Raw genomic sequence first — 57,671 nt, forward strand, 5'->3', positions numbered from 1 at the left:
AAAAACTTACACCTGAAGAGCGAAGATCTATCACTTTTTGAAGATATTGACCCTTTTGTGATTTATTTTTCCTCATAATTATTTTATTTATGAGTCAACTTTTTTCAGGGTAAGACATTTTTTAGGAGTTAAAGCAGATTCTTTTTGGGAGTTGGAGTAGTTAAAGGAGTTATCGCTCTCTGGGGTGAGTAAGGAGTTAAAGTAATTAGTCTTGTTTATAGTAAACGTAGGGACGTACCACAGGTGCGCCCGCAGCCCGATTACGTGTAAATTTTATAGCCGGCAATATCATCTTGATGAATAATGCGGATATATTGCTGTCCCAAGGATTTGTCGGCGTTTTAATGTAACTGACAATATAACAGATGTTTATGTCTGATTATATATTGCGGAGGATTTTTTCGATAATGCGTAATTTGGACACACCTGGGGTGTGTCCTTACAGGGGTGTGTATGGTAAAAATGTGCGTATTTACGTCAACCGACGGCAGTAATAAGATGAGCCGAAGTCAATCTAAATCATGAAATTGGCTGTTTGAAGTCAACCAGAATCAGGAAACATCAACATTTTTTTGTTGCAGATGACGGATGTGATGAGTTGAAAATTCAACTCGTCACACCATAACATGTTGCCTGTCAGTAGGTTAAACCCGAATGTGATGAGTGACGAGTTTTTTTAAAAAACTTTTTGCGTTGATGACAACAGACTGCGACTTTACAGCAACCATATCCTTTTTATAATATCAGATGACACATATTGTATTGTAAAAGCATACCTTTTACGTTGCGAAAGGCCACCTTTTGCGTCCTGATATGCCACCTTTCGTGTTGCAAAAAGGCATCTTTCGTGTTGCCGTATGTGGTCTTTTGCATGATGATATGCGTCTTTTTTGTCTGCCGGATGTCGTGCAGTGTATGCCCGGCAAGTCGTGTTGTTTGCTTTGGTCGGTATCTCCGGCCGTGATGTCAGGGCGGCGTCAGTAGGTCCATTTCAGTCCGGCCATCAGGCAGCCGGGCATTCTGTTGTATCTTTCTATTGCCGAATAATATGGAGTAACAAGCGTGTTTATCCAGCTGTTGCTGTCGAGGTTCAGCACATTCTCTGCGCTCAGCTTCAGCGTAAGGCGCCTGATTTTGTATTCGGCGCTGAGTCCGAGGTCGTAAATGTCATATCTGTATGTGTCTGTCTTGCTGTGGCTGTAGGCCATGCTTGCCGTAAACTTCAGGCGGCCTGTCTTTACATACAGCTTGCCTCCGGCATCAATTCCGCTTATGCCGGTCTTTGTGCGTGATGATGCAATGTCGCTGATGCGGCGTGAGTAGCCCAGCGATACTTCGCCGTTGAACATCGAGCGGAAGTTTGACGCCACCACGGCTTTGGCCTTCAGCGACTTCAGCGTTGAGGTGTTGTCCATGCCGTTGAGCACCGATGGCGACTCCACGTAGTTTGCCATCAGGTTGATCTTTATGCTGAGAGGTATTGCCGACAGCCTTTTCTCAAGGTTTGCCATTGCGTATATGTTGTCGGCATGACTGCCGTAGGCATATGCCACGGTGCTTGTTGTGCCCTCCTGACTCACCACGGGCGTCAGCGCATGGTCCTGCCGCTGCATGTTGGCATACACGGTGAGGTAGGTCTGGCTTGCGGTGTTGTAGTTGTTATAGTTGATCGACAGGCTTGTGCCGGTCTGAAACGGCGTGTCTATGGCCGATGTCGCCGTCATTTCGTTGTACGAGTCGATCAGCGTCAGCGCGGACATCTTGGCGGTTTCGGTGCGGTTTTTGGTTCTCGACAGACTGAGCGATAGGCTGTGTGCGTTGCTGAAGTCGTAGCTCAGACTAAGCGACGGGTACACCTTAACCCTGTTTTCGCTCTGTCGGCCGGTTATGCTGCTGCGCTCCACCGTCACCGATGCGCCGGCGTTTACCTTCAGCGCGCCCTTGGTGTTGCGTGCAAATATGTTGGCGGAATATTCGTCGGTCTGTATCTTGTCCTCACCTCCCGCTGTCTGTTCCGATGTCAGCCTCAGTGTGTTCTGCTCATGCTGCTGCGACACCGATGCGTTGAGGCTGACACACTTCATCAGGTTGAGGCTGTAGCCCGCCTCAGAGCCTATGCTCAGCCGGCGTGTCGTGCGGTGCTGGCTTATGTAGAAGTTGTTGCCGCCGTTGTCTGCCGTGCCGTAGTCAACGGGCAGAAGCCGTCGGTTGGTTGTCAGCATGCTGCGGTCTTTGTCGTCGTTCCATGCAAAGTTGCCGTTGACAAACAGCAGTCCTTTGCCTGCCGACACGTTGAGCGAGACATTGCTCTCTATGTCGCGCCCGTTGTTTTTTGCCGTATTGTCATACTTGGTTCCGCTTGTTCCGCTGTTGGTGGCTGCTGTGCCGAGGCTGATGTCGGTCATGCCGGCCTTTATGTTCCAGCGCAGTTGCGCCTTGTCCGTTGGGCGCCAGTCGGCCGCCAATTTCGCCGTCAGAAAGTTTCCGCGGTTGTCGGTCGTCGATGCGCTCCTCACCAGCGTGTCGGCCGATAGGTAAGTTTCGTCTCTTTCCGTCCGGCTGTGGGTGTCAGAGTGGTTGAAGAGCAGACTGCCGTTTATCTCAAACCGGTCTGACGCCTTGTATTTCGCGTTGAGCGTGGCCATGTTGTTCATGTCCTTGCACAGGTTGTCGGGCCTGTACAGCAGCGATGTCTCCGCGCCGGATATCTTTATGCTGGTCTGTCCCGATGCCGTTACGTTGCCGCCGCTCACCATGTGGCTCAGGTAGTCGTTGAGCGAGAATACGGGTGTGCCGGTGTTGTTGCCCGACAGAATGGCCGTCAGCGAGAGCCTGTTGCCTGCACCGAGCGTAAACGACTTTGCGTTGTATTTGTCCTTGTAGCCGCCGCTTGCGTCGGCATATCCCGACAGTCGGCCCAGGCCCTTGGTCTTGATGTTCAGCGCGGTGTTGTCCCTGCGCCCGTAGTTGCTGCCCGGCGTACCGTCTTTATAGTTCTTAATTATCTCTGCTCCTGCAACAACGTCGGCGGGCATGTTCTTTATCACGAGGCCGTCAGACTCGCGCGTAAACAGGTCGCGCCCGTCTATCAGCAGCTTGTCCACGGCCTTTCCGCCGTAAGACACGTTGCCGCCTTCGCTCACGCTTACGCCCGGCAGCTTTTCAAGTATGTCGCTTACGCTGTTTTCAAAGCCGTTGCTGAAGTGGCCTGTGTCAAACTTCACGGTGTCGCCGGCCATCTTTATTCCCGTGTAAGTGCCTTTCACGACAATCTCGCTCAGTGACCTTTCGTCGTGCTCCATCACAATGTCGGTGCTTTCGGGCATGACTCTTGCCTTTACCTTGCGGTCTTTATATCCCAGACACTTTGCCTGCACCCACATGTCGCCGCCCGATTTTGGCGATATGCTGTAAGAGCCGTCCTTGCGGGTTATGGCGTAGCCCTTCATCGGCGGCGTCAGCAGGCTGTCGGAATACAGCAGCACCGTGGCGCCGGCCACGGCCTCTCCCTGCAAGTCTTTGACGTGACCGCTGATTATAGTCTGGGCATGGGCCGACATGCATATATAAAATATGATAATAAGCAAAAGTTTTCTTTTCATCGCCACAAGGCTTGGTGTGATGCGCTTAAACAATAATTTATTTCATGTATGTCACCTTGTCCGCGCTGTCTAACAGCTTTTTGTAGTTGTGGTCAACTTTTTCTGAATATTCTTCTTCAGTTATGGCCGTTCCTTCCGTAGGCTCTTTCAGTTCGATGTTGTCAACTTCCGTCATGCTTTCAAGGCTGAGAGTGTATGCAGGTGTGGTTATCCTTACCACAAGTCCGGGCAGTCCGTAATATCCGAGAGGGGCGCACGCAAAAGGAATTTCGGGCGTAAACCACGCCGTGATGCGCGGGTCTTGCCTGAGCGTTGCCTTATAGCAGGTCTTTCCGAGTACGTTTTCAGTTTTTTCCTCTACGTCCCAGTCGAGTCTGTTGGCATGTCCCTTTACAAGGTATAGCTTGTTGACGAATTCACTCTGGGTAACTTTTATGCTGTCGTCAAGGTCTACGTAAATATTCCTTTCATCAACCATAAGCGGCACTTTGTCAACACTTTCGGGCTCTTTCGTAAAAAGATATTTGTTGCCGACGGCTGTTAGCGAATATATCTTTTTGTCTTCCTGAATATCGCGTATAACCATCTTTTTTGCAATCTCATTTTCCATCTCATAAACACCCTTGTTGACCTCCATTGATGATGAATATATACATTTTATCCCTTTGGGCTGTGAAAAAGCCCAAAGGGATATGAATTGTATTGCTATTATTGTTAGAAACCTCATAATATAAATATACTTAGGTGCTTAAAACTTATTTCGTGACTATAATTTCTGTTTCGTCTTTAACGATTGTACCATTAACTCGTATTACAGTCCTTACAACCATGATAAGTAGGCCATCTTTTGTTCTTGTAGAATTTGTTTCAATATAAATGTCTGGTACGTCTTGAAGGGGTGCCTGCATTTCAAGTTCAGGTGTTGATTGGAATGCAATGTTGCTGTTTGTTGCCGAAACCGCATTAGAACCCAAAAACAATGTTGCAACAGCTAACAACGATTTTAATAAATACTTTTTCATAATTTTAAGTTTTTAATTAGTTAAACATTAAGTCTTATTAATTGTCGCAAATATAGGAAAAAATAATATAGTTTCTATTCCGAATACCTTAAAATAAATTTAATTTAACAACTTTTAGCCATGGGACGGTATCATGTTAAATATAAGTTTATACTAAAAATGTAAATAAGATAATAGTGGACTCGTATGAATAATAAAGAGTAAGAAAACGGCTGTTGTGTCATTGTTTTTTTGTAATTTTGCAGCCGCTTAGAAATTTTTTGATTATGAAGTTACTGACAAACGCCGAATTGGCAAGCCTGCTTGATAAAGATATATTCCATAAGATTTCTTCTGCCGCCGATTCGCTTAACCTCGAATGTTATGTTGTCGGCGGATATGTCCGCGACCTGTTTCTTGAAAGACCGTCGAACGATATCGACGTGGTTGTGGTGGGCAGCGGCATACAGCTTGCCGACGCACTGAAAAAGGAACTTGGGCGCAAGGCAAAGCTGTCGGTGTTCCGCAATTTCGGAACGGCACAGGTGAAATACCGCGACCTTGAGGTGGAGTTTGTCGGCGCAAGAAAGGAAAGCTATACGCACGACTCGCGCAAGCCGGTGGTTGAAGACGGCACGCTGGAGGACGACCAGAACAGGCGCGACTTTACGATAAACGCTCTTGCCGTGTGTCTTAACGGGCCGCGCTTCGGCGAGCTTGTAGATCCGTTCGACGGCATTGCCGACATGGAAGACGGCATAATACGCACGCCGCTCGACCCCGATATAACGTTCTCTGACGACCCGCTGCGCATGTTGCGCTGCATAAGGTTTGCCACTCAGCTTAACTTCTTTATCGAAGAGGAAACGTTCGACGCCCTTGAGCGCAACGCCGACCGCATAGGCATAATCAGCGGAGAGCGCATTGCCGAGGAGCTCGACAAGATAATGATGACCAAGACGCCGAGCAAGGGCTTCGTTGATCTGCAGCGCTGCGGTCTGCTTCAGCGCATACTGCCCGAGCTGGCTGCCATGGATATGGTGGAGACAAGGCAGGGAAGGGCGCACAAAAACAACTTTTATCACACGCTTGAGGTGCTCGACAACGTATGCAAGCACTCTGACAACCTGTGGCTGAGATGGGCTGCGCTGATGCACGACATAGGCAAGCCGAAGACCAAGCGATGGGACCAGAAGATAGGATGGACTTTCCATAACCATAATTATATAGGCGCAAAGATGGTGCCCGAGATATTCAGACGACTGAAACTGCCGCTCGACAGCAAGATGAAGTATGTGCAGAAGCTCGTAAACCTGCACATGCGGCCTATCGTTATTGCCGACGACGTGGTTACGGACAGTGCTGTAAGGCGACTGCTTAACGATGCCGGCGACGACATAGACGACCTGATGATGCTGTGCGAGGCAGACATAACGAGCAAGAACGAGGTGCGCAAGCGCCATTTCCTCGAGAATTTCCGCATCGTGCGCTCTAAGCTCCACGACCTGAAGGAGAAGGACTATAAGCGCCTGCTGCAGCCCTGCATCGACGGAACAGAGATAATGGAGATGTTCAACCTTAAGCCTTCGCGTGAGGTTGGCGAGCTGAAGAAGGTGCTGAAGGATGCCGTGCTTGACAACAAGGTGCCCAACGAGCGCGAGCCGCTGATGCAGCTGCTTATGGAGAAGGCACGTGAAATGGGACTTTGTCAGGATAAGGCTTGACAAAGGTGCTGTCGTTTCCGGTAGACCGGCCTTGCGCTTTGCCATGCAATGCCGGTGCTGAAGGTATCGGCTGAATGTAAATCTTTTTTATTTTTCGCAGACGTTTGGCGCCTCTACATCGCCAACGCCCGCGACGCAAAGGTATTTCTGACAGAAAACGGTCTAAAAACGATGGTTTGGTTAAGTGTCTGACGGGCAGCATTTTAATGTTTTATGCAGTATGAGTTTTCTTTTCCAAAAATGCAAAATGTGGCATCTTGCAGTGTAAAACCTATCCTTTTAGAGGTCAAAATGTCGCCTTTTGCGTTCTAATTTCACCCGTTTGTGTCTCCAAAACAGGCTGATTTTATATACGAAATCGTGCTTGATGTGAATTAATCTTAAATTGTTGGTCCTACAGCGTTGTGTGTTTTAACATATTTTTGTTATCTGTTTTCTGTTTCGTCAAAAACAAATGTCCTGATTTTTTACCGCTTTCTGTGCCGCGTGCCGGCAGCGCATTTTGTGCGAATAGCGCGATAATTATGTGGAAAGCGTTGCCATGCGCTGCGTTGCATGTATGGTTAGTTTTGTAATTATTTTTTGTTTTCAGACCTTGCGCGCCGCATTGCGTGCATAGCTTTAAATTTTGACGCGCACACTGTTCAAAATGTTTTTGTTAATGCTACTTACAGTGAATTAGAGTTAAAACACAATAATTATCATTTAACCTTAATGCAATATTCAATAATAATATGTACATTTGCATCTCGAAAACTACCGGTGTGAAAATAGTTTTCAGAATATGATATAAGCAAATTAGAAATAATAGTATAAAAATTTTAGGAAAATAGGTATGAAAAGAAACAAATTTTTATTGCTTGCATTTGCTGTTGCCGCAATGTTAACATCGTGCGGGGGCAAGCAGGGAGGAAAAATGGGCGACAATGAGTTCGCTGTGAGGACAATAGAGACGCAGACCGCGAATCTCCAGTCTTCTTATCCTGCATCTATCAAGGGCGTCCAGGACGTGGAGATCCGCCCGAAAATTTCAGGATTCATAACAAAACTTTGCGTAAGAGAAGGACAGACCGTTAAGCGCGGTCAGCTGCTGTTCGTGATTGATAACGTAACTTACGCCGCAGCAGTGCGCCAGGCTAAGGCTGCCGTTAACTCAGCCAAGGCTCAGCTCAACACAGCAACTCTTACATACGAGAATAGCCAGAAGTTGTTCAAGAACAACGTAATCGGTTCTTACGAACTGCAGTCTGCCAAGAACAGCTACGAGTCTGCTAAGGCAGCTCTTGCACAGGCTCAGGCCAACTATGTATCTGCAAAGCAGAATCTCGACTTCTGCTATGTTACAAGTCCGGCCAACGGTGTAGTAGGCGACCTGCCTTATAAAGTCGGTGCGCTTGTAAGCTCTTCTAATGCAGAGCCGCTTACAACAGTGTCTGACATTAACTCAATGCAGGTTTACTTCTCAATGACAGAGAAAGACCTCCTCGACATGACAAAGACAGCCGGCGGACTCCACGCTGCAATAAAGGATTATCCTCCTGTTAAGCTGCAGCTTGCCGACGGTACAGTATACGGACATGACGGACGCGTGGCTGCTGTCAGCGGAGTAATCGACCAGAGCACAGGTTCTGTGTCTATTCGTGCCGACTTCCCCAACCCTGAGCACCTGCTCAAGAGCGGCGGTTCAGGAAGCATCGTCGTGCCTCATGCAAGCTCTTCTGCCATCGTTGTTCCGCAGGAAGCTGTTGTACAGGTTCAGGACAGATACTTCGTTTATATCGTAGGAAAAGACAACAAGGTTAAGTATAGCGCCGTTACCGTAAACCCCAACAACGACGGTAAGAACTATATTATCGAAAGTGGTCTGAAGGCCGGCGACAAGATCGTTGTTAAGGGTGTTACCACCTTGAAGGACGGTATGCAGATAACACCGATAACAGAGGCTCAATATCAGGAGAAACTGAAGAAGACAAGCGAGATGGGCTCGCATCAGAACGACCTGAACAAACTGAAAGAAGACCTTACAAAGTAAATCAGGTCGCCGGGCTCTGTGGCGTATGCAGGCGTCAGAGTGAATGCTTATGACGCCACTTGCCCTCAGCCTTACAACCTCATAAACAAAAGTAAAACAGAAAAAACATGAGATTAGATAACTTTATAAAACGCCCGGTGCTGTCTACGGTTATCTCAATATTGACAGTCATCCTGGGTCTTATCGGATTGGTGTCGTTGCCTATAGAGCAATACCCTGACGTTGCGCCGCCAACGGTGCAGGTAAGTGCCAACTATACGGGAGCCAATGCCCAGACCGTGCTCAACTCGGTTATCGTGCCGCTTGAAGAGCAGATCAACGGTGTGGAAGGCATGACATATATGACATCTACGGCAACGAACGAAGGTTCGGCCAGAATTACGGTGTTCTTTAACCAGGGTATGAACGCCGACATGTGTCAGGTAAATGTGCAGAACCGTGTGTCGCAAGCATCAGCCCTGCTGCCGGCCGAAGTTACAAAGGCCGGTGTGACGGTTGAAAAACGACAGACTTCAACCGTGCTCCTTATGGCCATCAAGGGAGACGCAGGCAGATACGACGAGAAGTTCTTGCAGAACTATGCCGACATCAACATCATTCCTGCCGTTAAGCGTGTAAGCGGTGTAGGTGGATGTGAAGTTATGGGTGCCAAGACTTATTCAATGCGTATTTGGCTTGACCCCGTAAAGATGAAGAACTACGGCCTTATGCCGACAGATATTTCTAATGTACTTGCCGAGCAGAATATTGAGGCTGCTCCCGGTAAGTTTGGTGAGCAAAGCGACAACCAGTATGAATATACAATACGTTATAAAGGACGTTTGCAGACTCCTACCGAATTTGAGAACATGGTTATCTCAAGCGACGCAAACGGCAACACTATCCGTGTTAAGGATGTTGCACGAGTAGAGCTTGGCGGACTTTACTATAACGTTACTTCAAAGGTTAACGGTCAGCCGGCCGTCATGATGATGGTTACACAGACCGCTGGTTCTAACGCTACTCAGATTGTAAACGATATCAAGAAGGTTATCGACGAACAGCGCACTATGTTGCCTCCGGGCGTTGAGATTGTATATATGCAGGACGTTACAGAGTTCCTTTATGCATCAATGGCCGACCTTGTTCATACTCTGTTCGAGGCATTCGTGCTTGTGTTCATCGTGGTTTACTTCTTCCTGCAGGACTTCCGCTCAACACTTATTCCGCTTATCGCGGTGCCGGTGTCATTGGTCGGTACGTTCTTCTTCCTGTATGTATTTGGCTTCTCGCTCAACTTGCTTACGCTGTCTGCGTTAGTGCTTGCCATCGCGATTGTGGTCGACGACGCGATTGTGGTCGTCGAGGCCGTCCATGCTAAGCTCGACCTTGGATACAAGTCGGCACGCCAGGCCTCTATCGACGCGATGAACGAAATCTCTGGAGCCATTATTTCTATTACGCTTGTGATGTCGGCCGTGTTTATTCCTGTGTCGTTCATCGGCGGAACTTCAGGTACGTTCTACAAGGAGTTCGGTATAACGATGGCTATCTCAATCGTAATTTCGGCTATCAACGCGCTTACGCTTTCACCGGCATTGTGTGCGATATTGCTGAAGCCGAAGAACGAAGACGGCACAGTGCGTAAGATGTCAATGATTGACCGCTTCCATACTGCATTCAATGGCGCATACGGTAAGGTGCAGGACAAGTACACCAAGTGTGTCCGCAAGATTGTAGAAAAACCGGTTATCGCAATAATAGCTGTGCTCATAGGTGTTGCTGCTCTGGTAGTTACTGCTATGAACACCAAGACAGGTCTTGTGCCTGACGAGGATACTGGTACTGTATTCTGTACAGTGTCAACGCCTCCTGGAACCAGTCTTGAGAAGACCAACCTCGTTATGGATCAGGTTGACTCCATGCTTACTACCAACCCGGCCATCGAGAACATCCTCCGTATCACCGGTTATAACTTCATTTCAGGACAAGGTTCAAACCAGGGTACGTTCATTGTCAAGCTGAAGTCATTTGAGGACCGTGACAAAGAAGAAGGATTCATGAAGTATTTCGATGTACACAGCATGGGTTCTAAGATGGTGCTCGGAATGATTTACAAGCAGACTGCTTCAATCAAGGGTGCACAGATTTTGGCCTTCCAACCGCCTATGGTGCAGGGATTCTCTGCAACCAACGGTTTGACATTCTCTATGCTCGACCGTACCGGTGGTGACGTGAATGCGTTCTTTAACATTACTCAGAAGTTCCTTGCAGAACTCAACCAGCGTCCTGAGATAGCTACGGCTATGACGTCATACAACTCTCAGTATCCGCAGTATATGATTGATGTTAATGTTGCAAAATGTAAGCAGAGCGGCATCGACCCGAACACAGTGCTTACTGCAATGCAGGGATACTACGGAGGTCTGTATTCTTCAAACTTCAACTCATTCGGTAAGCTTTATCGTGTAATGATTCAGGCCGATCCGAAGATGCGTGAGGACATCAAGAGTATGAACAATGTATATGTAAGAACTGCAAGCGGCATGGCTCCTATCAACGAGTTTGTAACAATGACCAAGGTTTACGGACCTCAGGAGATTGCACGTTTCAACCTCTTCACATCTATTGACATCAACGCCACGGCAGCAGACGGCTACTCTTCTGGTGACGCTATCCGTGCCATCGACGAAGTGGCTAAGCAGACTCTGCCTACAGGATATGGTTACGAGTTCTCTGGTCTGACACGTTCAGAGCAGGAGTCGAGCAGCTCTACGATGATTATCTTCGCACTCTGTCTGACATTCGTTTACCTTATCTTGAGTGCACAGTATGAGAGCTATCTCGTTCCGCTGTCAGTAATCCTTTCTATTCCGTTCGGTATTGCCGGAGCGTTCGTCTTCACAGACTTGTTCGGAAAGAACAACGACATCTACATGCAGATTGCGTTGATTATGCTTATCGGACTTTTGGCCAAGAACGCCATCCTTATCGTGCAGTTCGCCCTTGAGCGCCGCCGCACCGGTATGGCATTGTCGTGGGCATCAGTTCTCGGTGCAAGCGCCCGTCTGCGTCCTATCTTGATGACCTCGTTGGCTATGATTATCGGTCTTGCTCCGTTGCTCATCCCGATTGGTGTAGGATACAACGGAAACATGACCCTTGGTGCAGCCGCTATCGGAGGTATGCTTATCGGTATGGTCTGCCAGCTTCTGGTTGTGCCTGCTCTGTTCTATATCTTCCAATATCTGCAGGAGAAGATCAGACCGCTCGAGTTTGAAGACGAGGTTACTTCTGTCGATACAGAGTTGTTACAGTACACACGTCCTGTTGAAATGCTGAAAAATGATGATAAAAATGAAAAAGAATAATATATTGATAATGATTTCTGCGGCTGCTCTTTTAAGCAGCTGCGGAATCTACAACAAGTATGAGCGCCCGGAAGTGAACACCACGGGACTTGTACGCGATGTAGCTTCTGCCACAGACACTCTGGCTGTAACAGACACCACAAGCTTCGGCAACCTGCCTTGGCGCAGCGTGTTCACTGATCCGCAGTTGCAGTCTATCATAGAGAAAGGTCTTGCCAATAACACCGACATGCTCAACGCCGCGTTGAACGTCAAGATGGTTGAGGCTCAGCTCACTGCTGCAAAGCTGGCTTTTGTGCCTTCGTTCACATTCTCACCGCAGGGAACCATCAGTTCTTGGGACGGAAGCAAGGCCACAAAGACCTACTCGCTGCCCATCAACGCAAGCTGGAGCATCGACCTGTTCGGCAATCTGCTCAACCAGAAGCGCAGCGCACAGATGGCACTGCTCGCCACAAAAGACTATCAGCTCGTCGTTAAGACAAATCTCATTGCTAACATAGCCAACATGTATTACACGCTGATGATGCTCGACAAGCAGCTTGAGATTGTCGACAACATGACCGGCCTGACAAAGGATACATGGGACATGATGAAACTGCAGAAGGAGCTTGGCAACACTAAGGAGACAAGCGTGCAGAGTGCTGAGGCCAACTACTATTCAGTGCTTGCACAGGCTGCCGACCTGAAGCGCCAGATACGCGAGACCGAGAACTCGCTCTCGCTGCTGATAGGCCAGCAGGCGCAGACCATCGGTCGCGGCAAGCTCGACAACCAGTCGCTTCCTTCTGAGTTCAGCACGGGCATAGGCATACAGATGCTCAACAACCGTCCTGACGTGCATTATGCCGAGATGACTCTCGCACAGTGCTTCTACGACGTGCAGACAGCCCGCTCTAAGTTTTATCCTAACATAACGATAAGCGCCTCAGGAGCATTCACCAACAGCTCAGGTGCCGGCATCGTCAATCCCGGCAAGTGGCTGCTCAGCGCAGTCGGCAGTCTTGTTCAGCCGATATTCATGAACGGTCAGCTCGTGGCAGGTCTGAAGGTGGCCAAGGCTCAGCAGGAGCAGGCATACAACACATGGCAGAATGCCGTTCTGTCTGCAGGCAGCGAGGTAAGCAATGCCCTGGTGCTGTATAATTCTTCAGATGAGAAGAGCAAGCTGGAGCAGAAGCAGATAGAGAGCCTTACCAAGAACGTTGAATACACCAAAGACCTCTTTGCTATGGGCAACAGCACATACCTCGAGGTTATCAGTGCCCAGCAGTCACTGCTTAACGCGGAGCTGGCTAAGGTACAGGACGACTTCTATAAGATGCAGGCCGTTGTAAATCTTTATTACGCGCTCGGCGGCGGCAGAGATTAAGTTTCTTAAGTCATTGCCGGCGCTGTGCCGATGCTGACAGCACGATGACATTGCGCCGGGATGATGACGGTTATAACATAAATTAGAATTGATAATATGATTAGTCCTAAAGCAGAAATAGATCCTAAAGCAAAAATCGGAAAGAATGTTACTATCTATCCGTTTGCTTATATAGAAGGCGATGTTGAGATCGGTGACGACTGCGTCATCTATCCTTACGTCAGCATAATGAACGGTACCCGCCTGGGACGCGGCAACAAGGTGTTCCAGAACACTGTGCTTGGAGCTGTTCCTCAAGACTTCAACTATAAGGGTGACCCTTCTCATCTTATTATCGGAAACGGCAACATCATACGCGAGAATGTCGTTATCAACCGTGCTACGTTCAGCGACGGCAAGACCGTGATAGGCAACAACAACTTCCTTATGGAAGGCGTTCACGTGTCTCACGACACAAAGATTGGCAACGGCTGCGTGTTCGGATATGGTACGAAGATTGCCGGCGACTGCGTCATAGAGGATGCTGTGATATTCTCTTCTGGCGTTATTGCCAATCCGGGAGCACGTGTGGGCAAGGCGTCTATGGTGCAGAGCGGATGCCGCTTCAGCAAGGATGTTCCTCCGTATATCGTGGCAAGCGATAATCCGGTGAAGTATGGTGGCGTCAATACCACTATCCTTAACAACCATGGCGTTTCAGAGAAGGTGCAGAGCCATATCGCCAATGCATACCGTCTGGTGTTCCATGGTCAGACCAGTGTGTTTGATGCCGTATTGCAGATTAAGGAACAGGTACCTGATGGCGAAGAGATACGCCACATTATTGAGTTCATTAACGGAACAAAATTGGGTATAATCAGTAAATTATAATGATTTCTAAGTTTATATCATTTTAGGTTTATCATTCGTGGGACTGACCGTGAGGTTCGTCCCACTTTCTTTTTATCCCGAATCCTAAAGACAGATTTGGGTTTAAGCAGAATATATGCGGAGATGGATGATTTCTTTGCCCTGCTGCCGGTGGCGACAACATATTAGGCATATAGGCGAAAGGGCACATATTGCATTGCAAAAGACGGCAAAATGGAGACTAAAACACGGCCTATCGCACCATGAAAGGTATGCTTTTATGCAGGATGATGACATAAAAAGTTTTTCTTAAAAACTCATCACTCGTCACAATGCCACATAAGTCCTTGACAGACAAATGTTTATAGCGTGACGAGTTGCCGCTCCAACTCGTCACATCCAGACTGAAGATGCCATTTTAGCCGAACTTAACAAGGAAAATACCTGCTTGAAGTCAACAAAAATCGGGAAACAAATAATGTTTTGTCCTTTATTGAGCATGATGTGATGAGTTGAAACTGTAACTCGTCACACCGTAACATCTTGCTTGTCAGTGCGTTATGGCCGTATGTGACGAGTGATGAGTTTTTTATGAAAATATTTATACAACAAATTCCTTTTACCCTTTCTGATTTCGGTTGACTTCAAATAGACCTTTCACGGATTAAAGTTTACTCCGTTTAGATTTAAGGCTGTTATTGTCATGCTTGTTTCCTGCCTGTATGGCAACAAGCCGCTATCGGCAGACATAGATGTTAAGTTCGGGGCATCTAGATCTATGCGTAGGGCGAGCAGGCAGATGCCGAAAGCCTGTATTATTTAATGCCGTAAGGCCTTTGTCTGAAACTTATGGCAGTGAAACAGGAGGCAGTGTATATAAAAGCACACTCCCTGTTGCTGTTATGGCAGGCAACAGGGAGTGCGTATTTTATGTTTCTTGTGCAAAAGATTATTTTCTCATAAATTCTTTTATGCTTTCCTCAGGAATACCGAAGTTAAAGTTGTCGGTAGTACCCAGCTTGGCGAAGTTTACGGCCACCAGATTGCCGTATTCGTCAATCACGGGGCTGCCGCTTGAGCCCTGCAGCGTAGGTATGCTGTAGAGCAGGCGCTGGCCGTCAGACAGCTGCGTAACCTTGCCGCTCGTCATCTGCACCTTTATGCCCTGCTTGGTGTTGGCAAGCACAAGTCCGGCGTTATATCCTATCATATACAGCTGCTGGTCTATTTTCAGCTTGTCGTCGTCGCTGCTTGAGAAGAGGGTTGCCAGCTTGTCGGTGAACGAACGCTCAGAGTCGTCGCCTTTCAGTTTAAATATATATGTATTTTCAGGCGTCTTCTTGTTCTTTAGCTGTATCAGCGCGAGGTCGATGTTCTCTTTGTCAGATGTACGTACCACCACGCACGGATTCTTTATTATGAAGTCGCTTTCGCTGGTTACGTATGTGTTGTTGTAGGCAATGCCCAGTTCCGATATAGTCCTTATCTTAATGCCCTCAGGGTCAATGTTGTCGTCGATGCCTTCGCGCGACTGCTTCAGTGCCGTAAACTGCTCGCTCAGTTCTGCCTGTTGCGCGTTTATCTGTGCCAGCCTTTCCTGGTCGGTGTGTATAAATCCGTAGAAGTCGAAGTAAGAGCAGCTGCTCTTCTGGCTCTCCAGCTGGTCATACTGCTGCGACAGTTCCGCCATCTGCTCAGTGAAAAACTGCTTCAGCGTCTTCATGAATCTTATCATGCTGCGGCGTGCCGTCACGGCGTCGATGTCGGGCTGTGCCACGTGGCGGTTGGTCATCAGCGTGCCCTCCTTGTCGATGAAGAATGCCGTACCCGTTATCATGTTGCGGTCTTTCTTGGCTTCCTCAGCGTCGGCCGTCAGTCCGGTTATGTCGCCGTCTTCGTCAAGTCCCTTGAAGTAAAGCGAGTTGCCGTTAGGAAGCTGCACCTCATAGTAAAACTCGTTTAACACCACTACCACACCCGAAGATGTCTCCTTGAACAGCTCTTCGGCAGATTTCTTGTTGCTGCATCCTGCAAATAATATCAGGATAAGGCTTAGCGTGAATAATTTTTTCATAATAAAGGCGTTTTCTTTTTCAACTTGTTTTGCCGCCTTTTGCAGCGGGCAGGAACGTATTTAAATGTTTTTTATGGTGAGCAAAGTTAACAAAAATGTCAGTATTTTAAAAATTATTATCAATAAAATTGTGCTACATGCCAAAACTTGTCCGGCTTAGCCATGTCAGTGTTTATCGTTGGTTTACACAAATGCATTGTCTGCTTGGTTTTCCGCCAATATCATGCTTCCGCCAGAGCATCTGCCTTATTCATATTCCTTTATAACCAGATGCCTCGGCAGCGTTATCACCTTTAGCCGCTTGAACCACACTCTTGCCGAATTGTTGAAGTAGCGCGTTACGTGGCTGCTTATCATGTAGTATTTTAGCGCATACTCGTCCATGTGTTCGGCAAATGCGGCCTTTATCCTTGAGCATTTCTCGTTTATGGCGTTGTCCGTTGGATTCACCAGCCTGCTCACAGTCTCGTTTATCTTTTCTATGTCCAGGCTGCCGTTGGTCGTGGCCTTATACAGGCGCGTTATTTCCTCGCTGTGGTCGACGAGGTCTTTAAACTCAACACCTTCGGGATGATTAAGGAAGAACAGATAGAGAGCCTTGTGCACGGGCGTCATAATAACCTCTTTGCCGTAGTCTGTCAGTATGAAGTGGTAGTCGCTTGTAATTCTCAGCCGGCTCAGGCTCGTTTTGGCTGCCTCTATGCGCAGTTCTTCCAGCACAGGCACCGATATGGCACGCAGAAGCAGGTCTGTGCGTCCCATGCGCTGCAGTTCTATTACCATTTTCTTCACCTCATTAGCAATAGCCTGCGCTTTGTCGTTGTTTGTTTCCATGTCATTCACACTGCAAAAATACTTTAATATTTTTATTGTGTAATAATTTTTTTCGGCATTTTTATCTCTGCAAGCCTTGCGCTCTGCTGCGCCTTATATAAAAGATGATTATCTTTGCTGTCGCAAAACACAAGGCATATGGAAGAAAGAAAGTTTGGTACGATAGATTTTGGCGAACCTGTAGACCTGTCGCAGAACATCATCAAGGTTGTCGGCGTGGGCGGCGGTGGCTGCAATGCCGTTCAGAACATGTATGAAGAAGGCATCGACGGCATAAGCTTTGCCGTGTGCAACACCGACAGTCAGCCGCTTGCAAGGTCGGCCGTTCCCGTTAAGCTGCTTCTCGGCAAGCGCGGTCTCGGCGTAGGCGGAGTGCCCGAAAAGGGACGCGAGGAGGCCGAGTCGAGCCTTGAACAGATAAAGAGCCTGTTTGCAGACGAGACAGAGATGGTGTTCGTAACGGCCGGAATGGGTGGCGGCACCGGCACGGGTGCAGCCCCGGTGGTGGCCGGTGTGGCGCGCTCTATGGGTCTTCTTACGATAGGCGTGGTTACCATTCCTTTCTTTTTTGAGAAAGAGAAAAAGATAATAAAGGCCCTTAAGGGCGTTGAGGAGATGCGCAAGAATGTTGATGCGCTGCTCATAGTGAACAACGAAAGCCTGTGCGACGTTTATGCCGACTCGAAGATTCCGGTGAAGGAGGCATTCAAGTATGCCGACAACGTGCTGTGCAATGCCGTTAAGAGCATAGCCGAACTGATAACCGTTGAAGGCAACATAAACCTTGACTTCTGCGATGTGGAGTCGACAATGAAGAACGGGGGCGAAGCCATCATGGCCATCGGGCGTGCCGGCGGCGAGCGCAGGGTAGAGAAAGCCATATTCAATGCGCTCGACTCACCTCTGCTTTACGGAAACGACGTGAGCAAGGCCAAGCGCATACTGCTGAATATATACACCAGCGAGGAGCATCCCCTGCTTGTCAATGAGCTTGAGGAGATTGATGCATTTATGGACAAGCTTTGGCATAACCTTGACGTTATATGGGGTGTTTCAGACGACAATTCGCTGGGTGAAGATGCCAAGATTGCCATCCTTGCAACGGGCATGGACGACGAAAGCTGTGATTTCTGCCGCACGGAGACAGAGCGCCAGTATTCAGACGATGAGCATTATCATGAGTTAATAAAGAAACTGTATAAGCCTAAGAACAGCAAAATGCGCAGGCCGTATCATGTGCCGGTGGCTGATGTTGCTGAGGCTGATTCGCCGTCAGACGCCATTCTGCCTGATAATGGAGCAGGGACGGATAGCGAGAATACGGATATGCCGGGCACGATACAGCTTGAAGTAAAGCCATGTGATGAAGAAGCCGTAAAGCCTGCTGCCGAGTCTGTTGTTGATCAGGTAGAAGAAGCGGTGCATGTAGGCTGTGCAGAGCCGGTCGTAGAGCATAATGACAACGAACAGCAGATAACGGCAATAGACTTAAAAGGTGTTGAGCCCGGTGTTGATACGCCACAGCGAAGGACCGTGAAGGGCATTGTTGACAAAATAGCAGGAATCATTAACAACATCCTGAAAGAGTAGTCTGCCCGCAAATAATATAATATTGATGCATTGCTAAATTGTAAATGCCGCCAGATAAGGCTTGAATTAAGGGCCTGTCTGGCGGCATTTATGCTATTTTTATGCTGTATATGATTTTCCGTAAGAACTGATCTGGCTGCATCCTTCTGCTTTCTGCCTTCATGCTTTTTTGCCGTTGGCTCTTCTTCATTTACACTTTTGCCTCGCTGTCTGACGTCATGCCTTGGCCATTCGCTTTTTGAGCCTTTTATACACAATCACTACAGCCGGCACAAGGAACAGGTCGGCGGCTATCCATGCCGTAGGGTCGCCGTAGCATACGCCAAGGAACAAGAATGCCGGAACCAGCCACAGACTCACGCCGCAGCGGGCTATCATCTCCATTACGCCTGAAAGCATTGACAGATTAGAGAAGCCTAAGCCTTGCAGACTGTAGCGGAATATGGTGAGAATGCCGAGAACGGGGAAGAAATAGCTTGATATTCGCATGTACATTGCTGCGTTTGATATAATTTCGCTTTCGGTGGATTTTACGAACATCAGCATCATCTCGTCGGCAAAAAGCCCGATGACAATGAGGGTAAACACAAAATAAACGAGCATGATCTTTACTGCCGAAGTCATTCCGAGTTTTATTCTCTCCAGCTTGCGTGCGCCTATGTTCTGTCCGCAATATGTGGCCATGGCCACCCCGATATTCTCAAACACACACGTGAACAGATACTTCACGCGCATTGCCGCCGTAAACGAAGCCACGTAGACCGTGCCAAGGGCATTATTGGCACTTTGCAGCATTATGGTGCCGATGGCTGTGATGGAGAACTGAAGCCCCATGGGTATGCCGTTGTTGAGCAGCTTTCCCACCATCTTATCGTTGTATGCGCGCTCGTGTCCCTGCGGGATGAGTATGCGCATGCGCTTCTTTATGTATAGCGCGCACAGTGCCGAGGCAAATATTTGCGACAGCATGGTGGCGATGCCTGCGCCCTCAACGCCCATGCCGAAGGCGATGATGAGCAGAAAGTCGAGCAGGATGTTGACCACCGAAGAGGCTATCAGAAAGTAGAATGGCTGCTTGGAGTCGCCCAGGGCACGGATGAATCCCGACAGGATGTTATACGCTATGGTGAACGGTATGGCCAGAAAGTTGAGCATTAGGAACAGCCATGCGTCGTGGAATATGTCGGCCGGCGTGTTGACTATCTTCAGTATGCGCTCGCAGAATATGCATGTTATCACGGTTATCACCACGGCTATCACAGCCGCTATGCGCAGGGCATTGCTCACGTAGGCACGCATCTTTGAGTAGTCTTTGGCCCCGAACTCCTGTGCCACTGGTATGGCGAAGCCTGCGCACGAGCCGTTGCAGAAGCCCATTATCAGAAACATTATTGAAGAAGACGCACCTACGGCAGCCAGGGCGTTTACGCCTATAAACTGACCTACGATGGCTGCGTCGATTATTAGATACATCTGTTGCAGTATGTAGCCGCAAATCAGCGGCACCGCAAAGTGTATGATGTCGCGCGTGGGCGAGCCCACGGTCATGTCGTTAATGTTAGCCATAATTCTGTTATCCTTTTTTCGGGGTGCAAAATTATGCAAAAATAAGGAACTGCCGATTACTTTTCGGGTTAAAGTAGTTAAAAGGCTTGTGCCATCATGATAAAAGGCAAGTGTATGGCTTTGCCTTAACGGTGTTTCTGATATATTCGTTTTAAATAATCAGGCGACATTCCTGTCTGAATGAAAGCAGCGGAATGTCGCCTGGTATAGGTGTTGTAGGCTGTTCGTTAATAAGACGCCGTACAGTTTATAGCTGTTTGATAAAACAAGTTAGGCGTATAATTTAAAGCACGTCGAGAGGAGACCTTTTCATCACGAGCGGATAGCGTTCAGGATGTTTCAGGCAGTCTATTTCGAGGTCGACATCCAGTTCCGGCCATTCTATTGCGTTTTTTCCTGCCATTCTGACGTTGAGCGCGCTGCTTATTCGTGCATTGCGAAGCCATGGAACGCGATTGTACGACACAAAGTAGTCGTTGCCCAAGACGGACAGCATCATCCCCTGAGAGTTAATCATCAAGACGCTTACCGATGTGTTCTTCAAATTGTCGTTTAAATTCGTTTCCATATTTCAATACAATTTTAGTGATATTTTTTATTTCTTTGTCGCTGAACCCATAGTTGTTTGCCAGCGTTATGTTGGGTTCCAGCCAAAATTTAGCTTCGTTTTCGGCTTTTATTACATGGACATGCTTCCGTTCTTCCTCGTTGGAATATATCTTGAAGACAAATCCATTTTCCTCTTTAAACTTTGGACTCATACGCCATTTCTTTGTTTACTAAGTAAAGAATATTTTGCGTAAATGCAAGATAATCAGAAACTTTTGCCCATAAACTTATCATGCTTTTCTGCATCATATCCTTTTGTGTTATATGCGAGGCGTTGTATGCCTGTGTCTTGTCCCTTCGTTAATAAGATGCCGTGCAGCTTATTCCTGCCTCAATAACCCTGTCGCGTATGGCGTCGAGAGTCTCGTGAGATGCTTTCAGCAGGTCGTGGTCTGGTGTCTCGCGGTCGATGGTGTATATCATAACCTGTTGTGGCTTGATATCTTTCAATGCCTCGAGCCACGGACCAACATATTTTTCTCCCGTGTTGTCGACGTCTTCGCTGCCGGTCTTGCCGCGCATGAACATCGTCTGAACAATCACATGGCCGTTGAACGACTTCATGGTCTCTATGATTTTCTTTACGTCGTAGGTCTTGCTGACGGGACGGTCCACCTTATTAATATAGTCAGGGTCAACAGTGTCGAGCTTCAGGATGTTGTTGTCCACCTTCAGCAGTGCTGCGTGTACTTCCGGTCTGTCTGCCATTGTGGTGTTGCTCAGCACCGACACTTTGGCCTTGGGGCAATATTTGTCGCGCAGCTCTATGGTGTCGTCTATTATTCCGGCGAAGTGCGGATGCGCCGTAGGTTCGCCGTTGCCTGCAAACGTAAGCACGTCGGGCAACTGTCCTTCGGCCTTCATCTCTTTGAGTTTTGCCTCAAGCTTCTCTGCAACCTCCTCGCGTGTGGGGCGGCGCAGCTTAGGACGATGGTCGGCATTAAAGCCGCATTCACAATAAATACAGTCAAATGTGCAGACCTTACCGTCTGCCGGCATAAGGTTTATGCCTAGCGAAATGCCGAGACGGCGGCTGTGAACCGGGCCGAATATCGGCGATGGATATATTACTGTGCTCATATATGCAAAGATAGTGTAACCTTTGGTAATAACAAAATAAAAAGCCGTTAAGTCAGCTTTTATTTTTCTTTTGTCAATATCCTGCCACATTTGCCGTGCCTTTCTTGGCATCTGTTGCTGCTTAAAGTGGCTATGCCGCGTTGCTGAAGAAATAGTTATATTATCTTCTTGTGCAGGGCGTCTGCCTGCATGCAGCCGTTGTTGCGGGCAGCGCGTTGCAGAAACTGTATGCTGTGTATGCGGAAATAAATTTTGTATATGTCTCTTTGAAAGCATTATTGCGGTTTTATATGTCAATATGATATTTAAGAAATGTACGTTTTGCGGCTCGTTCTAGAATGGCAAATAGCCTCCTGCCATGCAGAAACAGGCATATTAAAGTCTGAAATCAAGCCTTTTACATTGCAAAACATGGCCTTTTGCATTTCAGAAAGCATTGTTTTGCAATGCGAAATGCATAGGATTACATGCCGAAATACGGCCTTTTATGCTGCGAATGTAGTATATTTCTTCTTTTATAGGCGTGTGTTCGCTGCACACTTTGCCAAAATAAGCTCTTAACCTGCTGATTGCCAAGCTATAGTCTTTGCACACTTCTGCCTGCGATATTTGCGTCCAGAGATAAATAATTTTATAATTCCGCAGTATGGAAGCCTTTGCGTAAATCAGAAAGAAAGTCTAATTAGGCAATGCTTCTCAAAATGTCATGTCGTATAGCTCTGCATACGGCTATATAATAGCCATAATGCTGTTAATAGTCGTTAAACTGTTGTGAGTGAGAATATTTTTTTGTTACTTTGCACCAAATTAGGTGTGTTATAGCCACAAAATAATGGGTAAAAAAAGAAACAAGACCCGCGTCCGCCACGGACTGCAGGGCATAACTTTATGTATAAGCACCGCGTTGGTGCTGATTTTGTTAGGAATGGTAGTGTTCTCCGTTTTCACGGCGCACAATCTTTCAGCGTATGTGAAAGAAAACCTCACAGTTACGATGATGCTTGGCGAGGATATAACTAATCCGGAGGCACGGCAGTTGTGCAACGACTTGAAGAAACGCCCTTACATAAGTCATCTGACATATATAAGCAAGGAGCAGGCCCTGAAGGAACAGACCGAGGCCATGGGCACGGACCCGAGCGAGTTCTTGGGCACCAATCCGTTTGTCGCTTCGATAGAGCTGCAGCTCAAGGCGCAGTATGCCAACAGCGACTCGCTGAAATGGATATCGAAAGACCTGAAGCGCGACTCTAAGGTTACTGACATAACTTATCCGCAGGACCTCATGGACAGCGTGAACACCAACCTGCAGAAAATCAACCTGGTGTTGCTCGTGCTGGCCGTGTTGCTCACGTGCGTGTCGTTCTCGCTTATCAACAACACCGTAAAGCTTGGCGTATATGCGCGCCGCTTTACTATTCATACCATGAAGCTCGTCGGAGCCTCATGGGGATTCATCCGCAGACCTTTCCTCTGTAATGCCATCGGCATAGGACTTCTGGCAGCAGTCATAGCCAACCTCGTGCTTGGCGGAGGCATATATGCCCTGTATACATACGAGCCCGGAGTGCTCACTGTTATCACATGGCAGGTGATGGCCGTTACGGGAGGTTCGGTGTTCGTGTTCGGCATCGTCATCACGCTGCTGTGCGCATTCGTGTCGGTCAACAAATTCCTCAGGATGAAGGCCGGCGACCTGTATAAAATATAAAGTGAATGCTGTTTTTCAGAGGCTGCTTCACGTGGCCCAAGTGGACGGAAAGTTTGTTACACAACAAAAATATAAAACTATAAAATGGACAGAAAGAATTTAGCTTTTGACCGCATGAACTTCATTCTCCTTGCTGTGGGAATGGTAGTTGTCATCATCGGTTTTATCCTTATGAGCGGCGGTGGTACCGACGACAACACGTTTAATCCGGAAATATTCAGCGCAATGCGCATAAAGGTTGCCCCGGTGATATGCTTCATAGGCTTTGTGTCGATGGTATATGCCATAATGCGCAAGCCGAAGGATAACGGAACTGAAAACGAGATTGAATTGGACAACGAAGAGCAAAAACTATAATAAATGGATCTTTTACAGACTATAATTATTGCAATCGTCGAGGGACTCACTGAGTTTCTGCCTGTGTCTTCAACCGGACACATGATTATCGCTCAGGGACTTCTTGGAGTGGAGAGCACTCCTTTTGTAAAGGCGTTCACTGTTATCATACAGTTTGGAGCCATCTTGTCTGTGATATGTCTTTACTGGCGCCGCTTCTTCTATCCTGAGGCGGTTCAGACCGGAACGTCTTACTGGAAGGCCATGTATGACTTTTATGCCCGTCTTGTTGTCGGCGTGCTGCCGGCAGTGGTGCTGGGCTTGGCTTTCAACGACTTCATAGAGTCTAATCTTGGCAACGTTACGCTCGTAGCCGTCATGCTTATAGTTGGAGGTGTGTTCATGCTGTTCTGCGATAAACTTTTCGGCAACGGCTCAGAGGACACCAAACTTACATATCGCCGTGCATTCATAATAGGCCTTATCCAGTGCATATCAATGATTCCGGGCGTGTCGCGTTCAATGTCGACTATAGTCGGCGGTATGTCGCAGAAGCTGACTCGCAAGGCTGCGGCTGAGTTTTCGTTCTTCCTCGCCGTTCCGACAATGTTCGGAGCCACGTGTCTCGAAACCTACAAGCTGATAAGTCATGGCGATGGTTCGCTCCTTGCAACCGGAAATAATCTTGAGATGCTTATCGTAGGTTCTGTGGTGGCGTTCATCGTAGCCATTCTTGCGATAAAGTTCTTTATTAATTATGTAACAAAATATGGTTTCGCAGCTTTCGGCTGGTATCGTATAGTAGTAGGAATCATAATATTAATCTGCATGCTTTGTGGCGTTGACATGAAGATGGCAGACTGAGAAGTGTATGAATTTTACCGAAGGAGAGATAGTATGCATCAACAAGCCCTATCGCATGTCGAGCTTCGGCGCGCTTGCGAGGGTTCGTTATCTTATATCACAGCGTCTTGGAGTAAAGCGCGTAAAGACTGGTCATGCAGGTACGCTCGACCCTCTGGCCACAGGAGTCTTGATACTCTGCACGGGCCGTGCCACCAAGCGCATTGACGAATTGCAGGCCCATACAAAGGAATATACGGCCACGCTGCAGCTGGGTGCAACCACGGCAAGCTATGACATGGAGCATCCCGTGGACGCAACTTATCCCACAGAGCACATCACGCGCGAGCTGATAGAGACCACGCTGCCCAAGTTTGTGGGCGAGATACAGCAGGTGCCGCCTGCTTATTCAGCCTGCAAGGTCAACGGCGACCGCGCATACAAGCTTATGCGCAAGGGCCGCGACGTGGAGCTTAAGCCGAAGACTCTGCGCATCAACGAGATAGAACTGCTCTGGTTCGACCCAGAAAAGATGCAGATGAGCATCAGGGTGGTGTGCGGCAAGGGCACATACATAAGGGCGCTGGCGCGCGACATAGGCGAGGCACTTAATAGCGGAGCCTATCTTACGGCACTATGCCGCACGCGTGTGGGCGACATACGCATAGAAGACTGTATAAAGCTCGACGATGTTCCGGCGTGGCTTGAGCAGCAAACAATAGAAGATAAATTAACCGAGAATATTTAAGATATGAAACTGTCACAATTTAAGTTTAAACTCCCTGAAGAGCTGATAGCCCTTAATCCGCCATATCACCGTGACGAGTGCAGGCTTATGGTGGTGCACCGGGTGTCTCAGAAAATAGAGATGTACAAGAAAGACGAGAATGGTGAGCCGTTGAAAGACAAGGACGGCAACCCCGAGTATCTCGACTTCCGCAATGTTCTTGACTATTTTGATGAGGGCGACGCGTTCATATTCAACGATACAAAAGTTTTTCCCGCACGTCTGTACGGCACAAAAGAGAAGACCGACGCTAAGATAGAGGTGTTCCTTCTGCGTGAACTTAACGAGGAGATGCGTTTGTGGGACGTTCTGGTTGAGCCGGCCCGCAAGATACGTATCGGCAACAAACTGTTCTTTGACGAGAGCGGAAGCATGGTGGCCGAGGTTATCGACAACACTACAAGCCGCGGACGCACGCTGCGTTTCCTTTACGACTGTCCTCACGATGAGTTCAAGCACGACCTCTACGCACTCGGAGAGGCTCCGCTGCCGCATTATATCGTAGACCGCCGTCCGGCAACACCTGAAGACATAGACGACTTCCAGTGTATCTTTGCCAAGAACGAAGGTGCTGTTACGGCTCCTGCCTCTGGTCTGCATTTCAGCCGTGAGATGATGAAGCGTATGGAGATTAAAGGTATCGACTTCGCATTTATCACTCTCCACTGCGCTTTGGGCAACTTCCACGACATTGAGGTTGAAGACCTCACCAAGCATAAGATGGACTCAGAGCAGATGTTTATTAGTGCGGAGGCATGCAAGACGGTTAACAATGCCAAGCTTGCAGGACATCATGTTTGCGCCGTAGGCACAAGCGTGATCAAGGCCACTGAGACGGCTGTGGGTACAGACAAGATGCTGAAAGAATATGAAGGATGGACTAACAAGTTTATCTTCCCGCCTTATGAGTTTGGCGTAGCCGACTCTATGATAGCCAACTTCTATCATCCGATGTCAACGCTGCTTATGTCAACTGCTGCTTTCGGCGGTTATGACGTCGTGATGGAGGCCTACAACCTGGCCGTGAAGAACGGATATAAGTTCGGATGCTACGGTGACGCAATGCTCATCGTAAACGACTGATAAATAAGAAGTAAGGATTAAGAAGTGAGAGGTCTTGCCGCAAAGGCATCTTTTCTTGTTTCTTAATTCTTACTTTCCAATTCTAAACTTTTTATTTCTTAATCCTTAATTCTTGCTTCCTAATTGCATACGGTTTATTTTTCTCTTGGCACAAATTTAGGCGACCGCAAACATAACGTAAGGCGTGCCGTTGATCTTATCGGTGAACACATTGGTAGGGTAGAGCGTGTTTCGTCTCTTTACGAAACCGAGCCGTGGGGCTTTTCTTCAGACAATATGTTTGTCAATGCAGCTGTATGCGTGTCTACTCAGCTGAGTCCGCGTGCCGTATTGGAAGCTACGCAGGCCATAGAGCGTGACATGGGGCGCACGGTAAAGTCGGTAAACGGCCAGTATCACGACCGTATAATAGACATCGACATTCTTCTTTATGATGATGTAAAGGTGGATGAGCCTGATTTAAAGATACCGCATCCGCTTATGCATGAGCGCGACTTTGTTATGAAGCCGCTGCGCGAGATTCTCGGATGAGCAGGCATAGCCGGGTCATCATACAAACACACATTATTATAATAACCGCATTCAGGCAGCCATAATTTGGTTGTCTGTGTTTTTATGTGCAGGTACGCGCCTGAATGGGCGCCGGCATGTAACTTGCAGCCTTATAGCACAGAAATGCTATTAACAGTTATGTCAACGCCGTGGCTGTATGTATACGGGAGGTTGGCACGTTATAAAAAGCTAAGTCCCGAAACCGTTTAGTAACAGTTTCGGGACTTCGTGTTTCTTTTAAGCTTTGTTTGCGCTTTCTTAAATTAGCGGCGCAGACCAAGAGCTTTAACTATTGCACGGTAGCGGTTGATGTCGCGGTCGTACAGATAGTCGAGCAATGCACGGCGCTTACCTACCAAGATAGTCAGTGATCTTGCAGTTGCGTGATCCTTGTGGTTCTTCTTCAGGTGCTCTGTCAGGTGTGAAATACGATAAGAGAACAGAGCTATCTGGCTCTCTGCAGAACCTGTGTCAGCGTTAGACTTTCCGTACTTGCCGAAGATCTCTTGTTTTTTAGCTTGATCTAAATACATTGAATTTTTTTGTTTTAAATGTTTTGTGATTACATCTTTCTGATGCAGCGCGCCGCTGTGAGGGCGTGAACATCATCAAATGCATCGGATTCTCCGAAATCGGGTGCAAAATTACAAATAAAAAGTTATATATAAAATAAATTTCGATTATTTTTTATGGCAATGTATCATTTTGAGGATATGTTCTTTACAATATTATGCAAAAAAACTGTATAGAGCAAAATGTTACGAAAAAAATGTGTAACTTTGCACCTGACTTTTAAGGTATTAGTATGCAAGATATCAGAAACATAGCTATTATTGCCCACGTAGACCATGGTAAGACCACACTTGTGGACAAAATGATGTTGGCCGGTAACTTGTTCCGTGACGGACAAGACTTGAGCGGCCAGGTGCTCGACAGCAACGACTTGGAGCGTGAGCGAGGTATAACCATTCTTTCTAAGAACGTTTCGATAAACTGGAAAGGAACCAAGATAAACATTATAGACACTCCGGGACACTCTGACTTCGGAGGTGAGGTGGAGCGTGTGCTCAACATGGCAGACGGATGTCTGCTGCTCGTTGACGCTTTCGAAGGCCCTATGCCTCAGACACGCTTCGTGCTGCAGAAGGCTCTTCAGATAGGACTGAAGCCTATCGTTGTTGTCAACAAGGTTGACAAGCCCAACTGCCGCCCTGAAGAGGTTTATGAAATGGTGTTCGACCTTATGTTCTCTCTTAACGCCACCGAAGACCAGCTCGACTTCCCCGTTGTTTACGGAAGTGCGAAGAACGGCTGGATGGGTGAGGACTATAAGAATCCTACAACAGACATCACATATCTTCTTGATAAAATCGTAGAGGTTATCCCTGCGCCTAAGGCTCTTGAGGGCACGCCGCAGCTGCTGATAACCAGTCTCGACTATTCAAGCTATACAGGCCGTATTGCCGTGGGACGTGTTCACCGCGGAACTCTCACAGAGGGAATGAACGTGACGATAGCTCATCGCGACGGCTCTCAGGAGAAGACCAAGATTAAGGAGCTTCACACCTTTGAGGGTATGGGCCACGTGCGCACCGACAAGGTGAGCAGCGGTGACATCTGTGCCATCATAGGATTGGAGAAGTTTGAAATCGGCGATACAATATGCGACTTTGAAAATCCGGAGCCGCTGCCGCCTATAGCCATCGACGAGCCTACAATGAGCATGCTCTTCACCATCAACGATTCGCCGTTCTTCGGCAAGGAGGGCAAGTTTGTCACCAGTCGCCACATCAACGACCGTCTGCAGAAGGAACTCGAGAAGAACCTTGCGCTGCGTGTAGCTCCTTTCGAGGACTCAACGGATAAGTGGATTGTAAGCGGACGTGGTGTGCTGCATCTGTCAGTGCTTATCGAGACCATGCGCCGCGAGGGCTACGAGCTCCAGGTTGGTCAGCCGCAGGTAATTTATAAGGAAATCGACGGCGTTAAGTGTGAGCCTATCGAGGAACTTACTATCAACGTTCCTGAAGAATTCTCAAGCAAGATGATAGATATGGTTACACGCCGCAAGGGCGAGATGACATCAATGGAGAGTCAGGCCGACCGCGTGAACATTGAGTTCGACATACCGTCGAGAGGCATCATCGGTCTGCGCACCAACGTGCTCACCGCAAGCCAGGGCGAGGCCATCATGGCACACCGCTTCAAGGAGTATCAGCCTTACAAGGGCGACATCTCACGCCGTATTAACGGTTCGATGATAGCCATGGAGACAGGCACTGCCTATGCTTATTCTATCGACAAACTGCAAGACCGCGGCAAGTTCTTCATCGATCCGGGTGAGGAAGTGTATGCCGGCGAGGTTGTGGGCGAGCATGTTCACGACAACGACCTTGTGGTAAACGTGACAAAGGCAAAGCAGCTTACCAACACACGTGCCAGCGGATCAGACGACAAGGCACGCATCATCCCGCGCACAGTGCTTTCACTTGAGGAAGCTTTGGAGTACATCAAGGAAGATGAGTTTATAGAGGTTACGCCTAAGAGCATGCGTATGCGCAAGATTATTCTTGACCACAACGACCGCAAGCGTGCCAACAAGCAGTAAATAAGCTTTACTATATCAACATAAAGAGTCAGGAATTAAGGAAAGCGTGTCCTTCTCTGTATTACGGGCAGGTTTCCTTTATTCTTGACTTTTAATTTTTAAATTAGACGTTTACTATGAAAAAAACTTTATTCAGTTTCTTTTTGCTGATGTCAGCATTATGTGTCAGCGCGCAGATTAAGATTGTCGACATGACCGACTCCAGTACGGTGCATGCCGCGAGTGTGTTTATTTCGGGCAACCGCTGCGTGGGCGTTAGCGGAGCCGACGGCCTTTTGCCTCTGCCAAATGGATATAAGGGCAAGGTTACGGTTAATCATATCAACTATTATGAAAAGGAGTTTCTTGCAGATACTGTCAGCAGCGGCGTCGTGATGCTGAAGCCACGTGCATACGCAATACCTGAAGTTGAGGCTAAGGTTGGCGAGCCTGATTATCTTGTGATATCTGCTTATTGCAGAGCATATGTATTCACCGACTCTGTGCCGACTTCTTTCCGTGAAGGACTTTATGATTATTATTTGCCTATCGGCAGTGGAAGGGTGAAGTGCAAGACGCGTTCGGAGAAAAAAGTGCATACATTGGATGACAAATATGGCTTTTCACGTTCGTTTTTTAGCTGGCGCTATATGCTGCTTGAGAATTTGCCAAAATCAGACATTTTTACAGACACAGCTTCTGATAAGGTTGTATCTCGCGGGTGGAAAGGTTGTGTCTTAGGACTGAAAAATGATACGGTGAATAAGACGTTTACTGCATATTGTGACAGTGCGTTTGCCGGAGCGGACAGTCTTACAATAAATATCTTTGGATATAAGATTCGCTTTATGGGCATTAAAGAAGGCGAGGTGTACAGCACAAAGTATGGTCAGCCCAAGCTCAGCAATCTTTTGAGGCGTTATTGTTGTGTGAATGCAAAGGGCAAAACACCGGGAAAAAATCCAATGACACCTATTGATATGTATGAGGAACTTTATGTTACAGGCGTGAGATATGCCACCAAGGCAGAAAGGAAGGCTGCCATGAAGGACAAAACTGCCGAGCAGCTTGTTGTTCCGGCTGATGTTCCGCCGCTCAGCAAGCCGCTTGAAGAGGCCGTAAGTCAGATGAAACCGTAAAAAGTTTTCTTAAAAACTCGTCACTCGTCACAACGCTGTATAACTTTCTGTATTGCAGTATGTTACGGTGTGACGAGTTGCCACGGCAACTCGTCACATCATGCTTAATTAAGGACAAAATATTATTTTTCCTGATTTAGGTAGACTTCAAGCAAGTGTTTTACTGGTTAAGTTCGGCTAAAATGGCATCTTCTGCCAGACTGTGACGAGTTGAAACTCCAACTCGTCACGCTATAAATAATTGTCTGTCAGGGTTTTATGCTGAAATGTGACGAGTGATGAGTTTTTTGCGAAAACTTTTTATTCTATCACTCTTCATTGCGAAACATGCCTTTTCGGCCTGCAATATGCCGTGTTTTGCTTTCCAATATACCATATATTATAAGGTGAAAGGATACAAGTTTTATTTTATGCAAGATTTTGCATAAACCTGAATATTTATGTAAAATGTAATGATATGAATCATCATGTTTTAACTCTTTTGCCAAATTCACTTGCCTCTTATTTTGGTGTTCTGAAAGTAATGGTATGTGCTCCGTATGTTTTTTAGCAAAAATAAACATATTAAGCAGTTTTTGCTGTAAAGGCCAAAGTGTGCTTAAATCATATAGTAATCTTTATGGCCGAAAATGTGTCTAAAGTTGTTGCCGATGTATTTCTTAGAGAGAAAATAATGCAGGCGCTTTGGTATTTGTGATATAATGTAATGCCGGATATGTGTGATTATATAAACTGTGCATTGAAAAACATTTACAAAAGATGTAGTATGTATGAATTTAACATTGAAAATTGGGAAAATTTCTTTAATTTTTGCATTGCCCGTAGGAAATAATTCATACATTTGTATTTGGAAGCTCTGTAAGAGCCGCCACAGGTTCTTACATTTTTATTAATTAAATATTCATTTCTATGAAAAAAACGTTTATTCCGATGTTTCTTGCGTTAGCCTACGGAGGGCTCACAGCAGATGCGCAGACCACCAGTCTTGTGGTCAATCCCGCATCGCAGGCCTCTGAGAGCAAGTCATACTTGCTGACGGATATCGCAAAGATAACATTTGGCGACCATGGCATGGAGATTAATGGTACGTCAGGAACGAAAGAGACAATCTCCTTTAGCGACATTATGAGCTTGAAATTCACTTCTGAAGGCACCGGCATTGAAGGTCTGCCTGCCGCAGAAGATTCTTCTCTTGTGCCTTATTACCGTGGAGGAATGCTCGGTGCCGACGGATTGCAGGGCGGTCAGGCTGCCCGCGTAAGAGTATGCGATCTGAGCGGCAGGGTTATCATAGCAAAGGAGAACTGGGACGGAACTCCTATCAGCACAAGCGCCCTTACAAAAGGTGTATATCTGTTCAGCGTAAATAAAAAAACAATTAAATTCATGAAATGATGAAAAAACTTTTTACTACAATCATATTGGCCATCGTGGCTGTAATGGGCTATGCCCAGACAAATCCTAACCGTATGTTAGTGACCGACAAGACAGGCAACACTAAAGGTTATCTCGTAGAGCGTATCGACAGCGTTTCGTTTGTTTCGCTTGAGGGCCGCGTTGCAGCCGACGTAGAGTATAAAGGCTTTTACAGCGGAGCCACCGGCGACACCGTTGCTTTGTCTGTTACACGCACGCCTCAGTGTGTAGGTTTCAAGATTGCGTGTCTGTCTAAGATTCGTGCGGACAGGCTTACGTCTGAAGCTGCTATTGCAAATTATCTTGACAATAGTGATAACGAATTCTTGTTCCAGGACTTTGTAGACGGCAGACTGCACGGATTCGACTTTGCTTTCAAGCCAAATGCTGAGTATGCAATCATTACTGTCGGATACGACCAGTATCAGATTCCTTGCGGAGCAACAAGAACAAACTTCACCACACCGAAGAAAGACCTTGTTGGCGACTGCTCTATCAATTATACCATTGACGAGGTTACCACAAGCGACATAACAGTAACATTCAAGCCAGGATCAGGCGTTGCCGGTTATGCTGCACTGATGTTCCCTGCAGGCACTGCTGAGGAGAACTTCGAGATGATTGGCGCGATGTTCGGATTTGAAACTTTAGGCGACTATGTTAAAGGAATGGGCTTGAACAACACAGGTGAGGCTACTAACACATGGGGCAAAAACAGTCCGGGAACAGACTATGAAATCTACGTTCAGGCATGGGACGTAAACGGCACTTTTGCTGATATGGTAATAATACCGGTTTCTACTAAGAAACTTGGAGGTGAAGGTGTTGCACAGATGGAAATCACTATCGGCGAATTCGGCGGTAACGCTCAGACTGGTTATTATCAGGTGGTTACATATACTCCTAATGATCAGACCTCTATGCACCGTGACATGTTGATTGAGAAGGATGCTTATGATAAAGAATGGAATGAGGATATGATCTTAGAGTATCTTAAGGCCGATAATCCTATGGATCCTTATTGGAACCAGTTTGGTGTAGACGAGGCTTCGTGGACGGCTGACCCGAACACTTCTTACATTGCCTTCTCTATCGCCCAGAATATCAATGAAGAATGGGGACCTCTTGCAAAGAAAGAGTTTACAACTCCTGAGGCACCTGCATCACAGAAGAAGCAGTCGGCTCCTGTAATGAAGCGCAAGATGGTCAAGAACGTTATTTCTGGCAGCAACTCTGTTCCTATGGTGAAGCTTACAAAGGCTTTGAAGGCTTCTAAGGGCAAGATGACAATGACCGGAAAATAATTAGGCAACAAGAGCAATGCCTGTAAGTGAGCCTGTTTGCCGGGCTATGTCATGCAGGCAGTGCCAATAAATAAATCTGCAAGATATGGCGTCTGTTATGATGCCTTATCTTGCAGATTTGTTTTGTATGTATGCAGTTTATGTCGAGTCTGATGCCGTTGGCGTATGACACATTTTCGATTACAGCGGAGTGCCGGATGTGTTGCGGTCAATAGCCTGCTATGATGTTTTCTCGTCATATAGAGCCATGCGTGACATAAGGCTTTACCGGGCATGTTGTTCCCGAAATATTTTCACGCTTTTGCATTATATCATTTCCTGCACAACATCACGTCTGCGTTTATCCCGTGGCGGAATTATTGTCCGCCGGAAGCGTTGCCTCCTCCGCCGCCTTTCACGTCGTCGTTGCTTATCGAGCGGGCAGCCTTCTTCACGCTTGCCTTCAGTTCGCCTATGCGGTAGCTCAGGCTTATGCCGAAGCGCTGGTTGTCGTATTTTGAAACAGACTTTTGTATAAAGTCTGTGCTCGATGTTGTGTTCTTATATTCCATATATTTTTTCAGGAAGTTGCTGGCAAAGGCCGATATCGTGAGCCGCTTGTTCAGGAACGACTTGTTGATGTTTATGCCGTAGCTTGTATAGCTCGTGCCGCGTCCCTGCAGCGTGATGCCCGGTGTCATCGTGAACACGTTGAGGCTTATGCGCCATTCTTTTGGCAGCGACTGCTGTATGCCTCCTGACAGATACATGTTCCAGCCTCTGTTGCTGAGGTCTTTGCCGTCGGAGAAGTATTGCCACTGGCCGTTCATGTTGGCATATATCCTGGTGCTCTTTGTCGCGTTCCAGTTTACGTATGCACTCATTGCCGCCGACCGTGTCTTGCCGATGTTCTCGTAAGTGGAGTAGAGCACGTCCTTGCCTGTTGGGTTCTGCAGTCCGGCTATGCTGTTGTCGTTCACCATTGTCGTCAGCCTTTCAATGCTGTTGTTGGTGAACGAGTAGCGCATGGAGAGGTTAAGGCTCAGCTTTGACGTAAAGTTGCTGTAGCCTATATTGAACGAGTGGCTCTTCTCACTTTCCAGGTTAGGGTTGCCCTGGCTGAGGTTTGACGGGTCGGTGTTGTTCAGGTATGGGTTAAGATACCATATTCCGGGGCGGTAGATGCGCATACTGTAGCCCAGTTTCAGGTTAGACATATCCGTAAGCCTGTATCCTATCGTGGCCGAAGGCACAAGGTCGTTGAAGTGCTTTCTGAAGTCATCGCCCTGTCCGAGCAGATATTTCACGTCCTGTATGGTGTGTTCATATCTTGCTCCGAGCCGTCCCGACCATTTCTTCACCTTTATCTTGTATCCCAGATAAGCCGCTATGATGTCGTTCTCATGTTTATAGTGAGAGCTTTGCTCCGTGTCGTAGACATATTCGCCGCCGTCTTCGGCAGGCTTTATGTAGCGGTCGTTTTCCGAGCTGTTGTTTCTTATTATGTATTTCATTCCGCCTTCAACGGTGTGCATCTTGCCTATAGGTGTGGTGTAGTCGACCTGAAACGTGTGTTCGGTCGACCGCTCACTGTTGTCGCTGTATTGGTTTTCGAGCCTGCTGATATAGTCTTCCCATCCGTTGTCGGCACTTATTTCGTCGTAGTCAGTATAGTAGTCGCTCGCGTCAGGGTTGGTGTTTATTTTGTATGACAGCGTCAGCATGCGGTCTTTCACCTTGAAGAGTCTCTGATAGTCGATGCCGCCGTCTATTGATTTCCATGAAGAGTTGCTCCTTCCCATGGCTGAGTAGCCGTATAGTGGGTGGCCGTCCAGCGGACTTGTTCCTGTCATTTCCGACATGCTGTTGCCCTTGTTGCCTCCGCCCCATAGGCCCAGCGACATGGTGACAAGCCTAAGCGAGTCTATTTCGTAGCTTGCCTCGATGCTTCCCGACTGAAAGTTGCCGTGGCTCTTGTTTTCAGAGCTCGATGCCATGTTCGACGCGTCGGCGCTTATGTTATCTTCTGTAACCGTGCGCGAGCTTTCGCTGTAGCCCGTCCTGTTGCCGTCGTAGTTGTAGTTATAGCGTGCGCTCACCGTCAGCTTGCCCGACTTTATCGTGCCGAACAGGCCTCCGCCGGCTCCACGGTTGCTCACGTTGCCGTTCAGGGTGAGCGTGTATCCCTCTATGCCTCCGCCTATGGTTACGATGTTTAGTATGCCGCCCACGCCTTCGGCGTCATATTTAGGCCCCGGGTCGGTTATCACCTCTATCTTCTTTATGCTGTTGGCCGGCATGCTCTTCAGCACCTCTTTCGGGTTCTTGGTCATCATATTGTTGGGCCGTCCGTTCACATATACCTTGAACGAGCTGCTGCCGTTTACGGTTACGTTGTCTTCGCCGTCTACTGTCACCAGCGGCACCTTGCGCAGCATTTCTATTATCGAGTTCGACTTTGAGTCGGGATCTGATTCTATGTCGTATTCAATTTTGTCAATATCGGCCTTCACAAGCGGCTTCTGCATCACGATCTCAACGCCCTCCAGTTCGTTCTTGGCGTCAGTGATGTAGAGTGTGCCCAGGTCTATAGCCTTTTTGCCTTCTGTCACGCTGAAGTTTCTTGTTATGGCTTTGCGCCCTATGGAGCTTATGGTTATGACGAAGCTGCCCTTGCCGCTCATCGTCTCGCTGAAGCGGCCGTCTTTGTCGGTTACGGCCATCTTTACGGCCTTGCCGGGCTTTTCTTTTCTGGCTATGCTTATCGTGGCGTATGGTTCGCCCTCGCGGCTTATCGAGTCTATCACCGTTCCGCTGACCGTGAACTTTTGGTCTGCAACTTGTCCCATTGCTGCCGGCATGGCTGCGACGAGAGATAATAAAAGGAGCAAAAGTGTTTTCATAACAGGTGTTCATTTTTTCTTTCTGCAAAGAAACTAATAAATTTAGTTACACACAAGCGCTACGTGTTAATAAAACCAAATTTGGAGTATTTAAGCCGTAAATCTCTCGTCTTGACAGCTAAATGCCGGCAAATCGTTGTTTAGTGCCTTATGCCTTTATTGATGTGTGCTTTTCTCTGCATTCGCGCTCTTCACATCGGTTTGCGGAAGGCGCTGATTGGCTATATGCATCAAGCCCCCGGCCTATGTCAAGGTCAGGGGCTTGTTGTATGCGGTGTGGCTTGCTGCCGTATGCTTTGCTGCATAATGCGCCTTGCTGCGCAGCGACGGTCTGGCCGTAGAGTCTTCGACTGCTGTCAGTGCCAGTATCCGTGTGGCGGTTCGTCCTTTTTAGGCGGTTTCGGGTGCTTATGCTTTTTCTTCTTTGGCGGTTTCGGCGGCTTGTGATTGACGTGCTTGGGGTGCGGCCCGTGCGGAGGGCGTGTCGTTACGCACGATGTCGTGCCTAAGCCGATGAACAGTGCGATTGTAGCGATTATTATTGTCTTTCTCATGGTAAAAGTTTTTGTTTCTTAATAATAAGACGTTGCAGCATGGCTGTTGGTTTAATGCCGGAGACAGAAAAACTGTCAAATATTTGTGCTTTGTAGTCATGTAGCCATTACTTTATGGCATTATGGATGTAAACAAAACTCCGGCAGACAGCGGTGGGGCAGAGCCATGTTATGCTCTCTGCCAGTTGTCTGCCGGAGTCAGGCGTTATGCAGCCTGCATGTCAGGTAGAATGTTGTTGTGTGCATTGTCCTGCCTGCGTAGCCTGCTGCTCTATGTTCTAGTCATGCGTCCGGCTGCGGCCTTTGTTAGCCATGAGCCAGTGCCGGGCGTCGCTTCTGTCATTTCTTTATCCTGTATACTCTGAAGGTCATCGGGGCAATCTCGTCCTCAATCACTGTGCATTTTTTGCCTGCCTTACATGTAAGCGTGCCCGTCTTAGGTACAATCTTTTCGGGCTCCTCTAAAGTGTTTTCGGCATCCATGTCGGTGCAGGTCAGTGTGGTTGTCTGTGCCGTCCTTTCGCCCTTCATGCCTTTAAGGTTGACGCTCACGGGCTGTGTGGTCTTGCCTGTGTTCACAACTTTTACAATCACCGAGCCGTCACCGTTGTCTGCTGCTGCGCTGGCATACAGTCCGGCCTGCCCCTGCTGTCCTGCCACAGGCTTGCCGTTCATGGTCAGCTTTAGCACGTTGGTGCCTTTGTTGCAGGCATACATCTGCTGTACGTAGTAGCTTACCGACTTGAACATGCGTGCGTTGTCGAACCATATCAGGTCGGGGCGCCACTGCCATGCGTCAACACGTGCAAAGAGCGGAGCGTAGGTGGCCATGAGCACCACGTCGGCGTTGCGCTCCAGTCCGGTCATGAAGGCAGCCTCATATAGTGATGTCTCATAATGGTTCCATTTCTTTCCGTCGCCGTGGCAGGCATATTCGCCGGCAAACACCTTCGGGCCTTTGCGGCTGTAGCTGTCGTATCTCATGCTGCTGTTGCGGAACCACTCTTCCGATTTGTAGTAGTGTTCGTCTACGAGGTCGACACCAATTTCTCTCATGGCCTTCCATCCGTGTTCAAACATCTCGCCCTCGGGCGCCGGTCCGCATGTACCTATAATCTTTATGTCGGGATATTTCTCGCGTATAGCCTTGACGAACGGCGGCAGACGCTTGAAGTAAGGCTCTTCCCACTGCTCGTTACCCACGGCTATATATTTAAGGTTGAAGGGTGCGGGATGCCCCATCTCGGCGCGCTTGCGTCCCCATGTAGTGGTGGTGTCGCCGTTGGCAAACTCAATGAGGTCGAGGCAATCCTGTATGTATGGCTGCAGCTCGCTCATAGGCACGTTGGCGCTGTCGTCCTTGTTCTGAAACTGGCATGCCATGCCCACGTTGAGCACAGGCAGCGGCTCGGCACCAATGTCTTCAGACAGTTGGAAATATTCGAAGAAGCCCAGTCCGTAGCTCTGATAGTAGTCGGGACTGATGCGGCTCTTCATGGCATACTGCCAGCGGTTTTCGTTCACGGGGCGGTTCTCTACGGGGCCTATCGTGTTCTTCCACTGATAGCGTGTCTGCAGGTCGGCGCCCTCAACGATGCATCCGCCCGGAAAGCGGAACACGCCCGGGTGCATGTCGACCAACGCCTGAGCCAGGTCGGCCCTCATGCCGTTTTTGCGGTTTTTGAATGTTTTTACGGGGAAGAGGCTTACGTGCTCGAGACACACCGGAGCCTTGCCGTTGAGCAGGATGCGCAGGCTTGCTTCTGTGTCGTTCTTGGGCGACCTCATTATCAGTTCATATTTTTTCCATTCTCCAGATGTTATCTTCAGTTCCTGTGTTACGAAGGCCTGAGGTTCGCTGTCGGTCAGCTGGTCTATAAGTTCCACCTTTATGCCGCCTTCACCCTCGGCTGCCTTTGCCCACAGCGTCAGTCTGTAGTCTTCGCCCTGCTTTAGGCTTATTCCGCCGTAGCCGCTGTTCTGCATTCCGGTCAGACGGTCTGCGTGTCCCGGCCATGCCAGCTCAACATAATGAGGGCAGCGCTCAAAGGGGCCGTCGTCTTTCACGTTGACGTTGCCAAAGGTTGTCCATCCTGTCAGGCTCTGTTTGAACTCGAACGAGCGGTTTACCAGCATTTCGCCGTAAAGGCCGCCGTCGGCACCATAGTTGATGTCCTCAAAGAAAATGCCATACATTGTCTTCTGTATGGGGGCGCCGTTTTTGCCCGTGTCGACGTCCATCACGCGCGGCTGGGCAAACGATGAGGTCAGCGCCGCAGCAAGTGCCGCAGCACCCGCAATCAGTCTTAAGTTCATGTTGTAAAGATAATGTTATATTGTTTAAGTTTAAAGTGCTGCAAATGTAGTCAAAAATATTTATATGTAGCAAAAAACAAAGTAAAAAGTGCATAAATTACACTTTTTCTTGTCCGTTCCTCTGTTCTTGCGCAGTCTGCGGCAGTGGCATACCCCTGTTTCGGCCGGCATTAAGGGCTGAAGGCTTTAAGTCCTGACAGTCATGGCGTGAGCGGCATTGCCCCTGCGGGCATAGATGCGCCTGAGCGTCTTGCCGTAGTAGAGCATGCCTACGGCATCTGCCACAGCCCATCCTATAGGTATCGACCACCATATGCCGTCTACTCCTATGCCCGGAACGGCTGACAGGGCATAGGCGAGCGCCACGCGCAGACCAAGCGACAGCACCGTCAGCACCACAGACATGCCCGGCATCCTAATGGCGCGATAGTAGCCGTAGAGCAGAAACAGCACGCCTATGCCAACGTAAAAGGCTCCCTCTATGCGCAGATATCTCACGCCGATGGATATTATGTCATGCTGCGAACCGTCCACGAATATCATCATCAGTGGTTTGGCAAGCACAAAGACTGCCGCTGACACCACCAGCGAGAACACTGTCGTCATCAGCAGAGCCTGCTTCACTCCGCGGCGTATACGTCCCCGTTTGGATGCGCCGAAGTTCTGCGCCACGAAGGTAGAGAAAGCGTTGCCCAGCTCCTGTACAGGCATATACGCAAACGAGTCGATTTTTACGGCTGCCGCAAATGCCGCCATCACGGCCATACCGAAGCTGTTTACAAGGCCCTGCACCATCAGTATGCCGAAGTTCATCACCGACTGCTGTACGCAAGTCAGCGACGAGAATGTAGCTATCTCGCCGAGCGTTGCCCGGCTTATGGCCATGTCATTGCGGCGCGGAATCAGTTCTGGGCGCGTTTTCAGTATATATGCCGTTATGCCTATTGCAGCCGCAGCCTGAGATATGAGCGTTGCCCACGCAGCGCCCTCAATGCCGAGCCCGAAAAGGAGCACGAGAACGAGGTCGAGCACCACGTTGAGCACCACCGACGCTGCCAGCACCCACAGCGGAGTGCGGCTGTTGCCCACAGAACGCAGCAGCGACGCGCAGAAGTTGTAGACGAACGACAGCGCTATGCCGCCGTATATTATCATAAGGTAGCTGCGCATCAGCGGATAAACATCAGCCGGAACGCTCAGCAGGCGCAGCGTGCCGTCAATCCAGATATATGCCGCGGCATTCAGCACAACGGTTATTCCGCCCGTAAGCAGCAGGCTTGCCGCCACGCTCTGCCTCAGACCTGCCATGTTGCCCTCGCCGAACTTTAGCGAGAACACCGTGCCGCTGCCCATCGACAGGCCGAGCATCACGGACGTGATAAACACCATAAGCGTGTAGGCCGAGCCGACGGCCGCCAGCGCCTCAGCACCGATGAAGCGCCCCACAATGAGCGTATCGGCAATGTTGTAGCACTGCTGCATCATCGCCCCCGCCATCATCGGCAGTGTGAAGCGCAGCAGAGTAGGTGTTATTTTTCCCCGTGTAAGGTCCTCGCCGTTGTTCATTTTCAGCTGTTGATTTAAAACATTCATACAAAGGTAATCAATAAAATTTAAAGTATGACATGATTGGATAAAAGAATAAATGGCATATTCATGGCATTTAAAGACATGGTAAAATATCAGGACAAAAGTTTTTTCTGAAATAGAAAACCGATGTGTAAAGGATGTTAATTTGCGCCGCTTAAAACTGTCGCTTTATTAACTTTCATTTACGTTTAGTCCTCTTTTGGGTCCTAAAAAACATGGTTTTGCCTTTAAAGTTTAGGCTTTTTGCATTACAAAAAGCCCACTTTTACATCGTAAATGCACCACTTTTGACCCGTAAATGGCCGAGTAATGTTTTTTAACTTTTGTCTTTTTACTGCAAAAGTTTTGTAAATGTTTGTCATTCAACAACTTAACTAAAATGCCTGAAAATGCGCAATTTTTCGGTCTGAAGACCAATTCTTGTCCGGCACCGCTGTTCTGAGAGCGTTAAGTGAACGGAATTAATCCGTTTTATTTACAAAATCCAGCTGCGTATGCAGTCTTGTCGGCAGATTAGATTATGGTTACTTCATGTCTTTTTATGTGTCATAAAAGTGGAAGAAGGGTAGATATGGCATTTTTGAAAATGCACAAAACACCCTAAAATGTTAAATACTGATAAAAAGACATGCATACTATACCCATTTCGGTGCTTGGGTTGTATTAGAAGTAAAGACAAAGAATTATGGCTATTTATAAAACTGTTGTAAACATAAGACTCCCGTTGCTGCTGTGCCTCATGGCTTTTTGCTTAAACATAAGTTATGCCGGAGAAAATAACAAGAGGCTTATTACGCTGAAGTTTGCCGACGAACCACTGCCGTCAGCATTAAAGCGGCTCGAGAAAGCAGGCCGAAAGAGCATTCTGTTTACATATAAAGAGACGGAGCGTTTCAGGGTTACGGCCACGGTGGCAAACAAGACACAAGCGGAGGCCCTGCGTATCCTGCTCAGCGGCAAGCCCTTTGCGTTTGTTGAGCGCAATGCTTACTTCGTTGTGCAGTACAGCGAGTCGCGCCAGCGCAGCGTCAGTGTGCGCGGCCGTGTGACCGACCAAAACGGTAAGCCCATGGCTTATGCAAATGTTGTTATGCTGGCTGCCGGTGACAAGTCGTATATCTCTGGATGCGTCACGGAAGCCGACGGAACTTTTGCCATGCCTTCAATGCCGCAGAAAGACTGTCTGCTCCGCGTGTCTTTTGTAGGCTACACCACAGTCATCGTGCCATGCCGTCAAGAAAACAGCATAACCCTTAAGGCCGACGCCATGATGCTTAAAGGTGTAGAGGTAAAGGCGTCGCGCCCGATGGTGGAGCGCAGGGGCGGCACCATTGTGGCCAACGTTGCGGGCACGCCGCTTTCCATGATGGGTTCGGCAGCTGACATGATTGGCAGTCTGCCTTTCGTTACAGGCGACGGCGACAATTTCAGTGTGATAGGCCGTGGCGGGGCAGAGATTTACATCAACGGGCGCAAGGTGCGCGACACGAACGAACTAGGGCAGCTGCGCGCCACGGAGATTCAGCAGGCCGAAATAATAATGAATCCCGGTGCGCGCTATTCGTCGGATGTAGGGGCGGTGATACGGTTAAAGACAATACGCCTGCGCGGACAGGGACTTAGCGGACTGGCTTATGCCGAATGGTCGCAAGGTCATGAAGGTAAAGGGCGCGAGGGCCTTTCGCTAAACTACCGCACCGGCGGTCTTGACGTCTTTGTGAAGGGAAACTTCAAGGAAAACAGTTCTTACATAAAGAACCAGACTATAAGCCTGATGAACACGTCGTCAGTATGGACGATGATGTCTGACAACGTTGAGACCGGCAACGATTCTAACTTTAAGGGTGAGGCGGGCTTCAACTATGAACCCGACAGCCGCCAGTCGTTCGGTGTGCGCTATGTGGCTGACAAATCTCTTGCCAACAGTAACTCACATATAACGGGCAACACCATATTGTTGCGTGACGGAGACGAGTATGACAATATTGAGACAGAGTCGGAGACGGCTAAGAACAACGGCTGGAACCATTCGGTCAACGGATACTACACAGGCACGTTCGGCAAGTGGAGCATAGACTTCAATGCCGACTATGTGGGCGGATGTTCGCGCAGCTGGCAGGTGGCTGCCAACAACGACGAAGTGGAGGCAACATCATATAATGACGTGCGTAATTCTCTCTATGCCGCCAAACTGGTGGTAACAGCCCCGTTGCTTGGCGGCGAGGTGGCGTTTGGCACGGAAGAGACATTCACCGACCGCAAGGACCGCTTCACTCAGAGCGGCTTCTCGGCAGATGCCGACGACCATCTGCAACAGCAGTTTTATTCGGCATTTGTCGACTATACTCTCGGTCTGGGGCGTTTTACGGCACGTGCCGGATTGCGCTACGAGCATCAGCGTACCAAGTATTATGAAGCAGGCGTGCTGAAGGCAGAGCAAAGCCCTACGTACAACGACCTGATTCCGTCGGCATCGGTCGACTACAGCCATGGCGACTGGAATTTTTCGCTGGCTTACCGTCTGTTGAAACTTAGTCCTCTTTACCGCATGCTCTCGAGCGCGACAAGCTATGTCAGCAAATATATGTACCGTAACGGCGATCCGCTCCTCGTGCCACAGAAACATAACTACTTTACAATCGACGGCGGATGGAGATGGATTAATTTCTCGATATGGTACGACTATGCACTCAATATGTATACTTCGTTCTTCAAGCCATATGATGAAGACGGCCATCCGGGCGTAATGCTGCAGACAATGGCAAGCATACCTTATACTAATATGTACGGAATGTCTGTTGAACTGACACCGAAAATAGGAATATGGCAGCCCCGCCTGTCGGCTTCGATAGACTGGTATGACTCAGACGCGCGCTCTATTGGCATACCTTACCTGTGGAACCGTCCCGGCTTTGACTTCGTTTTCGACAACAGTCTGACCTTCAGCCACGGCTGGTTTCTGAACCTGAAAGCACGCCTGGGCCTGAGGGGCAAACAGAGCTACGCCATAAAACAGCAGTATGGAACGGTGAGGTTGCGTGTGGTAAAGACATTCTTCAAGGACAAATCACTGCGCGTGGCCCTTTCTGCCGACGACATATTCAATATGGGGCGCGGCCGTTTCACTGTTTATGGTGACCGTACATACTACGACCGACGTACATGGTCGGACACGCAGCGCATAGGCATAAGCGTAAACTATACGTTCAACGCCACCAAGACAAAATATAAAGGCAAGGGAGCCGGCGAGAGCGAGAAACAGCGACTGTAGCGGCTGTCTGTTGAAAATAATGCTTACCTTTGCGGCCGCTAAATGTCTCCGTGCTTCCTGGCACAATGGTGTAAGGCGATGAACGGCGGCCAACTGATTTTTAAAATGTTGTTGAAAGATAAGAAGAAAGACGACTTCAGACGTATGTTCTGCGAATATTATCCTAAGCTGGTCAGGTTTGCCGTCCAGCTTACGGGCGATGCCGACGAGGGGCGCGATGTGGTGGCCGATGTCATGGAGAAGGCCTGGGAGCGTTTCGACTTGCTGCGTCCTGCCGACCGCGGCTCATGGCTCTATATGTGCGTGCGCAACGCCTGTATTAACAGACTGAAGCACATAAATACCGAGAATTGTGCAGCGGCAGAGCTGGCTGAGGCAACAAAGGCAGATGCCGAAAGCGAATATTGCGACCACGAGCGGCTGCTTTCGCGTGTTGAGGCTGTGGCTGAAGGGTTAGGCGAGCCAGCACGCTCAATAGTGCGCCTATGTTATTATGAGCATCTTACACGCCGTCAGGTTGCCGAACGTCTTGGAATAAGTTATGATACCGTGAAAAAACATATTGCAAAGGCCTTGAAACTTTTGCGTGAGGCTGTAGGGAAAGGAGACGAATTATGAAAGAGAATGATGTCAGAAACATGGATTTGACAAGCCGCAAGGCAGGCGAGGGCAGCGGTGAAGACGAGCGTTTGCTGATGATGCTCGGTGAGGCTTTGGGAGATATGCCCGGCGACGAGGAGACGCAGAATGCATGGCGACGGTTTGAAGCGCGTCATGGCGATGCCGGCGGCTCACGTTTGAGGCTGCGTCGCATATTCATTTCAGCAGCGGTAGCTGCTGCCGTAGTGGCTTTGGTCGTGGCGTTTGCGTGGAGTGATATTGTTGGTTCTGCCGGAGTGATTGAGACATTTTCCATGGCCGAACTGCCGTCGCATACATCGCGTGTGGCTGACGGAGACAATGTTATTGTGCAGACGCCGTCGGCCACTACGTCTGATGTCCTTCTGCCCGACGGTTCCCGCGTAATGCTTGGTTCAGGCTCTCGTCTTGAATATCCTTCTGATTTTGGGCATAATGGCGTCAGGGAGGTTGAACTTACAGGACAGGCACGCTTCAGCGTCAGGCATGATGCCGGCAGACCGTTTGTCGTGAAGAGCGGAAATATGAGTACGAAGGTGCTCGGTACGGTGTTCTATGTCCGTTCTTATCATGGCAGCGCAAGTTCGGTGGTGCTGCTTAAAGGCTGTGTCAGTGTAAGTAGTGAAGACGGCGGCAAGGGCAAGATGCTTAGTCCTGGACATCAGGCCGTTGTCGACGATAAGGGTGACATAAAGGTGGAAAAGGCCGACATGGCAGCTGTCGGAGGATGGATTCACGGTGAGTTCCGTTTCGACGATTCGCGGCTCGAGGATGTTATGAACGACATAGGATCATGGTATAACGTAGGCATTGTGTTCCATTCGCGCAGTCTGCTTTCTGTCCGAATTCACTTCAACTTCCCCCGGTCGGTTTCTTTGGCAGACGTTCTTCAGGCGCTTAACGACCTTGGCGTGGCACAGTTCAGATACGCCGACGGCCGCATAAGCATAGAGCAGAAATAGCATTATGCCCGGTTCGTTGCGCATTAATGTTTTTTTGAGTAACTTTGCAGCCCGAAAGCTGTAAATATCAATATAAAACATTATTCTCTGGCACATACGGCAGAACGGACTGCATGGGTGCATGAGGGCAGAAAACAGACAACGATGGATAACAGAAACAGACAGATACTCAACATAGCCCTGCCGGCAATAGTGAGCAACATCACCGTGCCGCTGCTGGGACTAGTTGACGTGGCCATAGTGGGCCACCTCGGTGCGGCATCATATATTGGTGCAATAGCCGTGGGCGGCATGACGTTCAATGTGATTTACTGGATATTCGGATTCCTGCGCATGGGTACTAGCGGACTGACTGGGCAGGCTCTCGGCAGGCGCGACCTTACCGAAACGGTGCGTATGCTCTGCCGTTCTTTGGGTATAGCCATGGCGGTTGCCTTGGCGCTCATCGTGCTGCAGGTGCCGCTGCGCGAGGCATCAATGCTCGTGATGCAGCCGCCTGCCGAGGTAAGAAGGCTTGCTTCGATATATTTCAACATACTTATATGGGGCGCTCCTGCCATGCTCGGCCTGTTCAGTCTGTCGGGATGGTACATAGGCATGCAGAATTCGCGCGTGCCAATGTTTATAGCCATAACGCAGAATATAATAAACATAGGGGCGAGCACGCTGCTTGTGTTCGGCCTCGGACTTAAGGTTGAAGGCGTTGCCCTGGGCACGCTCATTGCCCAATGGGGCGGTTTCATGATGGCACTGCTGCTTTGCTTCGTAAATTATCGCCGTCTGAGGCGTTATTTCTCATGGCAAGGCGTATGGCGGCGCGACGCAATGGCGCATTTCTTCAAGGTAAACCGCGACATCTTTTTGCGCACGCTGTGCATGGTTGCCGTAATGCTGTTTTTCACTTCCGCCGGTTCGTGGCAGGGTGAGGTAGTGTTGGCGGTTAACACTCTGCTCATGCAGTTCTATATGCTGTTCTCTTACGTTATGGACGGCTTTGCCTATGCAGGTGAGGCTTTGAGCGGCAAGTTTTACGGGGCGCGCAATCAGGAGGCTCTTGGCTCCACGGTGCGCCGCCTGTTCTGGTGGGGAGCCGGTATGGCAGTAGGCTTCACGCTGGTTTATGGCATAGGCGGCGACGCCTTTCTCTCGTTGCTTACAGATGAGCCTTCTGTGGTGACAGCTTCGCATGAGTATTATTACTGGGCATTGGCAATACCTGTTGCCGGCATGGCGGCGTTTGTATGGGACGGTGTGTTCATTGGCTGCACCATGACGCGCGGCATGCTTCAGTCGATGTTTCTTGCAGCCGTAACGTTTTTCGTCCTTTATTATTCTCTTCGCTTCACGATGGCCAACCATGGACTGTGGCTTGCGTTCATAGCGTTTGTGGCTGTAAGAGGACTGGCGCAGACCGTGATATGGCGCAGGCGGCGCACGGGGTGCACAGCCTGACAGGAATGTATGTTGTCAACTTTGCCAATTATTTTGATATAGCTGCAAATCCTAATGTGGCTTTAGATAAATGCAAAGAATGCAGACTGAAGACACACTGAATGTGCGCCCTGTCTGCATTCTTTGTATTTGTATGAACCCTTTGCCGTGGGAAAGCTAATTGTAGAGAAAATAATTACCCCCAGTTTATCTTGTCGCTTTCTTCCCTCACTATCCTGCAAAGCTCCTGTTCGTTGTCAATCAGTGAGGTCAGCATGTCGGCAAGTCGCTTGGCCTTGTCGCGGTTGGCGTCGCTCTCCTTGAAGTATGCATCATAGAGGCCTGCCTCAGGATCGGTGTCCATTGCCTCGAGTATGTCGGGTGCGTTGTTCTTGAGATAATGCCTTATCAGGGCGTCCCAGTTATATCCGTTCATGTAGGCCGCTTCGTTTATTTCGCCCAATCTATCGCCAAGCTCAAGCACCTTGTCGTGTTCCACTTCGAGCAGCACGTTTATCACACCGTCGCCATCATCGATTATTCTTACATAGTTGCCGTCGCCGCTGTTGCTCATTGCATTGTGGCTGTCTGCATGGCCGCTTTCCTCCTGTTGCGGCCTTTCTTCCGTCTTGCCTTTAAAGGCTTGCAGAATTTTTCTGAATAAATTTTTACCTGATACCATTATCGTTGTCTGAATTATTGAGTTTCTTACGCTCTGTCTGATATTTGCGTCCGTGGCTGAAGTTGTACGACAGCGTTAAGTAAATCATGTTACCGTTGTCCTTGATATATGTATGCGTAGTGCTCTGCAGATACTTGCTGTCTGTCTTGCCCACATAGTCGAAACCTTGTGCATAGCCGAGCAGCAAAACTCCAAGTCCCACTTTGAGGTCTTTATATTTATAGCTGACGCTGAAGTTCGACTGGTTTTCGCCCGTGCTCATAGATTCGGCAAAATAGCTTTTCGGTGCGGTGTAGAAACTTGCTGAAACATTCCATCTGCCCAGCATAAGGTTGGCGTATCCGCCCCAGCGCCATGAGCGGTAATTGTGAGAGTAGTCAAGTCCGCGGCTGTTGTAGTTGGAATAGTCGCCATAGAGTGAAATGTTGAGAATGTCCTTAATGGCGTGCAGAGTGAAGTAAGCAGTGAGAGACTTCTGACTGAAGCTCTTCTGGTTTTCCGGCTTGCTGATGAGCAGATATGTACCGTCGTCCTGCAGCTCAGGAATATAAGATGTCATGATGATGTCGGGCGCATAATACCAGCTTCCGTACAACTGGAAGTTAAAAAGCGGACGGTTCCAGCTTAGCATAAGACTGTTGCTGTATCCAGTGTAAGGCTTCAGTCCTGTGTTTCCGTCGCTTGCGTTAAGTTCGTCGCTCTGGTTTCTTACGTCGCTCAGTTGCGAGAGCGAAGGCGAACGCTGGCTTATTCGTCCTGAGTATCTTACAAACAGATTATCTGTTATTTTGGTCGAAAGACTTAACTGCGGGCGCAGTGTCCACTTGTTGAATCCAATGTCGCCCTGATGAATGGCAAGATAGTTTGCACCGAGGCCAACCTGATAGTTGAATATGCCGAGTTTTCCCTGTAGCTGTGCAAAGAGATAAAGATTGTCTGAGTTGAGTATGGCGTCCGTGTTCACCGCTCCTGTGTAGTCGTTGTCCGTGTGGCTTACGGTGTATTCGCCTCCGGCCGAGAACACTTTGTTCTTGAATTCCTTCGTATATATAGCCTCGCTGATAAGCGAATATTTGCGGCCCGTGGTAGAATAGCTGTAGTCATTCACCGGGTCAGCCTGCATCGATTGCTCAGGCGACTGGTTGAAGAGATAGTTGCGCGACATATATTTGTAGTCGGTGCCGATGTAAGTTCCTACTACATTGGCCGTTATGTTCTGTTTTTTAGGTAGGTTCAGCGACCAGTAGATGTCGAGCGACGGGGTGTACATTTTGTTCTTACTCTTGTTATACAGATACAAGTCTGGCATTGATGTCTCTTTTGCCAGCTGATTTGAACCTGAGTTCGGGTTGTTGTATTGATTATAGTTGAGGCTGATGTTCAGGGTATATTTGTCAGGTTCGGCAAGGTTGTAGCCCAGCTGGACCGTATTAAAGGTGTACATGAAGTTGGTGTTGTACCCTAAATATTGGCGTTGGCGCTGCGTTCCGTCAGGAAAGAAATATGTGTTTTCGCTGTCCACCTTGCGCTCGTCGTAGCCGCGGTAGCTGAAGTTGTAGTATATGCTGAACTCCGATTTCTTGTAGTTATACTTAAAGTAAGCATTACTGTTGTTGAAGCCGGTAGTGAAGGCCTGCATCGTTCCTAACCCGCCGACATATCCCGCATATCTTCTCTTTACGACAAAGTTAATTACAGCGTCCATGCTGCCGTCTGAATATCTCACTCCGGGATTGTCGATATATTCAACCCTTACAACCTCGTCAGGTCTCAGTGCTGTTATGTCCTGTTGATTGGCTTTAACGTCATTTATGCGTACCTGCACGCTTCCGCCTTTCAGTGATTTAATTTCCTGCTTAATCGGGTCGGTCATTATACCGTTGAGCGTCATCTTGCTCAGCAGATCGTATCCGTTCGATGAGTGCTTCTTCATTGTTGATGTCGGCAGCAGTATTTGGCGGTCTACCTTGCTTATCACTCGCATACCATTAACCATAACTTCGCCAAGGTTGTATGTGGTGTCAACTTTCAGCGTGTCTGTCTGAGCATGCGCTGCGGCAACTGTCATGGCTGCCGCAAGCGCAGTCGTTATTATTCTGTGTCTTTTCATACGCAATGCTGTTTTGTGTCTTATTCTGATTTTAGTACGCAAGCGCATTGCTGATGTGACATGATTTAACTTATTTTAAATAACAGTGGTATGTCAGCCGGGATAATTCATGTTCTCGTCTTTGATAACCTCAAGCACTTCTGTCAGGAACTTGCGTGCCTCCCATCGTGCCATGGGCAGGTCGTGCAGCAGCCAGTTGCCGCAGTCCTTCGGAGCAGCTCCCGGTATCTCGCCTTCAAAGTCAGCAACAAATTTGAATGTCTTTTGCATCAGTCCCACGATGTCCTTCGGTTCAAGGTCGCCGCGCATGAGCAGATAGTTGCCCGTCAGACATCCCATCGGCCCCCAGTAGATTATGCGGTCTTTCCATTCCGGGTCGTTGCGCAGATAGGTTGCAGCCAGATGTTCAATGGTGTGGAGTGCGCCGGCGTGAACAACAGGTTCGCGGTTAGGCTCCTTCATGCGTATGTCAAATGTGGTGACGGTCTCTCCGCCTACGCTGTCCTTGCGTGATACGTATATTCCGCGCAACAGGCGGTTGTGGGCGATTGTAAAACTTGGAATCTTTTTCATCTTTTTAGAAGTTAGGGAGTTAGGGTGTTAAGGAGTTAAGACAAATGTTTTGTTGTATTTCTTTGTTGTCCGGCTTTTGAGGATATTCTGGCAAATGCGTCGCTCCTTGACATCTCAGTAACTCATTGCTTATATTACTTTAAGAAATTCTTTGGTAACGTTGAACGACTTTTCGGCAAGTCTTGCCCAGAAGTCGAAGTATTGCGACGCCTTGTTGTCCTTAAGCGGTATGTCGCTGATTATGCGGAAACTTACGAACGGCACTCCGTATATGTGGCAGGTCTGCGCTATAGAGCAGCTCTCCATGTCGACGGCCTTGGCCTTGGGAAAGTTGTCGAGTATGCCCTGCATCTTCTCGCGTGAGTCGACAAACCATTCGCCGCTGACAATCAGTCCGGCATGAATCTTTGTCTCGCCGCTCAGGGATACTGCTTTTTCTACGAGGTCTTTGGGTGCCGTAAATGCAGGCGGCATGCCGATGATTTGCCCGAAGCTGCACTCGCTGCCGCAGTAGGCGTCGTGATAGCAATATGATGTGCCCACGATGACGTCCGTTACGTTCATCTCTACGTCGGCTCCGCCAGCCACGCCGGTAGATATCACCAGGTCGGGGGCATAGTTGTTTATCATTTCCACGGCACCAATGGCAGAGTTTACCTTGCCGATGCCGCATTTCTGTATAACGATGTCCTTGTCGCCGATGTTACCCACGGCGAAGTCTTTCTTGTGGTGTTGCTCCATTGTGGCGTTCTCGAGCAGTGCCTTAAGCTGCACAAACTCCTTGTCCATTGCCACTATTATTCCTATTTTCATCTTTATGCTGTTGTTTTACGCAGCAAAGTTACTACAAAAAAGTGAAATGCGGAAAGATATAGTGATAGAATTGAGTTACAAGGGTTTTAGTTAAAGTGGCGATAATTCGTGAAGCCATTACAATCCTTGCCGAAGCCAAATCTTGACGCCGCAACGTTACTTGTTCGTAACCATGTCCGAAAATGCGACAAACGGGTACGAATGGCGAAACAAGACACTATGTTATAGTGAGTTACCCACAACTCACGTAACAAATACGGTTACGGAAAAAAGATTGCGCCGTTCCTCCCCGTTTTGCGTACCGACACCGGACTCTTCACCAACTAATTTTGAAATCCAAAAATTAAGAACGATGAAGAGTACATTTTCAGTAATCTACTACCTCAAGCGTCAGGTAGTGAAAAAGGACGGGACGGTTCCCGTCATGGGACGCATCACGGTGGACGGCAGCCAGACGCAGTTCAGTTGCAAGTTGAGTGTCGATCCGAAGCTGTGGGACACCAAAGGGGGACGTGTCACGGGCAGAAGCGCGGCGGCACTCGAAACGAACCGTATGCTTGACAAGATGCGGGTGCGCATCAACAGACACTATCAGGAAATCATGGAGCGTGACAACTTCGTCACGGCGGAGAAGGTAAAGAACGCCTTTCTCGGACTGGAACACCGCTACCACACGCTGATGCAGGTGTTCCGTCGGCACAACGAGAACTATGAGAAACAGGTGGAAGCAGGCATGAAAGCAAAAGGTACACTGGAAAAGTACCGTGTCGTTTACAAGCACCTGCAAGAGTTCCTCGACATCCGCTACCATGTGAAGGACATCGCCCTAAAAGAGCTTACTCCCGCTTTCATCTCCGACTTCGAGATGTTCCTGCGCACGGACAAGCACTGCTGCACCAATACCGTGTGGCTGTACGTCTGCCCGCTACGGACAATGGTGTTCATAGCCATCAACAACGAGTGGCTGACACGCGACCCGTTCCGCGAGTATGAAATCAAGAAGGAGGAAACGACACGCAGTTTCCTGACCAAAGACGAAATACGCCTGCTGATGGAGGGGAAACTGAAAAACGCCAAACAGGAACTGTACCGCGACCTCTACCTGTTCTGTGCGTTCACCGGATTGTCGTTCGCGGATATGCGCAACCTCACGGAAGAGAATATCCGTACCTATTTCGACGAACACGAGTGGATAAACATCAACCGCAAGAAAACGGGCGTGGTGTCCAACATCCGCCTGCTTGACATCGCCAACCGCATAATCGGCAAATACCGTGGGCTATGCGAGAACGGCAGGATATTCCCCGTTCCGCATTATAACACGTGCCTTGCCGGTATCCGTGCCGTCGCCAAGCGTTGCGGCATCACCAAGCATATCACGTGGCATCAAAGCCGCCACACGGCAGCCACGACAGTTTTCCTTTCCAACGGCGTACCCATCGAAACGGTCAGCTCCATGCTTGGACACAAGAGCATAAAGACGACGCAGATTTACGCGAAGATAACCAAAGAAAAACTCAATCAGGATATGGAAAACCTTGCCGCAAGGTTAAACAACGTCGAGGAATTTGCAGGTTGCACCATCTAAAAAAGAGGAGCCATGAAACGTGACATAATCATCATAGAGGACAAGGCGGTCAGCGTAACCGGTAACGATGTGTGGATGACCGCCACCGAAATAGCCGGACTGTTCCATACGACCGTCCCGGCAGTGAACGCCGTCATCAAAGCCGTCCGCAAGTCTGACGTGCTGAACGACTACAAGGTGTGCCGCTACATGCAGCTTGAAAACGGGCTGTACGCGGACGTGTACGCGCCTGAAATCATTATTCTGATTGCTTTTCGGCTGAACACCTACAACACCTACCTGTTCCGCATGTGGCTGGTAGGAAAGGTTCTCTCACAAGAGAAGCGGCAAACATACGTGATGTTTATACAGAACGGAAAAACTGCGTACTGTTGAAGATATCAAATGAAAATTATACGAAAGAATTTCTATATGGATCCTTATCTAAATAGCCATATCATATCTCAAAAAATATAGAGGTAATAATATGGCTATTATTTAATTCTTTTGATTTGTCGTTATGCAACGAATTCCGTTCATAAAATGTTTTAATATATATTTGTCAAATGAATGGAGATTAGGTATTTTTTGTTCAAGGTATTCAATTCCTATCGTGTTAAATTCCTGTATAACGATTGTAATCTCTTTAGAATCGTCTTCAAGATTTATAAGACCTGCATTTTGTATCTTTTTACTAATCATCCTCGGTAATCCGTATTCTTCAAGTTGAAATACAATTTTAGGTAAAAAGGCATTTGATGCTTTATATACAAAATTGGCGATATTTGAGGAATTAGGATAAAGTTCTTGACGTATAATATTAATTACCGCAATAATAGATGAGAGATTAAAGGATACATATCTTTCAAATGTAAATATATCCTCATATGTAATACCATAATCTTTTACTGTGTTATATAGCTCTTTTATAGTCATTTTCCATCCATTACTACATGCACATGCATAATACCGTAAATGTCCTTTTCGATGATATTCCAAAATTTCTATGATATCTCCTAAAGCATCCCTCCATTCCCATGTATTATTGTTTTGTAAAGCATCGCAATTTGTTGGCCAATTGGAATCAGTTTTCAATTTTTCCGCAATTATCTTTAACATTGATGGTTTACAACTTCTGATTTGTGGTATTCTTTCAATTCTATGCCAAATATCCGTTCCAAGAAGTTCTATCATTTCATCTTGATATCGTTGAATTTTTACATATTGTTCATTATTCAATTTTATACCGGGGTCATTTCCATCAAGTTTTTTTACTACATCATCAGGAAACTCTAATCTCAATTTAGTATTTTCTTGACTTGGTGGCTCTTCAAGCATATAGACACGACCTACAAAATAACGAAACATTCTGCCTGCGCGTCCAATGATGTTGCGAAAGGTAAAATAATCAATCTTATGAGCCCCGTTCTTATTTGACCATAAAACGACACTCTCTGCTTGAGTATTTACTCCTTCAATTATAGACGAGGTCGATACCAAATAATCTAACCCATTCTGTTCTTCAAATAGTTTTATTTGAATTTGACTAAGAGAACGATGTAGCTGACCATTATGAATACCAATACCATGTTTGACTAAATCTTTAAGAATATACTTTTCTCCATAATTGCATTCCAGCCAATCAGAAAAATTAGCAAGCAGTTCAGAGTCTTTATTATATAAATTTCTGTTAAGAATTGTTGTTACTTCTTCAATTCCCTTATATGTGCCGGTATATATCAAAGCTTTACCTATACCTGTATTTATTAATTCAATAAGTTTACGTGTCTTAAAACTCTGTTTATCTTCATTCTTTGGTCTGCTTTTATATAACCGCCATGCATGCGTTACAACGGTCTTAAAATCCATACGCAGAAATGTCATCCCTTCAGTGAATACATTTTCTTCTATTTCATGGATATTTGGGGCAAGATAATATCTTTGTTTAGCTTTCTTTCCGAGTTCTACCATTGAACTGAGTAAAGTGGAGCTTCTTTCAAGATCAAAATTTGTACTTGCCTTATAAAACTCATCAACGATTAGAATATCAATTGAAGGAAGTTTATCTATATAGGCAAAAGCTCTTTCTTGCGGAAATACCAATATGTTTTTCTCCGCAAGTTCTACATCTGTTGTTGTAATTATTTTATATTGATGAGAGAATTTTCGGCAAATTCGTCTTCTTGTTTCATCTGCAAGAGCAACCGTAGGTACTAATATTACAACATTAATTGGTTGTTTAATCGCAATAAATGCATCAATAACAAAACTTTTACCAAAACTTGTAGGAGCACTCACCGCAACGCTTTTCCCTTCTAATAACTTCTTTAATACCTGTGATTGAGCAGTATGTAAGACACAAGGTTTTCTTTCTCCAATATTAACTTTAAAAACTTCACATACAAACCGATCTTCCCAAGATGCAGTATATGTATCAATATACGGTAAAAGCCCCACTTCACGAATAAGATGGTTGACTAATTCCATATATGAATTATTGTTAGTACCATTAATCTCATGAAGTAATGTAATTACTTTGGATCTTGCATTACTTATATCACCAGCATTTAGAACATTACTTATATCTAAACATGTATTATATATATCATTCGTCTGCATCATTTTTGAGATTTTTTGCTTGTGAAATAAACCAGTTTACTATTTTTGTTTTATCAGGAACAGGAAAAAGAATCAAATGAAAGTTTATTTCCGAATACTTATGAACAGAACTAAGCTTGTTGATCTGCTTCTTAAAAAACGAATGAGCACGATCTCTATGAAAAGAAATAATACTATTTTTATACTCATCACTCATTTCAGTAGTACTTGCTGTTATCTGGCATTCATGTAATAAAAGAATAGGTATATGTAGTTTGGGTTTTATTTCGTCAATGGAAGTATTCTCATCGAAACATTCTTTTATCTTTTTAAGTAATGTTTGGTTTTCAATTTGTTTATCAAGTTCATTGAGATTGGTCATTATTCCGCATTCCTTTTTCATAATAGGTTTGCGCAACATTTGTTCAACAGAATTTATTGGTTCGTATAATCGCGCATCCTCAAGAGAATTATAAAATTTAGCTTCTCCTAACCAAAGTTGAAAGCCTCCATTTGGGTCAATTACAATGTGTACAGAATCAGAGCCCTTTGCATTATCATTATCATTCTGTTTATAAAAAATTTTAGGTATTGCAGATAAGGCTTTATAATGGTTCTTCATTATGCCATATAGAATAATTTCCGCTATTTCACTTCCCTTTCCATTCTGCTCTTTGTCAACAAGTCGTAAATGTTTGGCAGCCTCAATAAGCCTACCGTAATCATTATCTATTAATTTCTCTCGTTCTTGTGCAGACAAAGCTGTTTCTGCAATATTACTGAAAACAAATTCTTTGAATTGACGATATCTCCAACTGCCATCTTCAAAGCCATTAGCAACTGATAATAACCTGTCATTATGATCTGGATTTATTTCTTGCTTTTTTGTATTAAATTTAACAAAACAATCATCAACTAATATATCAAAATTCCAAATTTTATTGCTCATACACTTTATTTACATGCTTAAAAATGGTGAAACATCTATATTCCTTTAGATACTATTTTTTTGTATGACAAATAAGTTCATGAACATCAACATCAAGCAAATTTGCAATACGAACAAATGTGTACAAATCAGGTTGAGAATGATTATTACACCATTTAGATACTGTTGCAGGATCTTTCTGTAATTGTTTTGCCAACCATTTGCTCATAACTCCTTTTTCTGATAGTACATTTTTAATGTTGTTTAAAATTGCCATTACAATTAATTTTTAGATTGCGTTAAATGCAAAGTTACAACTTTTTATTAACTATATGAATTTCTAACGATAGAAATTGGTTGGATCAATCAAAAAACTGGTTTTAAGGTCATTAAAACACCCAAGTATATAAAAAGTAAACGGGCAGCACCACAAAATGTCGCCCGTTTCCTTTTTCATGTTGGCCGCCTCACTCCAGCGGCTTGCGGTAGTTCGCTTCCAGCACATCGCGCAGCCCCGTTTCCGGGTAAAGCACCTTCCCTCCCAAAAGTATGAAGGACAACACGCGGTTGTTGCGGTATTCCTGCAAGGTGCGTCGGCTGACACGGAGCAGTTCCGCCACCTCACCGTCAGTCAGGTAACGTTCCCCGTCCAGCGGAGGGCGGTAACTTTCCAGAAATACAGACAGCCATTTCGAGCCTTTGCGCATATCCTGCATCACAGAGGCTATCGGCTCGTCTTCCATCGTAAAAACATCGTTGGTCTCGTTCATCATAACTTCGGATTCAGTGGGTGAATAAATCAAATCATCTGCCGTGCGAATAGAGCGTGCCGATAAGCGGTATCAACCTCTTAACCTCCTCCGGCTTGTAATAGAACCTGCGGTTTATCTGCGAGTAGCCGATAAGCCGCCTGTCGCGCAGCGTCTGCAACGTGCGCGGGCTTATTCTCAACTGCCCGCAGACCTCCTCGCCCGTGAGCCATCTTTCCATGCGCCCCGTGTCGCTTTTGCGCCTTAGGGCGGCGACCTTCTCCGAGAGTGCGCCGAATGCCGCCACCATCATCTCGAAAGTCTTTTTCTCGATAGATACTATTTCCATATTCATGCAATTATCGGTTTGCCCGCAAAGGTAACGATGCAGCCCTTAACACGTACCGTTTTCCGCTGAAAGGCTGCCTGTTGCACCGTTTGACCGGGTTACGGAGCCATCTTCCGTAAAAATCTTACGTGAGTCACGTAGTGAGTTGTTAAAGCCCCTTTTGTTTATTGCCGAATTTTGTCGCAGAAACATAGAGCAAGCCGAGTGTAGAGCGTC

At 47.6% G+C, this 57,671-nt stretch carries 45 protein-coding genes; 22 read left to right on the forward strand and 23 right to left on the reverse strand.

The window, feature by feature from the left end:
- Positions 1-977: 977 nt before the first annotated feature.
- The 3 genes from EJL04_RS14730 to EJL04_RS14740 are packed head-to-tail and all read right to left on the reverse strand — an operon-like array spanning position 978 to position 4,624.
- Positions 978-3,602, reverse strand: coding sequence for a carboxypeptidase regulatory-like domain-containing protein (locus EJL04_RS14730; protein WP_125105520.1), 2,625 nt, complete (start codon positions 3,600-3,602; stop codon positions 978-980).
- A 37-nt stretch (positions 3,603-3,639) separates the two neighbouring features.
- Positions 3,640-4,329, reverse strand: a complete 690-nt coding sequence (locus tag EJL04_RS14735) for a GLPGLI family protein (RefSeq protein ID WP_125105521.1) — start codon at positions 4,327-4,329, stop codon at positions 3,640-3,642.
- 28 nt (positions 4,330-4,357) lie between these two features.
- The gene (locus tag EJL04_RS14740; protein ID WP_125105522.1) at positions 4,358-4,624 is read right to left on the reverse strand and encodes a hypothetical protein; all 267 of its coding nucleotides are present in this window, start codon (positions 4,622-4,624) and stop codon (positions 4,358-4,360) included.
- Positions 4,625-4,890: 266 nt separating this feature from the next.
- Between EJL04_RS14740 and EJL04_RS14745 the strand changes: the two genes are divergently transcribed.
- From EJL04_RS14745 to lpxA, 5 genes are all read left to right on the forward strand, one after another.
- On the forward strand, positions 4,891-6,327 hold the full coding sequence (locus EJL04_RS14745; protein WP_053397392.1) for a CCA tRNA nucleotidyltransferase: 1,437 nt from the start codon (positions 4,891-4,893) through the stop codon (positions 6,325-6,327).
- 835 nt (positions 6,328-7,162) lie between these two features.
- Positions 7,163-8,359, forward strand: a complete 1,197-nt coding sequence (locus EJL04_RS14750) for an efflux RND transporter periplasmic adaptor subunit (RefSeq protein ID WP_021855106.1) — start codon at positions 7,163-7,165, stop codon at positions 8,357-8,359.
- Between the two features lie 107 nt (positions 8,360-8,466).
- Positions 8,467-11,709, forward strand: coding sequence for an efflux RND transporter permease subunit (locus tag EJL04_RS14755; RefSeq protein ID WP_125105523.1), 3,243 nt, complete (start codon positions 8,467-8,469; stop codon positions 11,707-11,709).
- Positions 11,696-13,081: an efflux transporter outer membrane subunit gene (locus tag EJL04_RS14760; protein ID WP_021855104.1), complete on the forward strand. Its 1,386-nt coding sequence runs from the start codon at positions 11,696-11,698 to the stop codon at positions 13,079-13,081. Before EJL04_RS14755 ends, EJL04_RS14760 begins: the two co-directional genes overlap by 14 nt.
- An 87-nt stretch (positions 13,082-13,168) precedes the next feature.
- Positions 13,169-13,951, forward strand: a complete 783-nt coding sequence (lpxA, locus tag EJL04_RS14765) for an acyl-ACP--UDP-N-acetylglucosamine O-acyltransferase (protein WP_125105524.1) — start codon at positions 13,169-13,171, stop codon at positions 13,949-13,951.
- 928 nt (positions 13,952-14,879) lie between these two features.
- Here lpxA and EJL04_RS14770 read toward each other — a convergent pair.
- Positions 14,880-16,004, reverse strand: a complete 1,125-nt coding sequence (locus EJL04_RS14770; protein ID WP_021855102.1) for a S1 family peptidase — start codon at positions 16,002-16,004, stop codon at positions 14,880-14,882.
- A gap of 246 nt (positions 16,005-16,250) precedes the next feature.
- The gene (locus EJL04_RS14775; protein ID WP_125105525.1) at positions 16,251-16,838 is read right to left on the reverse strand and encodes a hypothetical protein; all 588 of its coding nucleotides are present in this window, start codon (positions 16,836-16,838) and stop codon (positions 16,251-16,253) included.
- A 138-nt stretch (positions 16,839-16,976) separates the two neighbouring features.
- On the opposite strand from EJL04_RS14775, the gene ftsZ reads away from it, so the two are divergent.
- Entirely contained in the window at positions 16,977-18,428 is a 1,452-nt protein-coding gene (ftsZ, locus tag EJL04_RS14780; protein ID WP_125105526.1) for a cell division protein FtsZ, read from the forward strand.
- 216 nt (positions 18,429-18,644) lie between these two features.
- Here the strand turns inward: ftsZ and EJL04_RS14785 are convergent, their stop codons facing one another.
- The 4 genes from EJL04_RS14785 to EJL04_RS14800 form a co-directional block, all read right to left on the reverse strand.
- A complete protein-coding gene (locus EJL04_RS14785; RefSeq protein ID WP_125105527.1) occupies positions 18,645-19,994 on the reverse strand; it encodes an MATE family efflux transporter in 1,350 nt (449 codons plus the stop codon).
- Between the two features lie 283 nt (positions 19,995-20,277).
- Positions 20,278-20,562 (reverse strand): DUF2442 domain-containing protein, encoded by a 285-nt coding sequence (locus EJL04_RS14790; RefSeq protein WP_021855098.1) that lies wholly within the window; start codon positions 20,560-20,562, stop codon positions 20,278-20,280.
- Positions 20,504-20,755 carry a DUF4160 domain-containing protein gene (locus EJL04_RS14795; RefSeq protein ID WP_053397397.1) on the reverse strand — a complete coding sequence of 84 codons (252 nt, stop codon included), beginning with the start codon at positions 20,753-20,755 and terminating at the stop codon, positions 20,504-20,506. Before EJL04_RS14795 ends, EJL04_RS14790 begins: the two co-directional genes overlap by 59 nt.
- A gap of 148 nt (positions 20,756-20,903) precedes the next feature.
- Positions 20,904-21,683, reverse strand: a complete 780-nt coding sequence (locus EJL04_RS14800) for a radical SAM protein (protein WP_125105528.1) — start codon at positions 21,681-21,683, stop codon at positions 20,904-20,906.
- 832 nt (positions 21,684-22,515) lie between these two features.
- Between EJL04_RS14800 and EJL04_RS14805 the strand changes: the two genes are divergently transcribed.
- The 6 genes from EJL04_RS14805 (at position 22,516) to folK (ending at position 26,974) form a co-directional block, all read left to right on the forward strand.
- Complete coding sequence (locus tag EJL04_RS14805) at positions 22,516-23,394, forward strand: cell division protein FtsX (RefSeq protein ID WP_021855094.1); 879 nt, start codon at positions 22,516-22,518, stop codon at positions 23,392-23,394.
- 84 nt (positions 23,395-23,478) lie between these two features.
- Complete coding sequence (locus EJL04_RS14810) at positions 23,479-23,751, forward strand: DUF3098 domain-containing protein (protein WP_021855093.1); 273 nt, start codon at positions 23,479-23,481, stop codon at positions 23,749-23,751.
- A gap of 3 nt (positions 23,752-23,754) precedes the next feature.
- The gene (locus tag EJL04_RS14815) at positions 23,755-24,594 is read left to right on the forward strand and encodes an undecaprenyl-diphosphate phosphatase (protein WP_021855092.1); all 840 of its coding nucleotides are present in this window, start codon (positions 23,755-23,757) and stop codon (positions 24,592-24,594) included.
- Positions 24,595-24,601: 7 nt separating this feature from the next.
- Positions 24,602-25,321: a tRNA pseudouridine(55) synthase TruB gene (truB, locus tag EJL04_RS14820; RefSeq protein WP_125105529.1), complete on the forward strand. Its 720-nt coding sequence runs from the start codon at positions 24,602-24,604 to the stop codon at positions 25,319-25,321.
- A gap of 3 nt (positions 25,322-25,324) precedes the next feature.
- The gene (gene queA, locus EJL04_RS14825) at positions 25,325-26,443 is read left to right on the forward strand and encodes a tRNA preQ1(34) S-adenosylmethionine ribosyltransferase-isomerase QueA (protein ID WP_021855090.1); all 1,119 of its coding nucleotides are present in this window, start codon (positions 25,325-25,327) and stop codon (positions 26,441-26,443) included.
- A gap of 123 nt (positions 26,444-26,566) precedes the next feature.
- Positions 26,567-26,974 (forward strand): 2-amino-4-hydroxy-6-hydroxymethyldihydropteridine diphosphokinase, encoded by a 408-nt coding sequence (gene folK / locus EJL04_RS14830; RefSeq protein ID WP_053397399.1) that lies wholly within the window; start codon positions 26,567-26,569, stop codon positions 26,972-26,974.
- 284 nt (positions 26,975-27,258) lie between these two features.
- Here the strand turns inward: folK and rpsO are convergent, their stop codons facing one another.
- Positions 27,259-27,528, reverse strand: a complete 270-nt coding sequence (gene rpsO, locus EJL04_RS14835; protein WP_021855088.1) for a 30S ribosomal protein S15 — start codon at positions 27,526-27,528, stop codon at positions 27,259-27,261.
- 272 nt (positions 27,529-27,800) lie between these two features.
- On the opposite strand from rpsO, the gene typA reads away from it, so the two are divergent.
- The 4 genes from typA (at position 27,801) to EJL04_RS14855 (ending at position 33,441) form a co-directional block, all read left to right on the forward strand.
- Positions 27,801-29,603 (forward strand): translational GTPase TypA, encoded by a 1,803-nt coding sequence (gene typA, locus EJL04_RS14840; protein ID WP_021855086.1) that lies wholly within the window; start codon positions 27,801-27,803, stop codon positions 29,601-29,603.
- 116 nt (positions 29,604-29,719) lie between these two features.
- Positions 29,720-30,721 (forward strand): hypothetical protein, encoded by a 1,002-nt coding sequence (locus EJL04_RS14845; protein ID WP_125105530.1) that lies wholly within the window; start codon positions 29,720-29,722, stop codon positions 30,719-30,721.
- Between the two features lie 909 nt (positions 30,722-31,630).
- Positions 31,631-32,116: a T9SS type A sorting domain-containing protein gene (locus EJL04_RS14850; RefSeq protein ID WP_125105531.1), complete on the forward strand. Its 486-nt coding sequence runs from the start codon at positions 31,631-31,633 to the stop codon at positions 32,114-32,116.
- Complete coding sequence (locus EJL04_RS14855) at positions 32,113-33,441, forward strand: hypothetical protein (protein ID WP_125105532.1); 1,329 nt, start codon at positions 32,113-32,115, stop codon at positions 33,439-33,441. The genes EJL04_RS14850 and EJL04_RS14855 overlap by 4 nt, the downstream gene beginning before the upstream one ends.
- A gap of 356 nt (positions 33,442-33,797) precedes the next feature.
- Here EJL04_RS14855 and EJL04_RS14860 read toward each other — a convergent pair whose 3' ends face one another.
- From EJL04_RS14860 to EJL04_RS14875, 4 genes are all read right to left on the reverse strand, one after another.
- On the reverse strand, positions 33,798-36,323 hold the full coding sequence (locus EJL04_RS14860) for an outer membrane beta-barrel family protein (RefSeq protein WP_125105533.1): 2,526 nt from the start codon (positions 36,321-36,323) through the stop codon (positions 33,798-33,800).
- A 356-nt stretch (positions 36,324-36,679) separates the two neighbouring features.
- The gene (locus EJL04_RS14865; RefSeq protein ID WP_021855081.1) at positions 36,680-36,877 is read right to left on the reverse strand and encodes a hypothetical protein; all 198 of its coding nucleotides are present in this window, start codon (positions 36,875-36,877) and stop codon (positions 36,680-36,682) included.
- Between the two features lie 339 nt (positions 36,878-37,216).
- Positions 37,217-39,193 (reverse strand): alpha-L-arabinofuranosidase C-terminal domain-containing protein, encoded by a 1,977-nt coding sequence (locus EJL04_RS14870; protein ID WP_125105534.1) that lies wholly within the window; start codon positions 39,191-39,193, stop codon positions 37,217-37,219.
- Positions 39,194-39,379: 186 nt separating this feature from the next.
- The gene (locus EJL04_RS14875; protein ID WP_125105535.1) at positions 39,380-40,759 is read right to left on the reverse strand and encodes an MATE family efflux transporter; all 1,380 of its coding nucleotides are present in this window, start codon (positions 40,757-40,759) and stop codon (positions 39,380-39,382) included.
- A gap of 709 nt (positions 40,760-41,468) precedes the next feature.
- On the opposite strand from EJL04_RS14875, the gene EJL04_RS14880 reads away from it, so the two are divergent.
- From EJL04_RS14880 to EJL04_RS14895, 4 genes are all read left to right on the forward strand, one after another.
- A complete protein-coding gene (locus EJL04_RS14880; protein ID WP_125105536.1) occupies positions 41,469-44,054 on the forward strand; it encodes an outer membrane beta-barrel family protein in 2,586 nt (861 codons plus the stop codon).
- A gap of 105 nt (positions 44,055-44,159) precedes the next feature.
- Entirely contained in the window at positions 44,160-44,672 is a 513-nt protein-coding gene (locus EJL04_RS14885; RefSeq protein WP_125105537.1) for a sigma-70 family RNA polymerase sigma factor, read from the forward strand.
- Positions 44,669-45,655, forward strand: coding sequence for a FecR family protein (locus EJL04_RS14890; protein WP_125105538.1), 987 nt, complete (start codon positions 44,669-44,671; stop codon positions 45,653-45,655). Before EJL04_RS14885 ends, EJL04_RS14890 begins: the two co-directional genes overlap by 4 nt.
- Before the next feature lie 144 nt (positions 45,656-45,799).
- Complete coding sequence (locus EJL04_RS14895) at positions 45,800-47,107, forward strand: MATE family efflux transporter (protein WP_125105539.1); 1,308 nt, start codon at positions 45,800-45,802, stop codon at positions 47,105-47,107.
- A gap of 175 nt (positions 47,108-47,282) precedes the next feature.
- Here the strand turns inward: EJL04_RS14895 and EJL04_RS14900 are convergent, their stop codons facing one another.
- The 4 genes from EJL04_RS14900 to EJL04_RS14915 form a co-directional block, all read right to left on the reverse strand.
- Positions 47,283-47,768, reverse strand: a complete 486-nt coding sequence (locus tag EJL04_RS14900) for an immunity 51 family protein (RefSeq protein WP_241210027.1) — start codon at positions 47,766-47,768, stop codon at positions 47,283-47,285.
- Positions 47,755-49,878, reverse strand: coding sequence for a TonB-dependent receptor (locus EJL04_RS14905; protein ID WP_125105540.1), 2,124 nt, complete (start codon positions 49,876-49,878; stop codon positions 47,755-47,757). Before EJL04_RS14905 ends, EJL04_RS14900 begins: the two co-directional genes overlap by 14 nt.
- A gap of 93 nt (positions 49,879-49,971) precedes the next feature.
- Complete coding sequence (locus tag EJL04_RS14910) at positions 49,972-50,451, reverse strand: S-ribosylhomocysteine lyase (protein WP_125105541.1); 480 nt, start codon at positions 50,449-50,451, stop codon at positions 49,972-49,974.
- A 129-nt stretch (positions 50,452-50,580) separates the two neighbouring features.
- Complete coding sequence (locus tag EJL04_RS14915; RefSeq protein ID WP_021855071.1) at positions 50,581-51,264, reverse strand: 5'-methylthioadenosine/adenosylhomocysteine nucleosidase; 684 nt, start codon at positions 51,262-51,264, stop codon at positions 50,581-50,583.
- A 352-nt stretch (positions 51,265-51,616) separates the two neighbouring features.
- Between EJL04_RS14915 and EJL04_RS14920 the strand changes: the two genes are divergently transcribed.
- Together EJL04_RS14920 and EJL04_RS14925 are read left to right on the forward strand one after the other, a co-directional pair.
- Positions 51,617-52,852, forward strand: coding sequence for a site-specific integrase (locus EJL04_RS14920; protein WP_002561011.1), 1,236 nt, complete (start codon positions 51,617-51,619; stop codon positions 52,850-52,852).
- A gap of 12 nt (positions 52,853-52,864) precedes the next feature.
- Complete coding sequence (locus EJL04_RS14925) at positions 52,865-53,227, forward strand: hypothetical protein (protein ID WP_002561010.1); 363 nt, start codon at positions 52,865-52,867, stop codon at positions 53,225-53,227.
- Between the two features lie 102 nt (positions 53,228-53,329).
- On the opposite strand, the gene EJL04_RS14930 is transcribed toward EJL04_RS14925, so the two are convergent.
- The 5 genes from EJL04_RS14930 to EJL04_RS14950 form a co-directional block, all read right to left on the reverse strand.
- Positions 53,330-55,453, reverse strand: coding sequence for a DEAD/DEAH box helicase (locus EJL04_RS14930; protein ID WP_004355287.1), 2,124 nt, complete (start codon positions 55,451-55,453; stop codon positions 53,330-53,332).
- Positions 55,437-56,378: a HamA C-terminal domain-containing protein gene (locus EJL04_RS14935; RefSeq protein WP_125105542.1), complete on the reverse strand. Its 942-nt coding sequence runs from the start codon at positions 56,376-56,378 to the stop codon at positions 55,437-55,439. Before EJL04_RS14935 ends, EJL04_RS14930 begins: the two co-directional genes overlap by 17 nt.
- Before the next feature lie 52 nt (positions 56,379-56,430).
- Positions 56,431-56,634 (reverse strand): helix-turn-helix transcriptional regulator, encoded by a 204-nt coding sequence (locus EJL04_RS14940; protein ID WP_002561006.1) that lies wholly within the window; start codon positions 56,632-56,634, stop codon positions 56,431-56,433.
- A 190-nt stretch (positions 56,635-56,824) separates the two neighbouring features.
- The gene (locus tag EJL04_RS14945; RefSeq protein ID WP_125105544.1) at positions 56,825-57,130 is read right to left on the reverse strand and encodes a helix-turn-helix domain-containing protein; all 306 of its coding nucleotides are present in this window, start codon (positions 57,128-57,130) and stop codon (positions 56,825-56,827) included.
- A 31-nt stretch (positions 57,131-57,161) separates the two neighbouring features.
- On the reverse strand, positions 57,162-57,461 hold the full coding sequence (locus tag EJL04_RS14950) for a helix-turn-helix domain-containing protein (protein ID WP_019131010.1): 300 nt from the start codon (positions 57,459-57,461) through the stop codon (positions 57,162-57,164).
- Between the last annotated feature and the right edge of the window lie 210 nt (positions 57,462-57,671).

It is taken from the genome of Prevotella marseillensis, assembly GCF_900625065.1.
GTDB classification, from domain to species: Bacteria; Bacteroidota; Bacteroidia; order Bacteroidales; family Bacteroidaceae; genus Prevotella; species Prevotella rara.

Bases quoted from the DNA above. Each gene is read 5' to 3' on its own strand.
- EJL04_RS14730 (WP_125105520.1), bottom strand. From the start codon at position 3,602: ATGAAAAGAAAACTTTTGCTTATTATCATATTTTATATATGCATGTCG.
- EJL04_RS14735 (WP_125105521.1), bottom strand. From the start codon at position 4,329: ATGAGGTTTCTAACAATAATAGCAATACAATTCATATCCCTTTGGGCT.
- EJL04_RS14740 (WP_125105522.1), bottom strand. From the start codon at position 4,624: ATGAAAAAGTATTTATTAAAATCGTTGTTAGCTGTTGCAACATTGTTT.
- EJL04_RS14745 (WP_053397392.1), top strand. From the start codon at position 4,891: ATGAAGTTACTGACAAACGCCGAATTGGCAAGCCTGCTTGATAAAGAT.
- EJL04_RS14750 (WP_021855106.1), top strand. From the start codon at position 7,163: ATGAAAAGAAACAAATTTTTATTGCTTGCATTTGCTGTTGCCGCAATG.
- EJL04_RS14755 (WP_125105523.1), top strand. From the start codon at position 8,467: ATGAGATTAGATAACTTTATAAAACGCCCGGTGCTGTCTACGGTTATC.
- EJL04_RS14760 (WP_021855104.1), top strand. From the start codon at position 11,696: ATGAAAAAGAATAATATATTGATAATGATTTCTGCGGCTGCTCTTTTA.
- EJL04_RS14770 (WP_021855102.1), bottom strand. From the start codon at position 16,004: ATGAAAAAATTATTCACGCTAAGCCTTATCCTGATATTATTTGCAGGA.
- EJL04_RS14775 (WP_125105525.1), bottom strand. From the start codon at position 16,838: ATGGAAACAAACAACGACAAAGCGCAGGCTATTGCTAATGAGGTGAAG.
- ftsZ (WP_125105526.1), top strand. From the start codon at position 16,977: ATGGAAGAAAGAAAGTTTGGTACGATAGATTTTGGCGAACCTGTAGAC.
- EJL04_RS14785 (WP_125105527.1), bottom strand. From the start codon at position 19,994: ATGGCTAACATTAACGACATGACCGTGGGCTCGCCCACGCGCGACATC.
- EJL04_RS14790 (WP_021855098.1), bottom strand. From the start codon at position 20,562: ATGGAAACGAATTTAAACGACAATTTGAAGAACACATCGGTAAGCGTC.
- EJL04_RS14795 (WP_053397397.1), bottom strand. From the start codon at position 20,755: ATGAGTCCAAAGTTTAAAGAGGAAAATGGATTTGTCTTCAAGATATAT.
- EJL04_RS14800 (WP_125105528.1), bottom strand. From the start codon at position 21,683: ATGAGCACAGTAATATATCCATCGCCGATATTCGGCCCGGTTCACAGC.
- EJL04_RS14805 (WP_021855094.1), top strand. From the start codon at position 22,516: ATGGGTAAAAAAAGAAACAAGACCCGCGTCCGCCACGGACTGCAGGGC.
- EJL04_RS14810 (WP_021855093.1), top strand. From the start codon at position 23,479: ATGGACAGAAAGAATTTAGCTTTTGACCGCATGAACTTCATTCTCCTT.
- EJL04_RS14815 (WP_021855092.1), top strand. From the start codon at position 23,755: ATGGATCTTTTACAGACTATAATTATTGCAATCGTCGAGGGACTCACT.
- truB (WP_125105529.1), top strand. From the start codon at position 24,602: ATGAATTTTACCGAAGGAGAGATAGTATGCATCAACAAGCCCTATCGC.
- queA (WP_021855090.1), top strand. From the start codon at position 25,325: ATGAAACTGTCACAATTTAAGTTTAAACTCCCTGAAGAGCTGATAGCC.
- rpsO (WP_021855088.1), bottom strand. From the start codon at position 27,528: ATGTATTTAGATCAAGCTAAAAAACAAGAGATCTTCGGCAAGTACGGA.
- typA (WP_021855086.1), top strand. From the start codon at position 27,801: ATGCAAGATATCAGAAACATAGCTATTATTGCCCACGTAGACCATGGT.
- EJL04_RS14845 (WP_125105530.1), top strand. From the start codon at position 29,720: ATGAAAAAAACTTTATTCAGTTTCTTTTTGCTGATGTCAGCATTATGT.
- EJL04_RS14850 (WP_125105531.1), top strand. From the start codon at position 31,631: ATGAAAAAAACGTTTATTCCGATGTTTCTTGCGTTAGCCTACGGAGGG.
- EJL04_RS14855 (WP_125105532.1), top strand. From the start codon at position 32,113: ATGATGAAAAAACTTTTTACTACAATCATATTGGCCATCGTGGCTGTA.
- EJL04_RS14860 (WP_125105533.1), bottom strand. From the start codon at position 36,323: ATGAAAACACTTTTGCTCCTTTTATTATCTCTCGTCGCAGCCATGCCG.
- EJL04_RS14865 (WP_021855081.1), bottom strand. From the start codon at position 36,877: ATGAGAAAGACAATAATAATCGCTACAATCGCACTGTTCATCGGCTTA.
- EJL04_RS14870 (WP_125105534.1), bottom strand. From the start codon at position 39,193: ATGAACTTAAGACTGATTGCGGGTGCTGCGGCACTTGCTGCGGCGCTG.
- EJL04_RS14875 (WP_125105535.1), bottom strand. From the start codon at position 40,759: ATGAACAACGGCGAGGACCTTACACGGGGAAAAATAACACCTACTCTG.
- EJL04_RS14880 (WP_125105536.1), top strand. From the start codon at position 41,469: ATGGCTATTTATAAAACTGTTGTAAACATAAGACTCCCGTTGCTGCTG.
- EJL04_RS14885 (WP_125105537.1), top strand. From the start codon at position 44,160: ATGTTGTTGAAAGATAAGAAGAAAGACGACTTCAGACGTATGTTCTGC.
- EJL04_RS14890 (WP_125105538.1), top strand. From the start codon at position 44,669: ATGAAAGAGAATGATGTCAGAAACATGGATTTGACAAGCCGCAAGGCA.
- EJL04_RS14895 (WP_125105539.1), top strand. From the start codon at position 45,800: ATGGATAACAGAAACAGACAGATACTCAACATAGCCCTGCCGGCAATA.
- EJL04_RS14900 (WP_241210027.1), bottom strand. From the start codon at position 47,768: ATGGTATCAGGTAAAAATTTATTCAGAAAAATTCTGCAAGCCTTTAAA.
- EJL04_RS14905 (WP_125105540.1), bottom strand. From the start codon at position 49,878: ATGAAAAGACACAGAATAATAACGACTGCGCTTGCGGCAGCCATGACA.
- EJL04_RS14910 (WP_125105541.1), bottom strand. From the start codon at position 50,451: ATGAAAAAGATTCCAAGTTTTACAATCGCCCACAACCGCCTGTTGCGC.
- EJL04_RS14915 (WP_021855071.1), bottom strand. From the start codon at position 51,264: ATGAAAATAGGAATAATAGTGGCAATGGACAAGGAGTTTGTGCAGCTT.
- EJL04_RS14920 (WP_002561011.1), top strand. From the start codon at position 51,617: ATGAAGAGTACATTTTCAGTAATCTACTACCTCAAGCGTCAGGTAGTG.
- EJL04_RS14925 (WP_002561010.1), top strand. From the start codon at position 52,865: ATGAAACGTGACATAATCATCATAGAGGACAAGGCGGTCAGCGTAACC.
- EJL04_RS14930 (WP_004355287.1), bottom strand. From the start codon at position 55,453: ATGATGCAGACGAATGATATATATAATACATGTTTAGATATAAGTAAT.
- EJL04_RS14935 (WP_125105542.1), bottom strand. From the start codon at position 56,378: ATGAGCAATAAAATTTGGAATTTTGATATATTAGTTGATGATTGTTTT.
- EJL04_RS14940 (WP_002561006.1), bottom strand. From the start codon at position 56,634: ATGGCAATTTTAAACAACATTAAAAATGTACTATCAGAAAAAGGAGTT.
- EJL04_RS14945 (WP_125105544.1), bottom strand. From the start codon at position 57,130: ATGATGAACGAGACCAACGATGTTTTTACGATGGAAGACGAGCCGATA.
- EJL04_RS14950 (WP_019131010.1), bottom strand. From the start codon at position 57,461: ATGAATATGGAAATAGTATCTATCGAGAAAAAGACTTTCGAGATGATG.